46 protein-coding genes (1 of these 46 running past the window's edge) are annotated in these 57,671 nt (G+C 69.0%); 19 read left to right on the top strand and 27 right to left on the bottom strand.

What is annotated here, in order from left to right; genetic code table 11:
• The 3 genes from ARC20_RS17965 to ARC20_RS09320 form a co-directional block, all read left to right on the top strand.
• A protein-coding gene (locus tag ARC20_RS17965; protein WP_108143317.1) for an RHS repeat-associated core domain-containing protein crosses the window boundary here: on the top strand, positions 1-433 show its final stretch. Its footprint begins 494 nt before the window's first position; 433 of the gene's 927 nt are visible here — the last part of the coding sequence; its start codon lies beyond the left edge, outside the window; the stop codon is at positions 431-433.
• 3 nt (positions 434-436) lie between these two features.
• Positions 437-817 (top strand): DUF7668 domain-containing protein, encoded by a 381-nt coding sequence (locus tag ARC20_RS18310; protein WP_146165795.1) that lies wholly within the window; start codon positions 437-439, stop codon positions 815-817.
• 445 nt (positions 818-1,262) lie between these two features.
• Positions 1,263-2,410, top strand: a protein-coding gene (locus ARC20_RS09320) for an IS3 family transposase (protein ID WP_181360122.1) whose coding sequence is annotated in 2 segments (ribosomal slippage) — positions 1,263-1,515 and positions 1,515-2,410 — 1,149 coding nt in all. Because the reading frame shifts where the segments join, the coding sequence is not laid out codon by codon here.
• A 328-nt stretch (positions 2,411-2,738) separates the two neighbouring features.
• On the opposite strand, the gene ARC20_RS09315 is transcribed toward ARC20_RS09320, so the two are convergent.
• The 5 genes from ARC20_RS09315 to ARC20_RS09295 all read right to left on the bottom strand — a co-directional run bounded on the left by ARC20_RS09315 (position 2,739) and on the right by ARC20_RS09295 (position 10,870).
• Entirely contained in the window at positions 2,739-5,213 is a 2,475-nt protein-coding gene (locus ARC20_RS09315) for a S9 family peptidase (protein WP_057646504.1), read from the bottom strand.
• Positions 5,214-5,330: 117 nt separating this feature from the next.
• On the bottom strand, positions 5,331-5,882 hold the full coding sequence (locus ARC20_RS09310) for a hypothetical protein (RefSeq protein ID WP_057646503.1): 552 nt from the start codon (positions 5,880-5,882) through the stop codon (positions 5,331-5,333).
• 104 nt (positions 5,883-5,986) lie between these two features.
• Positions 5,987-9,064 (bottom strand): efflux RND transporter permease subunit, encoded by a 3,078-nt coding sequence (locus tag ARC20_RS09305; RefSeq protein ID WP_057646502.1) that lies wholly within the window; start codon positions 9,062-9,064, stop codon positions 5,987-5,989.
• Complete coding sequence (locus tag ARC20_RS09300) at positions 9,061-10,164, bottom strand: efflux RND transporter periplasmic adaptor subunit (RefSeq protein WP_057646501.1); 1,104 nt, start codon at positions 10,162-10,164, stop codon at positions 9,061-9,063. The genes ARC20_RS09305 and ARC20_RS09300 overlap by 4 nt, the downstream gene beginning before the upstream one ends.
• A gap of 91 nt (positions 10,165-10,255) precedes the next feature.
• A complete protein-coding gene (locus tag ARC20_RS09295) occupies positions 10,256-10,870 on the bottom strand; it encodes a TetR/AcrR family transcriptional regulator C-terminal domain-containing protein (protein ID WP_237642549.1) in 615 nt (204 codons plus the stop codon).
• Positions 10,871-11,119: 249 nt separating this feature from the next.
• On the opposite strand from ARC20_RS09295, the gene ARC20_RS09290 reads away from it, so the two are divergent.
• Together ARC20_RS09290 and ARC20_RS09285 are read left to right on the top strand one after the other, a co-directional pair.
• Entirely contained in the window at positions 11,120-13,258 is a 2,139-nt protein-coding gene (locus tag ARC20_RS09290) for a TonB-dependent siderophore receptor (protein WP_081418116.1), read from the top strand.
• Between the two features lie 93 nt (positions 13,259-13,351).
• Positions 13,352-14,323: an alpha/beta hydrolase gene (locus ARC20_RS09285; RefSeq protein ID WP_081418115.1), complete on the top strand. Its 972-nt coding sequence runs from the start codon at positions 13,352-13,354 to the stop codon at positions 14,321-14,323.
• Here ARC20_RS09285 and ARC20_RS09280 read toward each other — a convergent pair whose 3' ends face one another.
• Positions 14,324-15,082, bottom strand: a complete 759-nt coding sequence (locus tag ARC20_RS09280; protein WP_057646499.1) for an SDR family oxidoreductase — start codon at positions 15,080-15,082, stop codon at positions 14,324-14,326.
• Positions 15,083-15,180: 98 nt separating this feature from the next.
• Here ARC20_RS09280 and ARC20_RS09275 point away from each other — a divergent pair, with 98 nt between their 5' ends.
• Positions 15,181-16,086, top strand: a complete 906-nt coding sequence (locus tag ARC20_RS09275) for an AraC family transcriptional regulator (RefSeq protein WP_057646498.1) — start codon at positions 15,181-15,183, stop codon at positions 16,084-16,086.
• A 12-nt stretch (positions 16,087-16,098) separates the two neighbouring features.
• On the opposite strand, the gene ARC20_RS09270 is transcribed toward ARC20_RS09275, so the two are convergent.
• On the bottom strand, positions 16,099-16,752 hold the full coding sequence (locus ARC20_RS09270) for a TetR/AcrR family transcriptional regulator (protein WP_057646497.1): 654 nt from the start codon (positions 16,750-16,752) through the stop codon (positions 16,099-16,101).
• Between the two features lie 128 nt (positions 16,753-16,880).
• Positions 16,881-17,756, bottom strand: coding sequence for a LysR family transcriptional regulator (locus ARC20_RS09265; protein ID WP_057646496.1), 876 nt, complete (start codon positions 17,754-17,756; stop codon positions 16,881-16,883).
• Between the two features lie 92 nt (positions 17,757-17,848).
• Here ARC20_RS09265 and ARC20_RS09260 point away from each other — a divergent pair, with 92 nt between their 5' ends.
• Positions 17,849-18,358, top strand: coding sequence for an SRPBCC family protein (locus ARC20_RS09260; protein ID WP_057646495.1), 510 nt, complete (start codon positions 17,849-17,851; stop codon positions 18,356-18,358).
• 26 nt (positions 18,359-18,384) lie between these two features.
• The gene (locus ARC20_RS09255) at positions 18,385-19,506 is read left to right on the top strand and encodes an NADH:flavin oxidoreductase/NADH oxidase (protein ID WP_057646494.1); all 1,122 of its coding nucleotides are present in this window, start codon (positions 18,385-18,387) and stop codon (positions 19,504-19,506) included.
• A gap of 47 nt (positions 19,507-19,553) precedes the next feature.
• Here the strand turns inward: ARC20_RS09255 and ARC20_RS09250 are convergent, their stop codons facing one another.
• Positions 19,554-19,958, bottom strand: coding sequence for a hypothetical protein (locus tag ARC20_RS09250; protein ID WP_146165797.1), 405 nt, complete (start codon positions 19,956-19,958; stop codon positions 19,554-19,556).
• Between the two features lie 118 nt (positions 19,959-20,076).
• Positions 20,077-20,997: a M14 family metallopeptidase gene (locus tag ARC20_RS09245; RefSeq protein WP_057646492.1), complete on the bottom strand. Its 921-nt coding sequence runs from the start codon at positions 20,995-20,997 to the stop codon at positions 20,077-20,079.
• 116 nt (positions 20,998-21,113) lie between these two features.
• Between ARC20_RS09245 and ARC20_RS09240 the strand changes: the two genes are divergently transcribed.
• Positions 21,114-22,124 carry a transporter gene (locus ARC20_RS09240; RefSeq protein ID WP_057646491.1) on the top strand — a complete coding sequence of 337 codons (1,011 nt, stop codon included), beginning with the start codon at positions 21,114-21,116 and terminating at the stop codon, positions 22,122-22,124.
• Here ARC20_RS09240 and ARC20_RS09235 read toward each other — a convergent pair.
• Entirely contained in the window at positions 22,078-24,681 is a 2,604-nt protein-coding gene (locus ARC20_RS09235) for a methyl-accepting chemotaxis protein (protein ID WP_057646490.1), read from the bottom strand. The two genes, ARC20_RS09240 and ARC20_RS09235, sit on opposite strands and share 47 nt — an antisense overlap.
• Before the next feature lie 182 nt (positions 24,682-24,863).
• Positions 24,864-26,585, bottom strand: coding sequence for a ubiquinone-dependent pyruvate dehydrogenase (gene poxB / locus ARC20_RS09230; RefSeq protein WP_057646551.1), 1,722 nt, complete (start codon positions 26,583-26,585; stop codon positions 24,864-24,866).
• Positions 26,586-26,792: 207 nt separating this feature from the next.
• On the opposite strand from poxB, the gene ARC20_RS09225 reads away from it, so the two are divergent.
• Positions 26,793-28,475: a glycoside hydrolase family 43 protein gene (locus ARC20_RS09225; protein WP_057646489.1), complete on the top strand. Its 1,683-nt coding sequence runs from the start codon at positions 26,793-26,795 to the stop codon at positions 28,473-28,475.
• Between the two features lie 24 nt (positions 28,476-28,499).
• Here ARC20_RS09225 and ARC20_RS09220 read toward each other — a convergent pair whose 3' ends face one another.
• From ARC20_RS09220 to ARC20_RS09205, 4 genes are all read right to left on the bottom strand, one after another.
• Positions 28,500-29,321, bottom strand: coding sequence for an aldose 1-epimerase (locus tag ARC20_RS09220; protein ID WP_161809483.1), 822 nt, complete (start codon positions 29,319-29,321; stop codon positions 28,500-28,502).
• Positions 29,314-30,333: a glycoside hydrolase family 43 protein gene (locus ARC20_RS09215; protein ID WP_057646487.1), complete on the bottom strand. Its 1,020-nt coding sequence runs from the start codon at positions 30,331-30,333 to the stop codon at positions 29,314-29,316. The genes ARC20_RS09220 and ARC20_RS09215 overlap by 8 nt, the downstream gene beginning before the upstream one ends.
• A 24-nt stretch (positions 30,334-30,357) precedes the next feature.
• On the bottom strand, positions 30,358-31,836 hold the full coding sequence (locus ARC20_RS09210) for an MFS transporter (protein WP_057646486.1): 1,479 nt from the start codon (positions 31,834-31,836) through the stop codon (positions 30,358-30,360).
• Between the two features lie 86 nt (positions 31,837-31,922).
• Entirely contained in the window at positions 31,923-34,799 is a 2,877-nt protein-coding gene (locus ARC20_RS09205) for a TonB-dependent receptor (protein WP_057646550.1), read from the bottom strand.
• Positions 34,800-35,278: 479 nt separating this feature from the next.
• On the opposite strand from ARC20_RS09205, the gene ARC20_RS09200 reads away from it, so the two are divergent.
• Genes ARC20_RS09200 through ARC20_RS09185 form a run of 4 tightly spaced genes read left to right on the top strand, consistent with a single transcriptional unit; the run spans position 35,279 to position 41,906 of the window.
• Positions 35,279-36,583 carry an MFS transporter gene (locus tag ARC20_RS09200; RefSeq protein ID WP_338062977.1) on the top strand — a complete coding sequence of 435 codons (1,305 nt, stop codon included), beginning with the start codon at positions 35,279-35,281 and terminating at the stop codon, positions 36,581-36,583.
• 27 nt (positions 36,584-36,610) lie between these two features.
• Positions 36,611-38,035, top strand: a complete 1,425-nt coding sequence (gene uxaC / locus ARC20_RS09195; protein WP_057646485.1) for a glucuronate isomerase — start codon at positions 36,611-36,613, stop codon at positions 38,033-38,035.
• On the top strand, positions 38,032-40,758 hold the full coding sequence (gene galB / locus ARC20_RS09190) for a beta-galactosidase GalB (protein WP_425478463.1): 2,727 nt from the start codon (positions 38,032-38,034) through the stop codon (positions 40,756-40,758). The genes uxaC and galB overlap by 4 nt, the downstream gene beginning before the upstream one ends.
• The gene (locus ARC20_RS09185; RefSeq protein WP_057646483.1) at positions 40,755-41,906 is read left to right on the top strand and encodes an endo-1,4-beta-xylanase; all 1,152 of its coding nucleotides are present in this window, start codon (positions 40,755-40,757) and stop codon (positions 41,904-41,906) included. The genes galB and ARC20_RS09185 overlap by 4 nt, the downstream gene beginning before the upstream one ends.
• A gap of 35 nt (positions 41,907-41,941) precedes the next feature.
• On the opposite strand, the gene ARC20_RS09180 is transcribed toward ARC20_RS09185, so the two are convergent.
• On the bottom strand, positions 41,942-44,452 hold the full coding sequence (locus ARC20_RS09180) for a glycosyl hydrolase 115 family protein (RefSeq protein WP_237642548.1): 2,511 nt from the start codon (positions 44,450-44,452) through the stop codon (positions 41,942-41,944).
• Between the two features lie 141 nt (positions 44,453-44,593).
• On the opposite strand from ARC20_RS09180, the gene ARC20_RS09175 reads away from it, so the two are divergent.
• On the top strand, positions 44,594-45,544 hold the full coding sequence (locus tag ARC20_RS09175) for an HPP family protein (RefSeq protein WP_057646481.1): 951 nt from the start codon (positions 44,594-44,596) through the stop codon (positions 45,542-45,544).
• A gap of 12 nt (positions 45,545-45,556) precedes the next feature.
• Here ARC20_RS09175 and ARC20_RS09170 read toward each other — a convergent pair whose 3' ends face one another.
• The 5 genes from ARC20_RS09170 to ARC20_RS09155 form a co-directional block, all read right to left on the bottom strand.
• On the bottom strand, positions 45,557-45,997 hold the full coding sequence (locus ARC20_RS09170; protein ID WP_081418112.1) for a nuclear transport factor 2 family protein: 441 nt from the start codon (positions 45,995-45,997) through the stop codon (positions 45,557-45,559).
• Positions 45,998-46,074: 77 nt separating this feature from the next.
• Positions 46,075-46,212 carry a hypothetical protein gene (locus ARC20_RS18525; protein WP_161809481.1) on the bottom strand — a complete coding sequence of 46 codons (138 nt, stop codon included), beginning with the start codon at positions 46,210-46,212 and terminating at the stop codon, positions 46,075-46,077.
• Positions 46,209-47,696 carry a DUF4178 domain-containing protein gene (locus ARC20_RS09165; protein ID WP_057646479.1) on the bottom strand — a complete coding sequence of 496 codons (1,488 nt, stop codon included), beginning with the start codon at positions 47,694-47,696 and terminating at the stop codon, positions 46,209-46,211. The genes ARC20_RS18525 and ARC20_RS09165 overlap by 4 nt, the downstream gene beginning before the upstream one ends.
• Positions 47,697-47,701: 5 nt before the next feature.
• Positions 47,702-48,715, bottom strand: coding sequence for an SPFH domain-containing protein (locus ARC20_RS09160; RefSeq protein WP_057646478.1), 1,014 nt, complete (start codon positions 48,713-48,715; stop codon positions 47,702-47,704).
• Positions 48,716-48,753: 38 nt separating this feature from the next.
• Positions 48,754-49,149, bottom strand: coding sequence for a DUF350 domain-containing protein (locus ARC20_RS09155; RefSeq protein ID WP_057646477.1), 396 nt, complete (start codon positions 49,147-49,149; stop codon positions 48,754-48,756).
• A gap of 135 nt (positions 49,150-49,284) precedes the next feature.
• Between ARC20_RS09155 and ARC20_RS09150 the strand changes: the two genes are divergently transcribed.
• Positions 49,285-50,796 (top strand): polyamine aminopropyltransferase, encoded by a 1,512-nt coding sequence (locus tag ARC20_RS09150; protein WP_057646476.1) that lies wholly within the window; start codon positions 49,285-49,287, stop codon positions 50,794-50,796.
• Positions 50,796-52,442 carry an FAD-dependent oxidoreductase gene (locus ARC20_RS09145; RefSeq protein WP_057646475.1) on the top strand — a complete coding sequence of 549 codons (1,647 nt, stop codon included), beginning with the start codon at positions 50,796-50,798 and terminating at the stop codon, positions 52,440-52,442. Before ARC20_RS09150 ends, ARC20_RS09145 begins: the two co-directional genes overlap by 1 nt.
• Here the strand turns inward: ARC20_RS09145 and ARC20_RS09140 are convergent.
• Positions 52,382-53,065 carry a TetR/AcrR family transcriptional regulator gene (locus ARC20_RS09140; protein ID WP_057646474.1) on the bottom strand — a complete coding sequence of 228 codons (684 nt, stop codon included), beginning with the start codon at positions 53,063-53,065 and terminating at the stop codon, positions 52,382-52,384. The genes ARC20_RS09145 and ARC20_RS09140 overlap by 61 nt on opposite strands.
• A gap of 93 nt (positions 53,066-53,158) precedes the next feature.
• On the opposite strand from ARC20_RS09140, the gene ARC20_RS09135 reads away from it, so the two are divergent.
• On the top strand, positions 53,159-53,821 hold the full coding sequence (locus ARC20_RS09135; protein ID WP_057646473.1) for an O-methyltransferase: 663 nt from the start codon (positions 53,159-53,161) through the stop codon (positions 53,819-53,821).
• A 13-nt stretch (positions 53,822-53,834) separates the two neighbouring features.
• Here the strand turns inward: ARC20_RS09135 and ARC20_RS09130 are convergent, their stop codons facing one another.
• The 4 genes from ARC20_RS09130 to ARC20_RS09115 form a co-directional block, all read right to left on the bottom strand.
• Positions 53,835-54,059, bottom strand: a complete 225-nt coding sequence (locus ARC20_RS09130; protein ID WP_057646472.1) for a hypothetical protein — start codon at positions 54,057-54,059, stop codon at positions 53,835-53,837.
• Positions 54,060-54,198: 139 nt separating this feature from the next.
• The gene (locus ARC20_RS09125) at positions 54,199-55,224 is read right to left on the bottom strand and encodes a cupin domain-containing protein (protein ID WP_057646471.1); all 1,026 of its coding nucleotides are present in this window, start codon (positions 55,222-55,224) and stop codon (positions 54,199-54,201) included.
• Between the two features lie 43 nt (positions 55,225-55,267).
• Positions 55,268-56,029, bottom strand: coding sequence for an ATP-binding protein (locus ARC20_RS09120; protein WP_057646470.1), 762 nt, complete (start codon positions 56,027-56,029; stop codon positions 55,268-55,270).
• Positions 56,030-56,064: 35 nt separating this feature from the next.
• Positions 56,065-56,583, bottom strand: coding sequence for a Dps family protein (locus ARC20_RS09115; RefSeq protein WP_057646469.1), 519 nt, complete (start codon positions 56,581-56,583; stop codon positions 56,065-56,067).
• Between the two features lie 240 nt (positions 56,584-56,823).
• On the opposite strand from ARC20_RS09115, the gene ARC20_RS09110 reads away from it, so the two are divergent.
• Positions 56,824-57,615 carry a PAS domain-containing protein gene (locus ARC20_RS09110; RefSeq protein ID WP_161809480.1) on the top strand — a complete coding sequence of 264 codons (792 nt, stop codon included), beginning with the start codon at positions 56,824-56,826 and terminating at the stop codon, positions 57,613-57,615.
• Positions 57,616-57,671: the final 56 nt, after the last annotated feature.

The following is a 57,671-nucleotide window of genomic DNA, read 5'->3' as shown; positions in this document are numbered from 1 at the left end:
CACTAATATGGCAGCGCTCGGTGCGGACGCCCTTGCGACTGTAATTCCTGGCGTTACGGGTGCTGGTCTTGCTGTTCGTGCTGCCGAGCATGGTGCGGAGGCTGCTGTCCATGTCGCCGAGGGGGCAGCTCACGCTACCGAGACCGCGAATGCAGCGGCAAAGGCCGAAGGCAAACTCCCAAAGCCTCCTACCGGTCCAGGCTCGGTTGCAAAGTCTGAGCGTGATCCGAAGCGCTATTTCTCTTCTTCTGAGCGAGAGGCCAAGCGAGCTGAGCAAGGGGGGCAGTGCGCGAACGGATGTGGCACGCAGATTGATGCGAGTAACTCTGCTGGGCATCACATTGATCGCCATGCGGATGGCGGGCCATCTGTGCCAGAAAATCACGCGGAAGTTTGCATTGAGTGTCACAAAGAGTTGCATTCTGGGGGCTAACGAATGAATGAATCTACTGGATTGATTAAGGATGAAAGCCTGCAGCAACCAGTTCCGCCTGCTTGGAGGTCTACCATTGAAAAGATCGTTGATTCTCTGGTCTGCGGGAATTTTCAGCTCGTCGGTATCGAATGCGTGCGAAGTCAGCCTCTTGATGACGCGCAGAGGTTGAGAAAGGGTATTGAGCAGTATGGTCGGCGACTGACAAAGCTGCCGGTCGAGGCGTGGGAGACGTCGGTTTGCTTGTGGATGGGTCTTTATTGGGATGTCTTCATCGATCTCTACACTGAGGAGGAGGGACTGAGCGATTTGGTGTTGGCAATTCGAATATGGGAACTAGATGAAAATTTAGAATTTGAAGTTCTATCAGCGCACGTACCTTAGTGAACATCCGAGCACTCGCGGGCGCTATCCATGACTCGAGGCGACAGCAGACGTGTCCGGGAGTAGATCATCAGTCGAGAATTCTGGCCTCTGTTGGCGCGCGTGGATTCGCTTGGGACCTGCGCTCTCGAGCGAATTTCGCGGGGGTTTTCATCCCTTCACTATTCGGTCATTCCTCGTTATAGATATCCCGCCACGCCACGCCACGCCACGCCACGCCTCGCGATCCGTCCAGACTCGGTCCCATAGAGATTCGGTGAGGTCGCGGCAGAGCGTGGTGCGCAAGCCGGAATCGCCTCGCAATTGGATAGTCCTGTTCCAGGTCCTGGTGATGTTGCTGGCGCGCTTATCCTCGTCTATGCGGTTGGCGAAATTGGCTGCATGGACCGACCAGGCTTTTGTAGACACCTAGGAGCCATACTTCATGGCAATGACCGAGGTGTCCATGAGCAACAACAGGCAGTACACGGCTGAGTTCCGCAGCGAGGCAGTGAAGCAGGTGCTCGAGCGTGGCTTCACGGTGGTGGACGTGGCCGCGCGGATCGGGATCCCCAAGCACACCCTGTATGGCTGGGTGCAGGCGGCAAAGAAGGCGGCTCCCGCAGCCAGCCCGGCGGTGGCGAGCGACTCGGCCGAAGTGCGTCGGCTCAAGGCCGAGCTCAAGCGGGTGACCGAGGAGCGCGACATCCTAAAAAAAGCCGCCGCGTACTTTGCCAAGGAGTGAAGGCGAAGTACGCGTTCATGCGTGCGCATGCCCGCGAGTTCCGGCTGGTGGCGATGTGCCGGGTGCTGGGCGTGCAGCGCAGCGGGTACTACGCCTGGGTGCGCCACGGTACCAGCGTCCGTGAGCGCGAAGACCAGCGCCTGCTGGGCCTGATCAAGCACCACTGGCTGGCCAGCGGCGGGGTCTACGGCTACCGCAAGATCACCCTGGACCTGCGGGAAGCCGGCGAGACCTGTAGCCGGCACCGGGTGCGACGCCTGATGCAGGCCGAAGGCCTGCGTGCCCAGGTCGGCTACGGCCGCAAGCCGCGCCATCGCGGCGGTCCCGTGGGGGTGGTGGCCAACGTACTCAACCGGGAGTTCGCCCCGAAGGCGCCGAACAGGGTCTGGGTCACCGACATCACCTACATCCGCACCTACGAAGGCTGGCTGTTCCTGGCAGCGGTGATGGACCTGTACTCGCGGCAGATCGTCGGCTGGGCCACGGCGCCGACGATGACTAGCGATCTGGTGCTGCAGGCGCTGGTCGCCGCGGCGTGGCGGCGCAAACCGGGGCCGGGCGTGCTGGTCCACTCCGACCAAGGCTGCCAGTTCACCAGCAGCGACTGGCAGTCGTTCCTGAAGGCGCACCGGATGGTGCCGAGCATGATCCGCCGTGGGAACTGCCACGACAACGCCGTGGCCGAGAGCTTCTTCAGCGTCTTGAAGAAGGAGCGGATCAAGCGGCGGATCTACCCGAACCGGGCCACCGCGGCCTCGGACGTGTTCGATTACATCGAGATGTTCTACAACCCGATCCGCCGGCACGGTTCCGCTGGCGGGGTGTCACCGGTAGAGTTCGAATGGCGCTACGCGCAAAGCGGCAACTGAGTGTCTACGGAACTCTGGCCGGTCCACGTTGACGGTGGGGACAATTGAACGCAGACCTATGGCGGTGGGCATAATTGTCCGCGTCAAATGAGCATGGTTAGCGCGTGTACTGGGCAGACTTCACCGCGTACAACAACGACAAGCACTAATTGTGGTCAGGGGACACTAATTACGATCACCTACAACGGGCCGCACCAGCCCGACATGCAATTTCGCATAATGTATATTATGTTTAACCCGGAAGACGTCATCAGGCAGCGCTTCCAGGCAAACAACAAGGGCGTGACCTCACGGCCACGCCCTGTTGAAACCTGCACCACCTGATCGCCTACTTCTGCGCCGGCGCATTCTTCACATAAGTATCGAACCAGTTGAGCATCTCGTACACGACCTGCTCATTCGATTCCAGCGCCGTGTACCAATGCGGTTCGTGCGGCAGCATCACCAACCGGGTGGTACCGCCGTTGCCACGGATCGCCTGGAACAACTTGACCGACTGCACCGGCTCGGTCCCCGGATTGGCGTCGTCATCGCCATGCACCAGCAGCAGCGGCAGCTTGATCTTGTCGGCGAAGAAGAACGGCGACGCCTTGCGGTACACCTCCGGCGCTTCCCACACCGAGCGGCGTTCGTTCTGGAAGCCGAACGGCGTCAGCGTCTTGTTGTACGAGCCACTGGTGGCGACACCCGCCTTGAACAGGTCGGTATGCGCGACCAGGTTCGCGGTCATCAGCGCACCGTGGCTGTGGCCGGTAACGCCGATGCGGTTGCGGTCGACCACGCCCAGCTCGACGGCCTTGTCCACCGCCGCCTTGGCGTCCGCTTCCAGCTGCTCCAGATAGGTGTCGTAGGCGGTCTTGGGGTCGCCGACGATCGGGAAGCTGGCGTTGTCGATGATCGCGTAGCCCGCCAGCAGCATCAGACGGTAATACGGCAGCCGGGTGAACGTGTATTGGCTGCCACTGACCTGCCCGGCCTGTTCGCTGCTGGCGAAATCGGCCGGGTAGGCATACAGGATCGCCGGCAGGCGCTCGCCTTCCTTCCAGCCCGGCGGCGTGTACAGCGTGAACGACAGGTCCAGCCCGTCGGCGCGCTTGTAGGTCACTAGGCGCTTCTTGATCTGCCGCACTTCCGGCGTCGGATCCGCCACCTGCGTCAGCTGGGTACCAGTGAAGGCGTAACGCGGCTCGCCCTCGGCGGCGTCGGCCTTGCGCTCGCCCAGCGTGCGCACGAACGCATTGGGCGGATCCAGCAACGATTGCCGCCAGGTCAGGAACGCCCCGGGCGTGCTGGAGAACGCCAGGAACTGGTCGTAATCGTCTTCCCCGCTGCGGAACAGGCGCTCGCTCTTGAGCGACGAGAGCTCCAGCTTGTCCAGGAACGGACGGTCACCCTTCGGCGAGGCGCCCTGCCCGCGCAGGAATACCGCATCGCCGTCCATGCGCACGACCGATGCGCCGTTGGGCAGGCGCCGGTAGACGAAGTTGCCCGGGTCCTTGTACAGCTCGTCGCTGGACATGTCCCACAACACCCTGCCCTCGTCGCCACGCTTGTCGACGTCGACGATGCGCACGGTCTGCCAGTGGCGGTTCTCGTCCATCTCGTACTGGAACGCCATCGACGGCTGCGGCGACCACGCGTAGCCGACGAAACGCTGGCGGGTGCGGCCGATCTCGCTGGGCTTGCCACTGAACGGCGCCTTCCAGCTCATCACCTTGTCGCGATGTGGCACCTCGACCTTCCAATCACCCTTGTCCAATGCTTCGGACCACACCAGCGTGGCCGGCGCGGTGGCGCGCCAATCGAAGTTCACCGGGCCTTCGGGCACGCCGTGCACGGGCACGCGGTCGGCCAGCGGCAGGCTGGCGATCAGCTTCGACGTACCGCCGGCGACATCCAGCACCGCCACGTCATGCGGAAAACGCTGGTAGGTGACGGTGTGTGCGTACGGCGGCTTGATCGCCTCGACCAGCACATGCACGCCATCCGGCGCACCGTTGACGTCGGTGTAGATCGCCGGCTGCCCGACGTTGCGCACGCTGCCGCTGGCCGCATCGACCACCGCCAGTTGCGAGCTGCCGTACCAGGCGAACAAGGCTTCGTCATGCGCGCTGGTCAATAGATCGCGCGCCTCGTAGGTGCTGCTCTCGCCCTGCCCGCCCAGCGATTGCTGGATGTTCGGGCCGATCCCGGCGGCATCACTGGCCGGCGGCGCGCCCTGGTTGTCCGGCACTTTCTTCACCAGCAGGGTCTTGCTGCCATCCAGCCACTGCACCGCGGCGTCGAAGATCGGGTTGAGCGCCAGCCCCGGCACCTTGTGCACGCGCCCGGTGGCGGCATCACCCAGCCACAGTTCGACCGCCGTGGCGGTCACGTTCTGGAACGCGAACTGGCGGCCATCCGGCGACCACTGCGCGGCGCCGGGGCAAGCGCCTTCGGGCAGCGCGACCGGCGTCTGCTTGCCGCTGGCGACATCCACCAGCGCGAACTCGGCCACGCAGGCCGGAATGCCGTAACCGGCGCGGGTGTCGTGGCGGCTGCGGTTGGCAGGCTCCAATCGCACGCCGGCCAGTTTCAGGTAGGGACGTGCGACGCGCTCGATCGACGGATAGGTCTGGCTGGTGGTCAGCAGGATGCGCTGGCCGGTCGGGTCCACGCTCGGCGTCGGCGGTGGCGGCGCCTTCAGCACCTTGAGCAGGTTCTCCGGCGGCGCGTCGTAGGCGGCGAACGCCGGCGCGGCCAAAGCCAGGCCGCTCAGCAGCACCAGCACGGCGCCGCGGGAATGGGATTTACTCGATGACAAGACAAGGTCTCCTTGGGAATGACCGGTTCCGGCACAGGTGCCTCCCCCTCCCCGAGTCTGGCCGAGCCTGTGGAAGGGCATCAATATGCCCTTCGTCAGGGGCGAGGCGCTTGCCGTTCAACCCGGCCTGCAGAAGTTCTCTTCCTTGCTACCCCACTGGCGAAGCACTTCCCGGAACAACGGGGAGGCACCGCGACGGCGTTTCTCCTTCTCTTCGATCGTCACCCGCTTGGGCTCGCCATCCGAGCGCGGGCCGGTGAGCAGGTTGGCCGGACGGCCAATCAAGCGTTCGTCCAGCGCGACGCGCTGCCATGGCTGGCCGTCGACGGACTGATAAGCCACGTAGGGCGGCATGGGTCGCCCGAGCGCATACCAGGTTTCACAGCGATAGAACGCGGCGACCAGCGACCAGGTGCGCTTGTCCGGCGCATAGTCGATCAGCATCGGCACGTAGGCGTCACGCCAGGCGGGGGGCTGGGTGACGCCCGCGGGAAGCTGCTCGAAGGCGATCGACATCTCGCTCTGCTCCCAGCTTTTGGGCCCGCCCAGCTCCGAGCGCTGCTTGCCCGTTGCCGTGCGCGCCACCTCCAGGCGCTGGCCGTCCTGCAGCTGCACGTCCTCCCGCCATGCCAGCTGGACCTTGTCGCAGCCGCCCAGCACCCACAGCACGGGGACAAGAAGAAAGAGACGCCGCCTACGAACCCGGTGCATGCAATCACCCCTCCTATGGAAGTGGACGCGCGTCAGCGTTACCCGCGCCGACGCGCAAGACCTCAACCCGCCGTTTCACCATGCGGATGCGAAGACCGGTGCCGGAACTTGCGCGACACCCATTCGCCCAGGTCATCGACCACGGTGAACGCCGCCGGGATCACGATCAGGCTCAGCAGCGTGGAGGTGATCAAACCGCCGATCACCGCAATCGCCATCGGCGCGCGGAAGCTCGAATCACCCGCGAACCCCAGCGCAATCGGCATCATGCCCGCGCCCATTGCCAGCGTGGTCATGATGATCGGCTGCGCGCGCTTGCGGCACGCATCGACCAGCGCGTCGTGCTGGCTCAGCCCATGCTCGTCCTCGGCGATCACCGCGTAGTCCACCAGCAGGATCGAGTTCTTGGTCGCGATGCCGATCAACATCAACAAGCCGATCAGCGCCGGCAACGACAGCATGTTCTGCGTGATCAGCAGCGCACCGAACGCACCGCCGGCGCACAGCGGCACCGCCGCCAGGATCGTCACCGGCATCAGCGCATGGTTGAACAGCAGCAACAGCACCATGTAGATGCACACCAGGCCGGCGGCCATCGCCAGCAGGAAGCCGATGAACAGCTCGACGAACACCTCCGCATCGCCCGTGTTGAGGAAGCTCACGCCCGGCGGCAGCTTCTTCACGCTCGGCAGCTGCTGCACCTGTTCCATCACCTCGCCCAGCGGCCGGCCGTTGAGTTCGGCGGTCAGGGTGACGTTGCGCTGGCGCTGGTAACGCGAGATCTGCGAGGGGCCGCTGCCCATCTCGATATCCGCCACGGCCGACAGCGGCACCGGCCCGTAACGGCCCGGCACGCGCAGCTGGCCGATCAGCGCCGGATTGGCCAGCGTGGCCTCGGCGAAACCGACGCGAATCGGCACCTGCCGGTCCGGCAGGTTGAGCTTGGCCAGGCGTTGCTCGTAGTCTCCTGCGGTCGCAATGCGCGCGGCCTCGGCGATGTCGGCGGTGGCCACGCCCATGTCCGCCGCACGCGCGGGATTGGGTACGATCTGGATTTCCGGGCGCAGCAGCGAAGCGGTGGAGGTCACGCTGCCCAGGCCCTGGATGCCGCGCAGGTCGCGCTCCAATGCGGTGGAAGCATCCTGCAGGCGCTGCGGATCGTCGCCGGAAAGCACCAGCTGCAGCAGGTTGCCCGGCTCCGAACTCACGTAACTCACCCGGACACCGGGCAAGTCCGCCAGGCGCGCACGCGCGTCGCGTTCGAGCGCGCGCTGGTCGCGTTTGCGCTCGTCGGCCACGCCCCAGTCCAGCACGAGCGTGGCCTTGCGCGCATCGGCGACGCCGGTGGTCGAAGGATCACCCAGGTCCAGCACGCTACCCACGGCGGTATACACCTGCTTGAGCTCGGGCATGTCCTTGAGCAGCGCACGCGCATGTTCGGACACCGCCACGGTTTCCTGCAGGCGGGTGCCGGGCGGCAGTTCCAGGCTCAGGTTGCTGCGGCCGAGGTCGGACTGCGGGATGAAGGTCGCCGGGATCAGCGGCACCAGCGCCAGCGAAGCGACGAACAACCCGGCGGCGATCCACAGCGTGCGCCCGCGATGGCGCAGCGCCGCGTCCACCCAGCCCAGGTACCAGCGCATCAGCTTCGAGTCTTCCTTCTCCTCGCCATGCGGCTTGAGGATGTAGGCGGCCATCATCGGCGTGAGCAGGCGGGCCACCAGCAGCGAGAACAACACGGCGGTGGCCGCGGTCCAGCCGAATTCGCGGAAGAACTTGCCGGCGATGCCCGGCATGAAGGCCACCGGCACGAACACCGCGGCCAGCGTGAGCGAAGTGGCGATCACCGCGTTGCCGATCTCGCCGGCCGCCTCGCGCGCCGCCTCCAGCGGCGGCTTGCCCATGCGCAGGTGGCGCACGATGTTCTCGATCTCCACGATCGCATCGTCCACCAGGATGCCCACCACCACCGACAACGCCAGCAGCGTGATCATGTTCAGCGTGAAGCCGAACCAGTACATCACCGCGAAGGTCGGGATGATCGACAGCGGCAGCGCCAGCGCCGACACCCACGTCGCGCGCCAGTCGCGCAGGAACAGCCACACCACCAGCAGGGCCAGCAGCGCGCCCTCGTAGAGCATGGTCATCGAAGAATCGTAGGAGCGATGCGTCTCGTCGATGGCCGTGGTGACCAGGCGGAAGTCGATGCCCGGGTGGCTGGCCTTGAGGTCGTCCAGCGCCTTGTGGACGCCTGCCTCCACCTTGACCTCGCTGGAGCCGCGCGTGCGCGACATCGAGAAGGCCACCACGTCCTTGCCGTCGAGCAGCGCCGCTTCGGTCGGGTCGGCCGCCGCGTCGGTGACGTTCGCCAGCGTGGACAGGCGCACGGCGCGGCCGTCCGGCAGGCTGATCGAGTAATCGCGCAGCGCCTGCGCATCACCCACGGTGCCGAGCGTGCGGATGGTCTGCTGCGCGCCTTCCAGCTCGGCCTTGCCGCCCGCGCGCTCCACCTGGATCTGCGCCAGCTGCTGCGACACGTTGCCGGCGGTGATGCCGAAGGCGAGCAAGGCATTCGGATCCAGGTCCACGCGCACCTGGCGCTGCACGCCGCCCACGCGGGTGACGCGCGCCACGCCGGGCACGCCGTACATCGCGCGCGAGATGTCGCGGTCGACGAACCAGCTGGCCTCATCGGCGGTCATGCGCGGGGCGACGAGCACGTAGGTCATCAGCGAGCCGCCGATATCGACCTTGGAAATCACCGGCTCCTGGATGTCCTGCGGCAGGTCGGTGCGGATGCGCGTGACCGCGTCGCGGGTGTCATCGAGCGCGGTGGCGAGGTCCGCCTCCAGCTGGAACTCGATGCTGGTGGTGCTCACGCCTTCGCTGACGGTGGACATCACCCGCTTGACGTTGTTCACCGTGGCGACCGAATCCTCGACCTTGCGCGTGACCTCGGCCTCCAGCTGGCTCGGCGAAGCACCGGGCTGGGTGACCGTCACGGTGGTCATCGGGAAGGCGATGTCCGGGAAGCGCGCCACCGGCAACTGGTGGAAGCCCCACAAGCCGGCCACGCACAACACGAAGAACACCAGCAAGGCTGGCAGCGGGCGCTTGATCGCCCAGGCGGAGAAATTCATCGCGCACCCGCCTTCGCGGCGGCGGCGGCGACCACACGCACGCGGTCGCCCTCGCCCAGGAAGCCGGCGCCATCCACCACGACCTGCTCGCCGGCCTTCAGCCCTTCGACGATCTCGGTGCGGCCCTGCGTCACCTGCCCGGTGCGCACGCGGCGACGCTGCGCCTGCTGCTTGTCGTCCACGAGGAACACGTAGCTGTGGCCGTCGCGCTGCACGATGGACGCGCTGGGAATGGTGAGCGCCTGGCCGTCGCCGGTGACGATGCGGCCTTCGACATACACACCCTGCTTGAGCGCGCCCGGCGCCGGCAGGTCGGCATAGATGGTGCCGGTGCGGGTCTGCGAATCCACGCCCGGGCTCACCGCGCGGATGCGACCGACGACATCCTGGCCGCCGTACGGAAGCGTGACGGTGTTGCCGACCGCCACGCCGGCGAGCTGCGCTTCGGAGAGCTCGGCGCGCCACTCCAGCCGATTGTCGCGGATCAGCCGCAGCAGTTCGCTGCCGGCGGCGACCACCTGCCCCGGCTGCACGAGCCGCTTGGAAATCACGCCATCGGCGGGCGCGCGCAACTCGGCGAAATCGCGTTGCAGCTTCGCCGAATCGCGACGCGCACGCGCGGTGGCAGTTTGCGCCTCGGCATCGGTGCGGGTGGCACGCAGCTCATCCAGGCTGCTGGCGCTGATCAGCTTCTCTGCGGCGAGTTTCGCGCCGCGTTCGTAGTTCAGGCCGGCCAGCTCCTGCGCGGTCTGCGCCTGGCGCAACGAGGCATCCGCCTGCGCCAGCTCGCTGTCGAGCGTGCGATGGTCCAGCTCCAGCAGCACCTGGCCCTTCTTCACCCACTGGCCCACGTCCACGTTGAGCGCGGTCACGCGCTGACCACTGAGCTCCACGCCCAGCTGCATTTCCTCGAACGCCGACACCGGGCCGGACACCAGCACCGTGCGCGCCATTCGCTGCGCCTGCGCCGGCGCCAGGCTGACCGCCAGTGCGGAGGCCTGGCCGCTTTCGTCTTCGCTTTTCTTGTCCGCGCCGCCGCAGGCCGCGAGCGACAACACCATCAGGACGGGAACATACCAACGCAGGGAATCGACACGCATGGAGATCTCTGTATGCAATGGGAAGAATGCCGCCGGGGCGGGAACACGCTTGCGTTGGCTGGCGGGTAGTACGGGGTGTTGAAAGGTCTGGCTAGCGGCCGTCCGCAGGCGGCGGCAAGCGCAGCGCCACGCCGTCGAGCAGCAACCCGACGCCCTGCACGAAACGGCGCTCCAGGTCCGGCTCGGTGAGGAAATGCCGCGCCTGCCAGCAGTACGGGAAGCGCGCCTCGGCCATGGCGAGGAACGTCGCTTCGACCTCCTCCATCCCGGCCCCGTTCTCGGGCAGCGACTGCTCCTCGATCACGAAGCCGAGCACGTAATAGATGAGGTCCATCGCCGTGGTGGCGGCGAAGTCGATCGTCGCGCCGGCCTGGGCCAGCGAGGAAATCGTCACCTCGGCCACGCGCATGACGTTCTCGGTGGCCAGGTAGGTGCCGGCGTAGACGCGCGCGCCGTCGCGATGCGCCTTGAAGGCACGGCGGAATTCGTGGGCCAGCTGCAGCAGCGTCTCGCGCCAGGACTGCCCCGCCGGCACGTCGCGCGCGACGTCGTGGATCAGCGCATCGGCCATCGCATCGACCAGCGCCTGCTTGCTCTTGAAATGCCAATACAGAGACGGCGCACGGATTCCCAGCTGGCAGGCGACCTTGCGCAGGCTGACGCCTTCCAGGCCCGCTTCGTCGAGCAGGCGGAACGCCGAAGCCACGATTTGATCCCGCCCGATGGCCTTCCGCATGGCCCACCTAACGCTGTTAGACGCGGCGAATCTAACAACGTTAGGCGCGTCCTGCAAGGCGCTCCGGCGTGCCCGGCCCTGCCCGGCACGGTCGTGCGACGGAATCACGCAGTTTTCACAATTCGTGCCAATAAGAACCATTCCCATGTAAACTGCGCGCCGCGGACGCCGGCAGCCCTGCCCTCGCCCAGCACCTTTCACTCCCGGATCCCCACCAACATGTCCAATTTCTCCCGTCGCGCCGCGGCCCTGCCGCGCTACTCCGTGCTGGCCTTCGGCCTGCTGGTCGCCCTCCACGCGCAGGCCGATGAAGCGGCCTCCGGCAGCGTCGAAGCCACCAACCTCGACCAGGTTCGCGTGGTCGCCCAGCGCGCCGAGCGCGTCAGCAACGGCGCCACCAACCTCGACCTGGCGATCAAGGACACCCCGCAGTCGATCAGCGAGGTGACCAGCGAGCAGATGCAGGCCTTCGGCGTCAACACCGTCAACGACGCGCTGCGCATGGCCACCGGCATCGTGGTCGACGAATGGGAAACCAACCGCACCACCTACACCGCGCGCGGCTTCGACATCGCCAACACGCAGATCGACGGCATCGGCCTGCCGAACGGCTGGGGCATCGCCACCAGCTCGACCGACTCGTTCGCCTACGAGAAGCTGGAAGTGATCCGCGGCGCCAACGGCCTGCTGACCGGCGTGGGCAACGCCGCCGGCACCATCAACTACGTGCGCAAGCGCCCGACCAACGAAGAACAGGGCGTGGTCGGCATCAGCTACGGCACCTGGGGCACCAAGCGCGTGGAGGCCGACTACTCCACCCCGTTCACCGCCGACGGCAGCTGGGCCGGCCGCGTGGTGGCCGCGCATGAGGACGGCGATTCCTGGCTGCGCGGCAAGAGCGACAAGCGCGACTTCTTCTACGGCGTGGTCGACGGCCAGATCGGCGAGAACGGCACGCTGACCGCCGGCTACTCCAGGCAGAAGACCCGCACCGACGGCAACATGTGGGGCGCGCTGACGTTCATGTACAGCGATGGCACGCAGGCCGAGTGGGACCGCGGCGCGTCCACCACGCAGGACTGGACGATGTGGGATACCACCACCGACTCCGGCTTCATCGAATACACCCACCAGGTGGCCGAGGACTGGCAGCTGAAGCTGGCCTACAACTACCGCCAGATCACCAACGACACCAAGCTGTTCTACGCCACCGACTACTTCGGCACCGGCCTGGAGCCGGGCACGAACCTGGGCCTGTACGGCTACCCGTGGGGCGGCTGGGACAAGACCACCGCGCACCTGGGCTCGGCCACGATCAACGGCCACTTCGACATGTTCGGCCTCGACCAGGAAGTGATGTTCGGCGTCAGCTACGCGCGCAGCGAAGGCAACAACAAGGAATACGCCGGCGCGATGTGCGGCGACGCGGTGTGCGGCTACCTGCCGATGCCGGGCTTCCCGTGGGCCGGTGACGTGATCCCCGAGCCGGTGTGGGGCGACCTGTCGCTGTACAGCACGCTCAACCAGCGCCTGAAGCGCGCCTACGGTGCCGCGCGCCTGTCCTTCACCGACCGCCTGAAGGCCGTGGTCGGCGTGAACTACGCCAACTACCACCGCGACGGCGTCAACTACGGCGTGGTGTTCGACCAGACCGAAGGCAAGACCAGCCCGTACGGCGGCCTGACCTTCGACTTCAACGAGCACGTGCTGGGCTATGTCAGCTATTCGGACATCTACCAGCCGCAGGAACAGAGCGACGCCGACGGCCGCTACCTCGACCCGACCAAGGGCTCGAACTACGAAGTGGGCGTCAAGGCCGACTGGTTCGACAAGCGCCTGCTGACCACCATCGCCCTGTTCAAGGCCGAGCAGGATGGCCTGGCCACCGGCGCCGGCTACAACGACAACGGCCAGTACTACTACACCGGCGTGGACGTCGAATCGAAGGGCGTGGAGTTCGAAGCGACCGGCAAGGTGTCGGAGAATGTCAACCTGGTGTTCGGCTACACCGCGCTGAAGCTCACCGGCGACGACGGCGACGATACCTACCGCTGGGTGCCGCGCCGCACCGCCAACCTGATGCTCAGCGCCCGCCTGCCGAGCTACACCGCGCTGCAGTTCGGCCTCGGTGGCCGCTGGCAGAGCAACATCTCCAACGTGGAGAGCAGCGACTTCGCCGTGCGCCAGGACAGCTACGCGGTGCTCAACGGCTTCGTGGCGTGGGATTTCCTGCCCGACGCGACGCTGCGCTTCAACGTGAAGAACATTACCGACGAGAAGTACATCAACTCGCTGCGCTACAGCGGCTACTACGGCGCACCGCGCAGCTACACGGTGAGCCTGGACTGGCGCTTCTGATCGGGCAGCAGGTATAAGTCGAGCTTCATCCATCGAGGGGGTCGGTTGATCCCCTCGATTTTTTTTGCGCGACCTTCGTACAAGGAAGAACAGATGCACCAACGGTTGTCGATCGGACTGCTCGTGCTGTGCCTGGCCGCTTGCGGCAAAACACCGGAATCCACGCCTCCCGACACGGCCGCGACGGCCGCGCCCGCCACCGCACCGACGACACCGGCAGCGCCCGCCAGCGGCCAACGCGGCCAGGGCCTGCCTTACGAAGTCACCGGCAGCGAGGTCTGGAACGTGCCCGACCCGGTCTCCGGCCGCGACTACCAGGTCTTCGTCGCCCTCCCCCGCGGTTACGCCGACGCGCCCGAACGCCGTTACCCGGTGCTGTACGTCACCGACGCCGATTACGCCTTCCCGCTGATCCGGCAGATCGCGCGCCGGATCAACCTCGACGGACCGCAGGTCGACGACTTCATCCTCGTCGGCCTCTCCTACGCCGTCGGCGAGGACGGCATGCGCAGCCGCCGGCGCGACTACACCCCCACCGCGGCCGGTTCGGACGGCGCGCCGGCCGATGCCGTGCATGGCCAGGCCGACGCCTACACGCGCTACCTGCGCGAACAGGTGCTGCCTTTCGTCGCCGGGCGTTACCGCACCGACGAAGCGCGCCGCCTGTTCCTCGGCCATTCGTATGGTTCGCTGCTCGGCAGCCAGATCCTGCTGAGCGACCCGGGCATGTTCTCCGGCTACCTGCTGGGCAGCCCTTCGTTCTGGTACGACCACCATGTGATGGAACAGCGCGAGAAGCAGTACGCGCAGGCGCACCAGGATCTGCCGGCCGCGGTCTACATGTACGTCGGCGAGTACGAGGAAGCACGGCCCGGCGACCCCAGCCGCACGACGACGGCCTACATGGTGAGCGATACCCGCCGCATGGCCGCCGCGCTGCGCTCGCGCCACTACGCCTCGCTGCGCCTGAAGGTGGACGTGCTCAATGACGAGGACCACCTCAGCGTCGCGCCGCGCGGCTTCACCCACGGGCTGAAGTTCCTGCTCGGCGCGGGCAAGGGCTGATTACGCCCGGCCGCCGAGTTCGGCCATCCATGCCTCGGCATCGGCGCCGGCCGGAATGCGCAGCGGCGTGTTCGCATCGGTGGCCGCCCGCCACACGGCTTGCGCGACGTCGCCCGCGTGCGTGACCGGGCCACTGCCGTCGCGCAAGCCGGCGATGATGCGCGCGATGGATTCGGCGTAATCGGGATGATCCTGTCCGTGCAGGAATGCCTGCGCGTTCGCGCCGAAGCGGGTTTCCGGCGAACGCCCCGGCAACACCAGCCGCACGCGCACGCTGAAGGGCTCCATTTCGATGGCCAGCGAAGCGGTGAAGGCATTCACCGCTGCCTTGCTGGCGCTGTAGACGCCGACCAGCGGCAACGCTTTCAGGGTCACGGTGGAGGTCACGTTGACCACCACGCCGGCGCGGCGCGCGCGGAACTGCGGCACGAAGGCCTGCGTCATCGCCAGGGTGCCGAACAGGTTGGTCTCGAACAGGGCGCGCGCGGTGTCGGTGGGCATCAGTTCGACCGGCACCGGCGCCCCGATGCCGGCGTTGTTGACCAGCACGTCGATCGGCCCGGCCGCCTCGACCAGCGCGGCGATGCTCGCCGGATCGGTGATGTCCAGCGGCAGGATGCGCAGGCGGTCGGAGGCCGGCAGCGCGTCCGGGTTCGGGGTGCGCATCGTGGCGATGACCTGCCAGCCCTGCTGCAGGAACAAACGGGCGGTCTCCTGGCCGAAGCCGGAAGAGCAGCCGGTGATGAGGACGGTGGACATGGGCAATACCTCGCATGGGGAACCGACGCCTAGGCTAGGCCGTGCCGGAAGGACGAACTACACTCCAAAGTCCATCATTCTTTCGCGAGCGTCCTGCCATGACCGACCCCTTGGCCGAGATGGTCGGCCTGCTGCAGCCGGTGGCGCGGTTTTCCAAACTCGTCGAAGGCGCCGGCGCCTGGCAGGTCCACCGCCCCGGCAATGGCGACCCGTTCTACTGCGTGCTGCTCGAAGGCCACTGCCGCATGACCGTGGACGGCCAGGCGCCGCTCGACTTGCAGGCCGGCGACTTCGTGCTCGTGCCGGCGATGCGCGACCTGCGCAACGCCAGCCTCGATGGCGAAGACACCCCGCCCGACATGCCGGTGAAGCTGGGCGAAGGCCACTTCCGCATCGGACGCCAGGAAGGCCCGGCCGAGCAGCGCATGCGCATCGGGCATTGCAGCTTCGGCTCGCCGGATGCGTCATTGCTGGTCTCGCTGCTGCCGCAGGTGCTGCACGTGCGCGGCGTGCCACGCCTGGCCACGCTGGTGCAGTTGGTCGGCGAGGAAACGCTCGCGCAGCGCCCGGCACGCGAGATCGTGCTCGAACGCCTGCTGGAGGTGCTGCTGATCGAAGCGCTGCGTAACGGCGGCACGACCGGCACGGCGCCCGGGCTGGCCCTGGGCCTGGCCGACGAACGGCTGGCCGCGGCATTGCGCGCGATGCACGGCCGCCCCGAAGCACCTTGGACCGTGGCCGCGCTGGCGCAGCACGCCGCCCTGTCGCGTTCGGCATTCTTCGCCCGCTTCAGCCGCATCGTCGGCGTGGCGCCGATGGAATACCTGCTGCATTGGCGCATGGCGTTGGCCAAGCGCCTGCTGCGGGAGGGCGCCGTGGACATCGCGCGCATCGCCGAGCGCGTCGGCTACAGCTCGGCCAGCACCTTCAGCGTCGCGTTCGCGCGGCAGGTGGGCGCCCCGCCGGCGCGCTATGCCCGGCACGGTGCGACGGCCGCCGCCTGAGCCTTCGCGACGCTAGGCGATTTCGCGGGGGCTGGCGCTCGCGCGCTCGCGCACGCCATGGCGCAGCATGGCCACCGCATGTTCGACCACCGCCTCGGCGGCCTGCGCGTCGGGCGGGCCGCCCAGCACGGTCAGCGGCAGCATGGTCATGCCGAACACCGACATCAGCACGAACTCCGGCTTCAATGCCGGGCTGATCAGGCCATCGCGCTGCCACGCCTCGATATGCGCGGTGGTGCGCTGCTCGCCGATGGCGTCCAGTTGCGCGCGCATGCGCACGCGCAGCAAGCCGCCTTCGCTCATGACCTCGCGCACCCACAAGCCCGGCAGCCAGGGGCAAATGCGGGCCTGCGCGACGAGGCTGCGGGCGAAGGCCGTCAGCGCGTCGATGGGATCGGCATGGCCGCACAACGCCTTGATGAGCGAGGTGCGCAGCGGCATCAGGCGCTCTTCGATCAATACGTCGAGCAACTTTTCGCGCGTGCTGAAGTGGTAATGGATCATCGCCTTGGTGACGCCGGCCTCGGCGGCGATCGCGCTGAGCGGCGTCTGCGCGATGCCGCGCTGCGCGAACAAGGTCAACGCGGCGTCGAGCAACTGGTCCTGCAGCGGCTCGCCTTCGCGCGTGCCGCGGGGCCGGCCTGGCCCGCGCGCACGAACGGGCACCTCGTCTGTGGCTGCGCTGCGCGTGGGAGGGCGCTTTCTGGACAACGGCGTGACCCGCTGAATACGGTGGATGGGCAAAAAACTAGCGGGCGCGCCGGCGCCTTTCAAGCCAAAAAAACTGCATGGATTCAGTTTTCGACCAGGCCGCGCCGCAGGGCTTCCACCGCGTGCGTCGCGCGTGCGGACAACGGCCACTCCGCGCGATGGATCAGCCACAGGGTATCGACTACCGGCGGCTCGCCTTCGACCACGGCGATGCGATCCTGCCGCGCGAACGCCTGGCGTGCGTAGCGCGGCAGCACGGTGAAGCCGAGCCCGCGTGACACCGGTTCCAGAATCAATGCCACCTGGTTGGTGAAACCGTGCACGGGCAAGGCGCGCGGGCTGTAGTCGGCAGGAAAGCGCCGGCTCAGCAGCCGCGCCGCCATGGCCTGGCCATCGGGGTGATCGATGAAACCCAGCCGGCGCAGGTCTTCCCATTCGCCCGCGCGCGCGCCCGAGGGCACCACCAGCTCCAGCGGCTCGCTGGCGAACGGACGGGCGGCTACGCGCGGGTCGTCCGGCCGCACCGTGGTGATGCCGAGTTCGTAACGCGATTGCAGCACCGCTTCGAGCACCTCCGGGTCGGGCGCGAAACGATGGCGGATCACCAGCCCCGGCGCGGCCTCCTGCAACGCGAGCAGGCGCGGATAAAGCATCAGGCCGACGCTGCCGGGCGTGATGACGCTGATCTCGCCCTGCGTGATGCCGCCATCGGCGAGCCGGGCTTCCAGCCGCTTGTCGGCCTGCTGCAGCTCGCGTGCATAGGCGAGCAGCGCCTGCCCGGCCGGCGTGAGCTGCTGCTGCCGGCCACGGCGAAGCAGCAGGGGCCCGAGGCGCTGTTCGAGCTGGCGCATGTGCTGGCTGACCGCCGCCTGGGTGAGGCCGAGGCGGTCCGCGGCGAGGGTGAAGCCGCCCTGCTCGTGGATCTCCACGAAGGAGCGCAGCCAGAGGGGATTCAACATAAGGATATTTTGTGGAGACGATAAGAATCCATGCATTTTGATTATGCACTCGCGTCCCTACGCTGGGGGAAGTTCCTTGCGAGTCCCCCTCCATGCACGCCATCCACTGGCCCGACGGCTACCTGCCGGGCACCACCGAAAATTTCGCCTCCAACGAGGTCATCGTCGCCGGCCTGACCGCCGCGCAGGTCTGGCCGTTCCTGGCCATCGCCCCCCGCTGGCCGGACTACTACGCCAACTCGGCCAACGTCGGCTTCCATGGCGGCGCCGGCCCCGAGCTGGCGCCAGGCACCCGCTTCCACTTCGAGACGTTCGGCTTCCCGGTCGAGGCCGAGGTGACGGAGTACATCCCGCCACAGGCAGGCGCGCCCGGCCGCGTGGCCTGGCATGGCTGGGCCGGCGAAGGCGACACCCGCCTGGACGTGCACCACGCCTGGTTGGTGGAAGACCTGCCGGGCGGTCGCGTGCGCGTGCTGACCCAGGAAACCCAGAAGGGCAAGCCGGCCGAAACCCTGGCCAGCACCCGTCCCAACCCGATGATCAACGGCCACCAGGACTGGCTGGACGGCCTGGTCGCCGCCGCCCGCCGCGAGCGCGCCTGATCCCCCTCCCCCCCTTCGAGAAACCCATGTCCGCTCTGTTCACCCCCTTCACCCTGAAGGACGTCACCCTGCGCAACCGCATCGCCGTGCCGCCGATGTGCCAGTACAGCGCCGTCGAAGGCTTCACCCAGGACTGGCATCCGGCCCACTACGCGGGCCTCGCCCGCGGCGGCGCGGGCCTGGTGATCGTCGAGGCCACGGCGGTGTCGCCGGAAGGCCGCATCACCCCGTATTGCACGGGCTTGTGGGACGACGCGCATGTCGAGGGCATGGCGCGCGTCGCCACCGCCATCAAGGCCGCCGGCGCCGTGCCCGGCATCCAGATCGGCCACGCCGGCCGCAAGGCCAGCGCCAACCGCCCGTGGGAAGGCGACGACCATCTCCCCGCCGATGACCCGCGCGGCTGGGAGACCATCGCCCCCTCGGCCATCGCGTTTGGTGGCGGCTTGCCGCAGGTGCCGCGCGAGATGACGCGGGAAGACATCGCCCGCGTGCAGGCCGATTTCGTTTCCGCCGCCCGCCGTGCCCGCGAGGCCGGCTTCGAATGGCTGGAACTGCATTTCGCGCATGGCTACCTCGCGCAGAGCTTCTTCTCCGCCTACAGCAACCAGCGCGACGACGCCTATGGCGGCAGCGTGGACAACCGCGGCCGCTTCCTGCGCGAGACGGTCGAGGCCGTGCGTGCAGTGTGGCCCGAACACCTGCCGCTGACCGCGCGTTTCGGCGTGATCGAATACGACGGCCATGAAGAACAGACGCTGGCCGAATCCATCGATCTCGTCCGGCAGATGCGCGAGCGCGGCCTGGACCTGCTCAACGTCAGCATGAATTTCGTGATTCCCCAGGTGAAGGTGCCTTGGGGCACGCCGGCCTTCCTCGCCCCGGTGGCCGAGCGCGTGCGGCGCGAGGCCGGCCTGCCGGTCGCTTCAGGCTGGTGCATCGACGGCGCCGACGCTGCCGAGTCGGTGATCGCCCGTGGGCAGATGGACGTGGTGATGATCGGCCGCGCGCACCTGGCCAACCCGCACTACCCGTACGCCTTGGCGCAGACGCTCGGGGTCGAGCAGCCCGCATGGACGACGCTCCCCGCTCCCTACGCGTACTGGCTGTCGCGTTACCGCGGGCCCGGCACGGCCTCCGCGCAGTAAGCCCGCGTTGCCGGCTGCGCGCGGGAATTCCCGCGCGCAGCCCGGCACTACTTGCAGGCTTGCTGCACGCGGTTGTCCCACAAGCTCGACATCGCGAAATCGCGTTTCAGCCCTACCGCCTCATACGCAGCCGCGCGCTGCGCACGCACGGATTCGCAACTGCCGCCCTTCCACTGCCGCGCGCGCGGAGCCTTCCCCGCCCCGCGCACGCGTCGTGCGCCCGATGCGCGCCGTGCCGCTCCCCGCGGCACGCTGCGACCGGCCACCGCCATCGCCATGGGCGGCGGATGCACCGCCACGCGCCATGCCGAATGCGTCCCGCGGCCGATGCAGGGCGTCGCCTCGCAGGCCACGTCCCTTCCCTGCTGGCTACGCTGGACCTCCTGCGCCATCGCCGGCGCGCAGAACAGCGCCCATCCCCAGAACCCGAATCTCCACACGTTCATTGCCATCCTCCTGTGCGAAACAGGATGGCGGTCGGGCACGTCCACGCCCAGCGGCGGACGCCGTGGGCGCGGCTAGGGAAACGGAACTGCATGCGGCGGGAAACACCCCCGCCGCGTATCGGCCTCAGCCTTGCGCCAGCGCGTAGTCCAGCGACGCCCGGATCGCCGCGACCTGCGCCGCGTTGCACTCGGCCGGCGTGGCGTTGGCACTGTCCGGGTAGACCTCGGTGGTGGTCGTGTAGACCGCATCGGTGATGCCGGCACACAAGCCCAGGCGCTTGACCGGGTATTCGATCACGCCCGGCGCCACCACCGGCGAGCCGATGATCAGCCCGCGCGCATCGGCCGGGGCGATGTGGGTGACACCGGCGACGGCCGCGACCACGGCACGCTGGAAATCCAGCTGCGGGTTCTCGCTGTCGCCCACCAGGTAGAAGCCATCCGGAATGCCATCCGGCTCGAACGGCTTGCCGTCGCGCGCGGCCAGCGCCGGGCGAAACTCGCTTTCGTCGGTATCGGTGGTTTCGTGCAGGTCGATGTGCAGCCGCACGCGCTGGCGGATCGGCGACACCAGCGACCACAGCGCGGCCGATTCACCGGCCGGGCTGTCGGCGCGGAAGGAGCGGTTGGGGTCGATGGCATTCGGGTTCCAGCGATGGATGCGCTCGTAGCCCCACGGGCTCACGCACGGCACCACCAGCAGGTTCGCGCGCCCGGCGTATTCGCGGGCCGCCTCGCGCAGGAACTGCAGCGCGCCCTGCACGCCGCTGGTCTCGTAGCCGTGCACGCCGCCGGTGACCAGCGCGGTGGGCAGGCCCTCGTTCCAGGCGCGGCTGCGCACGGCATACAGCGCGTAATGGTCCGGCGCGTAATCCAGCTCACCGTACACGTGGACATCGAAATCGCCGCGCAGCGCCTCGATGCCGGCCACCACTTCCTCCTCGTAGCTGCGCAGCTTGCGCTGGCGCGCGCGCCACTGCTGCTTCTCCGCCTCGCCCCAGGGCTGGCCGGGGATACCAATGGGATAGAAGGCGGAAGCGGACATCGGCGAACCTGCTCAGGGAAACGGAGCGCCATGATACGCCCCGCCCGCGCGCGGCCGGCACGCGGCCTGTCATCGGTTTCGGCTACGCTTCGCGCAGCAGCCAAGGCGTTGGAACCATGCGCATCATCGAGAACACCTATGGCTCGGACGACAACGGGCTGATCTGGGGCTACCGCTTCCATCCGGAACAGCCCGCCGAGCCGATCGGCACCGAGGCGGCCGCCGCGTTCCTGCAGGAAGCGCCGGACGACGGCAGCTTCCTCTGGTTGCACTTCGCCCTTTCCAACCAGGGCACGGAGCGTTACCTGCGGCGTGCACTCGCGTTGCCGGATGCCTTCCACGATTCGCTGCACAGCGAAGTGGGCGCCACGCGGCTGGAACTGGACGACGGCGCGCTGGTGGCGGTGATCCACGACGTGCTGTTCGACTCCAGCTTCGATGCTTCCGACGTGGGCACCACCAGCCTGTGCATCGGCCCGCGCCTGCTGGTCAGCGCCCGCCTGCGGCCGCTGCGCTCGGTGGATCGCCTGCGCGCGGACATCCGCGGCGGGCAGCCGTTCCGCTCGCCGGTCGAACTGCTGGCGCACCTGCTGCGCGACCAGGCCAACGTGCTCGGCGACATCCTGCGCAAGTCCACGGCCCAGGTGGACCGCATCGAAGACCGCCTGCTCGCCAGCCAGGTATCGACCGACCGCAAGGCGCTGGGCGCGCTGCGCCGCACGCTGGTGCGCCTGCAACGCCTGCTGGCGCCCGAGCCGGCGGCGCTGTTCCGCCTGCTCAACCGGCCGCCGGCGTGGATCAGCGCCGACGACGTCATCGACCTGCGCCAGGCGGCGGAGGAGTTCTCCACGGTGATCGCCGATTCGGCCGCGCTGGTGGAACGGGTGAAGCTGATCCAGGAAGAGCTCGCCGCGTTGGTCAACGAGCAGACCAGCCGCACGCTGTTCGTGCTCACCGTGGTGACGGTGCTGGCGCTGCCGGTGAACCTGGTGGCGGGCCTGTTCGGCATGAACGTGGGCGGCATTCCGCTGGCCGGCCACGCGCATGGTTTCGCCACGGTGGTGACGATGCTGGTGCTGCTTACGGCAGTGCTGGCGTGGTTCTCCTTCCGTCCGCGCGGGGATTAGACGCCGGCGCCTGCGCCCGCACCCGGAACACCGCCACCGCCTCGGTCAACGCGGTGGCCTGCGCCTGCATCGCGTGCGCCGCCTCGGTGGCCTCCTCCACCAGCGCGGCGTTGCGCTGGGTGGTCTGCTCCATCCGCCCGATGCCAGCGTTGATCTCCTCGATGCCGCCGGCCTGGCTGCGCGAGCCGCCGGAAATATCCGCCATCAACCGCGCGACGCCGCTGATGCGGCCCATGATCTGGCCCATCGTCTCGCCGGCCTTGTGCGCCTGCGCGGAGCCCGCGGCCACGCGTTCCACCGAGGCGCCGACCAGCGCCTTGATCTGCCGGGCCGCGTCGGCCGACCGCTGCGCCAGGTTGCGCACCTCGCCGGCCACCACCGCGAAGCCGCGGCCCTGCTCGCCGGCCCGCGCCGCTTCCACCGCCGCGTTGAGCGCCAGCAGGTTGGTCTGGAAGGCGATGCCGTCGATCACCGCGACGATCTCGCCGATGCGCCGCGAAGCCGTGTCGATCTCGCGCATCGTACCCACCACGCCTTCCACCACCTCGCCGCCGCTGGCGGCCACCGCCACCGCGTCGGCGACCAGGCGGTCGGCCTGCTGCGCGGCATCGGCGTTCTGGCGCACGATGGCGGTGATCTCCTCCATCGCCCCGGCGGTATCGCGCAGGCTGGCGGCCTGCGCCTGGGTGTGCGCGGACACGTCGCCGTTGCCGGCGGCGATCGCCATCGCCGCCTCGTTCAACGTCCCCGCGGCCGACTGGATGTCGAGCACGATGGCGCTCAGCTGCGCCACCGTCGCATTGGCGTCGTCACGCATGCGCGCGAACACGCCGGCGAATTCGCCTTCCATGCGCACGCGCAGGTCGCCCTGGGCGAGTGCGGCGAGCAGGTGCTGGATGGCGTCGAGCTTGTCCTGGAAGGTATCCAGCAGGTGGTTGATGCTCAGCGACAGCGTACGCACGAAACCCTGCTTGTCCTGCAGCGGCACGCGCCCGCCGAGTTCGCCGCGCGCCGCGCCATCCACCAGCGCGGCGATCTCGCCCTCCACCACCAGTTCCAGCGCCCGGCTGCGCCACTCCACCGCCGCGCCCAGCCGCTGGCCTTCCACCACGATGGGGCTGGCCGCCAGCACGTAGCGCGTGCCGCCGAGTTCGATCTCCTGCGCGTGCGCGGCATCGCCGGCTTCCAGCTGGCGCTGCAACGCGCCGAACGCCGGATGCAGGCGGCTGGCCGGCGCGCCCATCAGGTCGTCCGCCAACGCCAGCGCCTGGCCGAGCGCGCGGTTGGCATAGCCCACGCGACCCTCGGCATCGAGCAACAGCAGGCCGGTCTGCACGCTGTCCAGCGCCTGGCGCGCGCGCTCGTTGTCGCGCGCGGCCGCCCGTTCGGCCTCGAAGCGGCCGCGCAGCCTGGCCTGCATGTCGCGCAGGCGATGGGCGAGCTGGCCGATCTCGTCGTGCGGGTTGTGGATGCGCAGCTCGGTGTCGAGGCGGTCGTCGGCGATATCGTCGGCAAAACGCAGCGTGTCCTCGATCGGCTGCCGTACCGCCTTGAGCACGAGCACCAGCACCGCCACCACCACGCCCGCCACGATCAGCCAGATCACCGCGAACAGCCCGGTCATCCAGCGTCGCTGCGACTGCTGGCGCTCGCGCGCCGCCTCCAGCGAGGCGCCCTGGGCCTGCGAGAGCGCGCGCAGTGCCGGGGTGATCTCCGCCGCGGTGCCTTCCAGCGCCTGCGCCTCCACGTCCAGGCCGATGCGCGCGGCGGTATAGGCCAGCAGCGCCTGCTGGTAGGCGTCCATGCCATCGCGCAGCGTGGCGGTGTCGGCCGCCGGCAGGCGCGCGGCTTCCAATGCGAGGTCGAACGGCATCTTCTGCTCGCTCACCTTGTCGGTCTGGCTGGCGTCGCCGGTGAGCAGGAACTGCGACTCGAAGCGACGCATCTTCTGCCACGCGGCCGCCAGCGCCGGGCGTGCGGCCGCGTCCACTGCCGGGTCGATCGCCTCGGCGCGGGCCTGCAGCTGCGCGCGCAGGCTGGCGTCGCCGCTGCCCATTTCATCCACGCGCTGGTTGAGCGAGGCGATGCCTTCGGCGAAGGCTTTCACCTTGGCGGCCACATCCGCCACCTGCGCGCCCACCGCTTGCCCGGCCGCCTGCTTCTGCAACTGCGCCAAGGTTGCCAGCAGCTGCTCGTGGGCCTGCTGCAGCGCCTTGCGATCCTCCTCGCCCTGGCGCGCGGCGTAGACGGTCTGCAAGCGGCGCGCTTCGGCCACCTGCTCGCTGAGCCGGCCGCTGAGCGCGGCCTGCGACTGGTGCGCATCGAAGATGCGCGCGGCGCTTTCCACGCCCGCGCTGGCGCGCCAGTAGGCCAGGCCGATCACCAGCAGGCCGATGCCGCAGACCACGAGGCTGGCGCGGATCTTGCGCGCGATGCCCCATTGGGCGATCGTGGCCGGGCGATAGGCGGCCAGGGTGTGCGGCATCCGTGCGCGCAGGGTGTCCAGGAGGGCGCGCACGCGGTCCATCGGCGCGGAGGTTCCTTGGGGGGCGGTCATGGCAGGGATGTCCGAGGCAGAAAATCGCATCGGTATCGGCCGCTGGCGCAGGGACTTTAGGGCTGTTTTCGCGAAGCCGGAGGATGCGGCGAGCCGCAATGCACGGCCGGCGTTTCTCGCGCAGGGCGAAGCACGCGGCCGCAACACTAAGCCGCGTGCGCTTCACTGCGATGACAAGGCCGCTAGCGCCGCAGGTTGACCTTGGCCAGGTCGAGCACCTGCCCGCCGCGTCCATCGAGCACGGCCTTGAGCAGGAACAGGCCGAAATCCTTCGCCTGCCCCCATGAGGGCTTCGGCGGCATCACCAGTTCCTGCCGCGCGCTCACCACGTCCACCAGCGCCGGGCCGGGATGCGCGAAGGCGGCCGCCAGCGCATCGTGCAGTTCGCCCGGTCGCTCCACGCGCCAGCCCGCCACGCCCATCGCGCGCGCCATCGCGGCGAAATCCGGGTTGACCAGTTCGCAACCGGTATCCAGCAGGCCGGCGGCCTTCATCTCCAGCTCCACGAAGCCCAGCGTGCCGTTGTTGAGCACGATGACCTTCACCGGCAGGCCCAGCTGCGCGAGCGTGATGAAGTCGCCCATCATCATGGTGAAGCCGCCATCGCCGGACAGCGACACCACCTGCCGCTGCGGATGGCTCGCCTGCGCGCCGATCGCCTGCAACATCGCGTTGGCCATCGAACCATGGTTGAAAGAGCCCAGCAGGCGGCGCCCGCCGCCGAGCCGCAGGTAGCGCGCCGCCCACACGGTGGGCGTGCCGACATCGCAGGTGAAGATCGCATCGTCCGCCGCCAGCTCGCTCACCAGCCGGTTGAGCTGCTGCGGGTGCACCACCTCGCCGTCCGGTTCGATGCGCGCCAGCTCGTCCAGTTCGGCGCGGGCCTTGGCGTAATGCGCGCGCGCATCGTCCAGGTGCGAGGAGTCGGTCTTGGTGGAGAGCAGCGGCAGCAGTTGCGGCAGCGCGTGGCGCAGGTCGGCCTGGATGCCCAGCTCCACCTGCGTGCGGTTGCCGAGTGATTCGGGATTGAGGTCAATCTGGATGACCCGCGCATCCTCCGGATAGAACTGCCGATACGGGAAGTTGGTGCCGAGCAGCAGCAGCGTGTCGCAGGCCTTCATCGCCGCGTAGCCGGAAGAGAAGCCGATCAATCCGGTCATGCCGACGTCGTACGGGTTGTCGTGCTCCAGCCATTCCTTGCCGCGCAGCGCATGCACGATGGGCGCGCGCAGTTTTTCCGCCAGCGCGATGACCTCCTCGCGCGCCTGCGCGCAGCCGGCACCGCACAGCAGCGTGACCTTGCCGGCGCCATTGAGGATCTCCGCGGCATGGCGCAGCTCGGCCGGCGCGGCCTGCACCACCGGCGCGGCCGGCGCGATCCACTTCGGCAGCGGCGCCTCCAGCGGCTTGAGCGCGGTATCGCCGGAGATGACCACCACCGCCACGCCCTTGCGCGCGATGGCGGTGCGCATGGCGCGGTCGAGGATCTGCGGCAGCTGCTCGGGCTGGGAGACCAGCTCGACGTAGTGGCTGCATTCCTTGAACAGGATTTCCGGGTGCGTGGCCTGGAAATAGTCGATGCCGATCTCGCTGCTCGGAATGTGCGCGGCGATCGCCAGCACCGGCGCGCCGCTGCGGTGGCAGTCGAACAGGCCGTTGATCATGTGCAGGTTGCCCGGTCCACAACTGCCCACGCATACCGCCAGCTCGCCGGTAAGCTGGGCTTCGGCGCCGGCGGCGAAGGCACCGGCCTCCTCGTGGCGCATGTGCACCCATTCGATGCGGCCGCGCTCGCGCAAGGCGTCGGTGAAGCCGTTCAATGAATCGCCGACCACGCCGTAGACGCGTTCGACCCCGGCGATTTCCAGGACCTGGGCCATGTATTCGGCGGCGTTCTGGCGCATCACGAGCTCCTGCGAGGGGGAATGCGGGCAGCGTAGGCCGGTGCGGGTGACGGCGGAATCATCCTTGTGGATGAGCGGCCCATCCCCGGGGGCGATGCGTTCCCGCATCACGCATGGCATAGCAACGTGCGAAAACTTCATGGCACGGGCGTCCACGCGGCCGCGGCGCGTGGTTTCATGCCCGGTCCGACCGGGAGGAGGCACGGAATGAAACAGGCTTGGCGATGGGCATGGCTGCTGCTGGCGGCATCGGCCGCGCACGCGGGCGAGGCCCGCTTCACCGAAGTGCGCTACCAGGGCGATGACGGCGGCCCGACGCCCACCGCCGCGCAATACCGCAACCCGATCCTCGCCGGCTTCTATCCGGACCCCTCGGTGGTGCGCGCCGGCCAGGATTTCTACCTGGTCAACTCCAGCTTCGGCTATTTCCCCGGCCTGCCGGTGTTCCATAGCCGCGACCTGGTGAGCTGGCGGCAGGTGGGCAACGCGATCGAGCGCCCCACCCAGCTCGACCTCGGCCAGAACGAGCTGACGCGCGGCCTGTTCGCCGCGTCGATCAGCGAGCACGCCGGCACGTTCTACATCACCAACACCTGCTTCTATTGCGACCGCGGCAACTTCGTGATCACCGCGAAGGATCCCGCCGGGCCATGGTCGGACCCGCACTGGCTGGGCTTCGAGGGCATCGACCCCTCGCTGTTCTTCGACCGCGACGGCCGCGCCTACGTGGTCAACAACGGCCTGCCGGAAGGCAAGCTGCGCTACGACGGCCACCGCGCGATCTGGCTGCAGCAGCTGGACCTGTCCACGATGCAGATGACCGGCCCGCGCAAGGTGCTGGTCGACGGGGGGGCCGATCCGGCCACGAACCCAGAGCATGTCGAAGGCCCGCACCTGTTCCGCCATGGTGACTACTACTACCTCACCGCCGCCGAGGGCGGCACCGGGGAGCAGCACGCGCAGATGGTCTATCGCAGCCGCGAGCTGTTCGGGCCGTACGAAGCGTGGCGCGACAACCCCTCGCTGACCCAGCGCGACCTCGATCCGTCACGCCCGGATCCGATCACCTCGGCCGGCCACGCGCAGTTCGTCGAACTGGCCGATGGCCGCTGGTGGGCGGTGTTCCTGGCCACGCGCCCCTACGAGGGCAACCACTACAACATCGGCCGCGAAACCTTCCTGCTGCCGGTGCAGTGGGTGGACGGCTGGCCGCGCGTCCTCGCGCACGGCGAGCGGATCCCGGTGGTGGCACCGCGCCCCGCCCTGCCCCGCACGCCGGACGCCACGCCGATGAGCGGGCCGATGGCATGGCGCGAAACCTTCACCGCGCCGCGCCTGCCGTTCGCGTGGGTCAGCGTGAACGCGCCGCGCGCGCACTGGTTCGACACCGGCCGCGGCGGGTTGCGGATCACCCCGTCGGCGACGCCGCTGGGCGAATTCGCCAGCGGGCAGCCCAGCTATCTCGGCCATCGCCTCCAGCACCATCATGCCGACGTGCAGGCCACGGTGGACGCCGCCGAGCTGGCCGCCGGCGAGCATGCGGGGCTCGCGCTGCTGCAGAACGAAAGCCACTTCTATGCGCTGGCGTTGTCGCCGGGAAGCGATGGCACCATGCTGGCGCTGTGGCGCCGGGCAAGTGGCGAGGCGCCGAAGCAAGGTGTCGTGGTGGCCTCGGTGAAACTGCCGGCCGGCATCCACTCGGCCCGGCTTCGATTCGTGCTGGCGAACGCGGGCTTGCGCGCGGAGTACGCCACCGGAAACGGCGAGTGGCAGGTTTTGCGCGATGACCTGGATGCCAAGCTGCTGAGCACGCAGACCGCGGGCGGATTCATCGGCGCGACGTTCGGCCCCTACGCGTGGCGCGACGGCGAGAACGCAGGCACGTTGTAGGAGGGGCTTGCGCCTCGCGACGGCTCAGCGTGCCGTCGCGAGCGTCCACTCCGTCCACGTCGAGACCTCGCCGCCCGCCGGCAACACGTCATCGCGCAGGTTGAAGGCATCCGGCGGGCCGCTCTGCGGCTCGAAGCACGTCGCGTGCGGGGTTTCGTCGTAATACACCCAGTGGTCGCCTTCGGCGCGCAGCACCATCTGCTGTCCTTCGTGCCACAGCACCACCGCGGCGTCGCACAGGTAGCAGTCGTCCTTCGGCCCCGGCGGCATGGCCAGCGGCAGCGTGGCGATGCCCTCCGCGTCGCGCGGGTAGTAGGCATTCGGTTCGAAGGTGAAACGTACGAGCTTGCGGAACCACGGATGCCAACCCAGCACCGGCATCGGCATGGCCCGCGCGCCGGCCACCAGGCGCATCTCCAGCCGCAGCCGGTCCGGCATGACCTCGACGCGCTGTTCGACGCGGCCGCCGAACGGCCATTGCGCGTCCTCGCCGAGTTCGAGCGCAAGCGTCAATGCCCGCTCGCTGCGCGAGGTGACCTCCCACGCCCGCAGGAAACCCACGCCGTGGATGGCATGCGGGCCGAGGCTCGGCGGCAACTGCCAGGCCTTTCCGTCAAAGGCGAAGCGCCCGTTCCGGATGCGTCCGGCCCACGGCACCATCGGATAAGCGCCCCACGCGATGGCGGCATCGAAGCCGTCATCCGGCCCGACCAGCCAGTCCACGCCCGCATGGCGCAGCTGCGCCACGCGCCCACCTTCCGCCGGCGCCACCGTCACTTCCAGCGCGCCGGCCCGCAAGACGATGCGCTCGCCCACCGGCAGCGCTGTCATTGCAACGTCAATCATGGCCGTACGGATCGAGCGTGGCGATGCGTCCGCCGGCATCGTGGTGCAGCTCGGCCACCTTCATCGAGCGCAGGTGCGTCACGCCGCCCGACAGCAGCGAGTCGTGGTAGTACAGCCACCAGCGCCCCTCGAACTCGACGATGGAATGGTGCGTGGTCCAGCCGATCACCGGGTTGAGGATGCGGCCCTGGTAGGTGAACGGCCCGTACGGGTTGTCACCGGTCGCATAGCAGATGTAATGCGTGTCGCCGGTGGAATAGGAAAGGTAATAGCGCCCGCCGTGGGTGTGCATCCACGGGCCTTCGAAGTAGCGGCGGTCGTGGTCGCCGGCGCGCAGCGGCTGGCCGTGTTCGTCGAGGATCAGCAGTTCGCGCGGCGGCTCGGCGAAGGCCCTCATGTCCGGGGTCAGGCGCGCCATGCGCGGGCCGAGCGCGGGCGTGTCGGCCGGCGGCTCTTCATGCGCGGCGTCGTAGCGGTTGTCGCGGTATTTCTGCAGCTGGCCACCCCAGATGCCGCCGAAGTACAGGTAGTGCGCGCCGGACGCATCGGCGAATACCGCCGGGTCGATCGAGTAACTGCCTTCGATCGGCGTGGCTTCGGCAACGAACGGGCCTTCCGGCGTATCGCCGATCGCCACGCCGATCTGGAAGATGCCATCGGCGCGCTTGGCCGGGAAATACAGGTAATAGCGCCCTTCGAATTCGGCGCAGTCCGGCGCCCACATCTGGCGCGCGGCCCACGGCACGTCGCGCACGTGCAGTGCCACGCCGCAATCCACCGTTTCGCCTTCGGGATGGTCCTGGCGATAGACGTGGTAGTCCTCCATCGCGAAGTGGTCGCCGTTGTCGTTGAACGCCACGCCCCCGTCCACGTCATGCGAGGGATAGATGTAGACGCGCCCCTGGAAAACGTGGGCGGAGGGGTCGGCGGTGTATTGCGCGGTCACCAGCGGGGCGGACAGCGCGCTGCGCCGCAGTTCCGCCAGACGTTCCGGGTCGATGTGTTCGCTCATGGGCTGTTTCGTTGAAAGGGAAGATCAGGCAGTCGCCGCGGCGCGGCGTGCACCCAGTTCCTGTTCGATGCGCACTTCGGTGCGCTTGTCGATCTCGTACAGGAACAGCAGCGCCACCGCCGCCAGGAAGGGAATGGAGGCATACACGCTGACCGACAGGCGGATGCCATCGGCCACGGCCGGCGCCTGCGTCGTGGCGCCGCCGTCGTAGCCATAGTGGGCCAGGATCGCCGCCACCAGCGCGCCGCCAATGCTCAGGCCGATCTTCAGCCCGCACAGCATCGCCGAGAAAATGATGGCGGTGGCACGGCGATGGTTGCGCCATTCGGAGTAGTCGGCCACGTCGGCGATCATCGCCCACAACAGCGGCGTGGTGATGCCGTAGAAGAAGCCGTGCAGGATGTAGAACAGCACCACCAGCCCCACCGCCTGCGGCGGGAAGAACAGGTAGGCCAGCAGGCACAGCGTGGAAACCAGCAGCGCGCCGCCGAACACGTCGCGCTTGCCGAAGCGCTCGGCCAGCCGACGCGAGAAGCCGATGCCGATGATCATCGCGATGATGCCGCCGGCGCTGAACAGGCTGAAGGCCGAGGTCGGTGCGTCCTGCGGCCACTGGAACGCGGAAAGACCCAGGCTGGCGAGCAGGTGGTTGAGCCCGGCCAGGAAGCGGTTGAAGCCGACGCCATCGATGAAGGCCGCCAGGTCCGCTTCGCTGAGGTAGTACTTGAAGTAGTAGATGTACATGCCCCCCTTCAGCGCGAGGGTGACGAAGACCAGGATGGTGAGCAGCAGCATCACGATCCACGGCCGGTTGCGCATCAGGTCGGCGAGGTCCTGGCGCACGCTGCCGCCCTCGCCCGCCACCGGCACCACGCGCTCGCGGGTGGTGAAGAAGGTGATCAGGAAGAACACCGTGCCGATCACCGCGAACACCGCCATGGTGTGCTGGAAGCCGAGCGCCTTGTCGCCGCCGCCCAGGATCAGCACCAGCGGCAGCAGCAATACCTGGATGATGAACTGCGCGATCATCACCGCCACGAAGCGGTACGCCGACAGGCTGTTGCGCTGGTCCATGTTGCCGGTGAGCACGCCGCTGAGTGCCGAATACGGCAGGTTGTTGGCCACGTAGACCAGCATCAGCAGGCTGTAGGTCGCCAGCGCGTAGGCGATCTTGCCGTGCTCGCCCAGGTTTGGCGTGGAGAACGCCAGCAGCGAAAGCAGGCCGAACGGCACCGCCGTCCACAGCACCCACGGGCGGAACTTGCCCCAGCGGCTGCGCGTGCGGTCGGCGACGATGCCCACCACCGGGGTGAACACGAAGGCGCCGAGCAGGCCGACGCTGAAGATCACCGTCGCCGCGGCGGCCGCCGGGATGCGGTAGACATCGGTATAGAAGAAGGCCAGGAAACTGATCAGGGTCTGGAAGATCAGGTTCGCCGCCAGGTCACCCAGGCTGTAGCCGATCTTCTCGGTGACCGATAACGGTGCGGACGTGTGGTTCATGGATTCCCTGGCCGAAGAAGAGGAAGGCGCGACCGCCGCGCCGGATGCCTGGAGGGGTGCCCCGGCGGCGGCGGTCGCGTGCGGCGTCAGAACGTGCCGCGAATGCCGAGCATGATGGTACGGCCCGGGTAGTACAGGCTATAGGTGGCGTTCGGCCACGCGAAGGTGGTGCGCAGCGGCTCGTCGGTGATGTTGGTGACGTTGAGGGTGATCTGCGGCTTGGACGGCAGGTTCTCCAGCGTGTAGCTCGCCGACAGGTCCATCTGGCCGCGGGCGTCGGCGTTGAGCCGCGCATACGGGATGCCGTTCTGGTTGGCGCCGGAGATGATCATGTCGTCGTTCCAGGTGTAGGAGACGCGCGCCGACACCGGGCCCTTCTCCCAGTACACCGTGCCGTTCCACAGGTTCGGCGCCACGCCCTCGGCCACCGCCGGCACGCCATCGCCTTCCGAATCCTGGTTGACGTGCGTGTAGTTGGCGGTGAAGCCCAGGCCGTCGAGCACCACGTCCAGCGGCTGCACCCAGATCGCTTCCACGCCGCGGATGTTCAGCACGCCATCGGCATTGACCTGGGTCTGTACGTCCACAGTGGCCGCGTCCGGGCCGCCGCGCTGCTGCAGCGCCGCCTGCTGGGTCGGCAGCAGGCTGTCGTAAGGCACGCCGAGTTCGTTGAACGGGATGCGGCGCACGCCGTTGACGGTGAAGCCGTTGATGCGCTTGTTGAACAGGGTCAGGCCGACATAGCCCTCGCCGCCGGTGTACCACTCGCCGCCCAGGTCGAAGTTGGTCGCCAGGTACGGCGCCAGGTTCGGGTTGCCCTGCGAAGCGGTCTGCGCGGAGGGGTCGCTGAAGTTCGTCGCCGGGATCATCGCGCTCGGGTTCGGGCGGGTCATCGTGCGCGAACCGGACATGCGCAGCACGACGTTGTCGGCCACGTCCCACGCCAGGTTGAACGAGGGCAGCAGTTCCTTGTAGTCCGAATCCAGCGACTGGTAGCTGCGCACGCCGCTCAGCGTCACCGGCCCGCTGATGGTCTGGTCGGTGGTGACATAACGCATGCCCGCGTTGAAGCGCAGCGTGCGGTTCCACACCTCGGCCTCGGCGTTGGCTTCGACGTAGAAGCCCCAGTTCTTCTCCTCGATGCCGCCGGTGGACGCACCGGTGTTGGCCGAGTTGCTCTCCGGCGCGGAATCGCGCAGCGCGTAGTAGTTGGTGTCACGCATGAACCGGTCGAAGTCCACGGTGATGAAGCCGTACGGGCCCGGGCGCAGGTAGGAGGCCAGGTCGGCCTGCGGGATCGCCGAACCGGGGCCGCCAGTGCAGGTGGTGCCTGCGCCGCGGCACACGACCTGTTCCCACGCCACGCTGTTGTCGAAGCCCTGGATGCGGCGCTCGGCTTCGTCGTAGGCGAAACCGACCTTGACGTTGCGCTTGTCGTCGCCGAACTGCAGGTCCGCGCGCGCGCCCTGGGTCTCGGTGACGCGCTTTTCGTTGTTGATGTTCACGCGCCCGCCGGTCCAGCTCCAGCCCAGGTTCGGGTCGTTGAGGTCCAGGCCGCTGCTGATGGTGGGCTGGTCGCCGCCGGTGTTCTCGTACTGCACGGTGGTGATCGGCGAGTTGACCAGGATGGTCGGCGACTCGCGGAACATCCAGCTGCGGCTGGCGTTGGCCTGCACGGTGAGCTTCACGTCCTGCGCGTCGCCGAACAGGATCTCCGCGCCCGGGTTGACGCTCCAGAACTTGACGTCTTCGCGGTAGGGGCGCGCTTCGAGGAAGTACTGCGCGTTGGCGAACGTGGCGCTGGTGACGACGTTGTTCGCATCGACCTGCATGTCCACCGGCACCATGCTGCCGTTGCGGCCGATGAGGTTCATGTCGATGCGGTTGTTGGTGCGGTGCGCTTCGGAGTACAGCGTGTCGAGGTAGAAATGCAAGTCGTCGCTCGGGCGCCATTCCATCGACAGCACGCCCGAATCACGGTTGCGCTCGCCGTCCATGTAGACGTTGCGGCCCAGGCGCGGAATCAGCGCTTCGCTGATCTGGTTGATGTCCAGCCCCGGGTTGTGCGCGAGCAGCCAGTTGGCGTCGATCACCTCGCCCGGGGTCAGTCCGGCAGCCGCGCCGCTGGCCGGCACGGTATCGGGAATGCGCCAGTTGCCGCCGCCGCCGACGTTGCACGCCGCCGGCTGGTTGGTGGCCGGCGTGCCGGCCGGCGGGGTCAGGCCGCACTGGGTGTAGGTCAGGCCGGGGTTGGTCCAGCCCACGCTCTCGAAGCCTTCCAGGCCCAGCTTGCCGCGCGTGGAGGTGACGCCGCCGAGGATGCCGAACGTGCCCGACTCGTTGGTCCAGCTGCCGATCAGCGTGCCGTTCGGGCTGATCTTGTCCGAGGTGCTGTTGTAGCCGCCCTGCAAGGCGTAGGTCAGGTGCGTGCCCGGACGGTCGAACGGACGTGCGCTGCGCATGTCCACCACGCCGGACACGCCGCCTTCGAGCATGCTCGCCGTCGGCGTCTTGCTGACGGTGAGCTGGGTGAAGAACTCGGTCGGGAACAGGTTGAGGTCGACTTCGCGGTTCTGGTTCTGCGCGTCCAGGCCGATCGAGGCGGTGGCGATGCTGGCGCCGTTGAGCGTGGTCTTGGTGAAGCTCGAACCCAGGCCGCGGATGGCGATGTTGGTGCCCTCGCCATTGACGTCACGCGAGAGCTGCACGCCCGGAATGCGGCTGAGCGACTCGCCGATGTTCATGTCCGGGAACTTGCCGATGTCCTCGGCATACACCGTGTCGGTAAAAGTCACCGAATCGCGCTTGGCGTCGGTGGAGAACTGGATGCTGCGGCGGTAGCCGGAGACTTCCACGCGGTCCAGCGTGACCGCGTCCTGGCCGCTGGCGGCCTGCGACTGCGTAGGCTCGGGCTGCGCGCTGCTGCCCGTCGCCTCCTGCGCGAATACCGGGGCGGCGGCCATGCCGATCAGCGCCAGGCCCAAGGCATGCGACAACGTGGTACGTGCGAATTGTGTGTTCACCCTCACTCCCTTCCTTCATTCGTAAACGGATGGCGCGCGGCGTTGACGGCGCCTGTTCTGGTGTCGATCGCGTGTGGCGTGGGGGAGACCCGGGGAGGGTCGCGGCGCATGGTAGCGCTATCACCAAAGCGTGCACGCTGCAGGGCAGCAATTGGCGCGACGCGTGTCACGGCACGAACTGGAAACGCAGGATGTGGCTGGTTGTCAGCGCTGTCATCGCGTATCGCGCTGTCCGCGCAAAGCACGGGCAGTAGCGCAGCGGCCCATCGCGTGCTAGTGATAGCGCTATCACCTTCGCGACGGAACGGCGCAAATCAAGGCCTTTCGCGCATGAGGCGACGCGCCAACCCGGCGCAACCGCGTGCTGCGCCGCATCATCGGCAGCCACCCGGCCTTTCCACGTTGCACAGGGAGCCGCAGTGACCGAAGCCTTCCGCGCCGCGCCGCTGGAACCGATCTCCGCGCCGCCCACCGGCCGCTACCGCTGGCGCGTGTGCGCGATGCTGCTGGCCGCCACCACCATCAACTACATCGACCGCCAGGTGCTGGGCGTGCTGGCGCCGTTCCTGCAGCAGCAGATCGGCTGGAACGAGGTGGAATACGGCTACATCGTCACCGCATTCCAGGCGGCGTATGCCATCGGCCTGCTATGCGCCGGCGCGGTGATCGACCGCTTCGGCACGCGCATCGGCTATGCCATCGCCATCGGCATCTGGAGCCTGGCGGCGATGAGCCATGCGCTGGCCGCCGGCGTGGTCGGCTTCGCGCTGGCGCGTTTCGCGCTGGGGCTGGGCGAAGCGGGCAATTTTCCCGCGGCGATCAAGACCGTGGCCGAATGGTTCCCGCGCCGCGAACGCGCGCTGGCCGTGGGCATCTTCAACTCCGGCTCGAATATCGGCGCGGTGGTCGCGCCGCTGCTGGTGCCGGTGGTCGCCGCCACGCTCGGCTGGCAGGCGGCGTTCCTGTTCACCGGCCTGCTGAGCGCGACGTGGCTGGTGGTGTGGCTGAAGTGGTATCGCACGCCCGAGCAGCAGCCACGGCTCGGCGCGGGCGAACTGGCGCTGATCCGCAGCGATCCGCCCGAGCCTTCCGTGCGCCTGCCGTGGCGCCGGCTGCTGCGCCATCGGCAGACCTGGGCGTTCGTGGCCGCGAAGTTCATCACCGACCCGATCTGGTGGTTCTTCCTGTTCTGGCTGCCGAAATTCCTGCACGCGCAGTACGGCCTGTCGCTGCTCGAACTCGGCCCGCCGCTGATCGTGATCTTCGTGATGGCCGACATCGGCAGCATCACCGGCGGTTGGCTGGCCGGCCGTTTGATCCACCGGGGCTGGCCCGTCAACGCCGCACGCAAGGGTGCGATGGCCGTGTGCGCGCTGGCGGTGGTGCCGATCGTGTTCGCCGCCCATGCCGACCACCTGTGGGTGGCGGTCGCGCTGATCGGCCTGGCCACGGCCGGGCACCAGGGCTGGTCGGCGAACGTGCTCACCCTGCCCTCGGATCTGTTCCCGCGCCCGGCCGTCGCCTCGGTGGTCGGCATCGGCGGCTTCGCCGGTGCGGTCTCCGGCATGATGATCGCCACCTTCATCGGCTTCCTGCTGCAAGCCACCGGCAGCTATGTACCGGTGTTCCTGATGGCCGGTTCGGCCTACCTGCTCGCACTGGGCGTGGTCCACCTGCTGGTGCCGCGACTGGCGCCCGCGCAGGTGGATGCCAGCGCTTCCTGACTCCCCTTCCCTGCCCGTATCGCCCGCATGAATCTCGCCGCCCAACCCCTGCACCTGCATCCCGACCGCCTCCTGCCCGCCGAGGCCTCGCAGCGCGACATCGCGCGCCGGCTCTACGCGCAGGTCGCCGCGTTGCCGATCATCAGCCCGCACGGCCATACCGACCCGTCGTGGTTCGCCGGCAACGCGCCGTTCGCCAACGCCACCGAGCTGCTGCTGGTGCCGGACCACTATGTGTTCCGCATGCTCTACAGCCAGGGCGTGGACCTGGATCGCCTGGGCATCCCGCGCGCGGACGGCTCGCGGGCAGCGGTCGATCCGCGTTCGGCCTGGCGCGTGTTCGCCGAACACTTCCACCTGTTCCGCGGCACGCCCTCGTCGATGTGGCTCAACCATGTCTTCCACGAGGTGTTCGGCCTGCGCGTGCGGCTGGACGCCACCACCGCCGATTACTACTACGACCGCATCACCGCCGCGCTGGAAACGCCGGCATACCGGCCGCGGGCGCTGTTCGAGCGCTTCGGCATCGAGGTGATCGCCACGACCGAATCGCCGCTCGATCCGCTGGAACACCACGCGGCGATCCGCGACAGCGGCTGGACGGGACGCGTCATCACCGCCTATCGCCCCGATGCGGTCATCGACCCGGAGCACGAACAGTTCCGCGATGCGCTGCACCAGTTCGGCGAACTGACCGGCGAGAACGTCTTCGGCTGGGAGGGCTACCTGCGGGCGCATCGCCAGCGTCGCGCGTTCTTCGCCTCGAGGGGGGCCACCTCCACCGACCATGGCCACCCCAGCGCGGCGACGGCCAATCTCTCCGACGACGAAGCCCGCAAGCTGTTCTCCCTCGTGGTGGCCGGCCGCGCCGATGCCGCGCAGGCCGAGCTGTTCCGCGCGCAGATGCTCACCGAGATGGCGAAGATGAGCCTGGACGACGGCCTGGTGATGCAGCTGCACCCGGGCTGCTTCCGCAACCACAACCAGGCGCTGTTCGCGCGCTACGGCCGCGACAAGGGCGCCGACATCCCCGTGCGCACCGAATACGTCCGCGCGCTCAAGCCCCTGCTCGACCGCTGCGGCAACGATCCGCGCTTCCAGCTGATCCTGTTCACCCTGGACGAAAGCAACTACGCGCGCGAACTCGCGCCGCTCGCCGGCCACTACCCGAGCCTGCTGCTCGGACCGGCGTGGTGGTTCCATGACGCACCGGAGGGCATGTGGCGCTTCCGCGAGCAGACGCTCAGCAGCGGCGGCTTCTACAACACGGTCGGCTTCAACGACGATACCCGCGCGTTCCTGTCGATTCCCGCCCGCCACGATGTCGCGCGCCGCGTGGACTGCGCGTTCCTCGCCAAACTCGTCGCCGAACACCGCATGGACGAGGACGAGGCGATGGAAGTGGCCACCGACCTCGCGTATCGACTGCCCAAGCAGGCCTATCGCCTGTGAGGCCATGGCTGCCGGTGGCGTGGTGCCTGCTGTGCGCGGCCGCGGGCAGTGCCTGGGCGGAAGAGGCACCGCGCGAGCGCATCGCCCTGGATACCGGCTGGCGTTTTCATGCCGGCGACCCGCCCGGTGTCACCGGCCAGCTGGACTACGACGCGCGACCGGCGGTGCAGGACAACGAGGATGGCAAGGCCGCCGATGCGCGCCCCGCGCAGGCGGAAGCGGCAGCCGCTGCGGACAGGCCCGTGCTGCGCCCGTGGATCCTGCCGACGGCCAACGCGCTGATCGCCGATCCCGCGCGCCGCCACGCACGGCCCGCGGGCGATGCGCCGGGCAGCGACGTGTCGTTCGTGCAGCCGGACTTCGACGACAGCGGCTGGCAGCCGGTCACGCTGCCGCACGATTGGGCCATCGCGGGTCCGTTCCTGGTCGAAGGCCCGTATGGCGGCATGGGCCGCCTGCCGAGCTGGGGCGTGGCCTGGTATCGCCGCACGCTGGAGGTGCCGGCCAGCGACCGCGGTCGCCACCTCGCCCTCGCGTTCGACGGTGCGATGTCCCATGCCACGGTGTGGTGCAACGGGCAGCTGCTCGGCGGCTGGCCCTATGGCTACACGTCGTGGCGAGTCGATCTCGACGGCTGCCTGCGTCATGGCGGGCGCAACCAGATTGCCGTGCGGCTGGACAACCCGCCCGACTCGGCCCGTTGGTATCCCGGCGGCGGGCTGTATCGCCGCGTATGGCTGGAGAAGACCGCGCCGGCATCCGTGGCCCCTTGGGGCGTGCAGGTCACGACGCCCCAGGTGAGCCGGGAACAGGCTCAGGTGCGCGTGCAGGTCGAGCTCCGCAACAGCGGCAAGTCGGCGGCATCGCTGCGGGTAAGCACCACGCTGCATGCGTTGGATGCGTTGGGCCGGCCGGTTGGCGAAGCCGTCGCGCAAGGCAGCGAACGCACGGTCACGGTCGGCGCCGGTGGCACCGCCTCGTTGGATGACACCCTGCGTGTCGCCCATCCGCAGCTGTGGGGGCCGCCGCCCACCCAGCAACCGCATCGCTATCTCGCCATCACCACGGTGCGCGAGGGCGCCCGCGTGCTGGATCGCGTCGAGACCCCGTTCGGTATCCGCGAGGTGCGTTTCGATCCGCGGCGCGGGCTGCTCGTCAACGGCGAGCACGTGCCGATCCGAGGCGTGAACCAGCACCACGACCTCGGCGCGCTCGGCGCCGCCTTCAACGCCACCGCCGCCGAGCGCCAGCTGCGCCTGCTGCAGGCCATGGGCGCCAATGCCATCCGCATGAGCCACAACCCGCCGGACCCGGCGTTGCTGTCGCTCACCGACCGCCTCGGCCTGCTGGTGGTCGACGAGATCTTCGACAGCTGGCAGATGAAGAAGACGCCGCTGGATTTCCACCGCGTGTTCGACGACTGGCACGAGCCTGACCTGCGCGCCCTGCTGCGGCGCGACCGCAACCACCCGTCGGTGATCCTGTGGAGCATCGGCAACGAAGTCGGCGAACAGTACAGCGGCCAGGCCGGCGCGGATATCGCGCGTGCGCTGCGCGACATCGTGCGCGAGGAAGACCCCACCCGGCCGATCACCGCCGCGATGAACTACGCCAAGCCGGACATGCCGCTGCCGGCGGTGCTCGACGTCATCGGCCTGAACTACCAGGGCGAAGGCATCCGCGACACGCCGGAGTTCGAAGGCACCGAGCGCATCCGCACGCCGCCGATGTACGACGCTTTCCACCGCGCGTTCCCGGACAAGGCGATCCTCAGCACCGAAACCGCCTCCACGCTCAGCAGCCGCGGCGTCTACCTGTTCCCGGTGACGCCGGAAACCAGCGCGCCGGTGCGCGATGGCCGGGGTGGCGATTCGCGCGCGCACCAGGTGAGCGACTACGCGCTGCACGCGGTCGATTTCGGCGCCAGCCCGGACAAGGTGTTCGCGGCCCTGGATGCCCATCCGTTCGTGGCCGGCGAGTTCGTGTGGACCGGTTTCGATTACCTCGGCGAACCGACGCCGTACTACACCTCGCGCAGTTCCTACTCCGGCATCATCGACCTGGCGGGTTTCCCCAAGGACCGCTATTGGCTCTACCAGTCGCGTTGGCGCCCCGACCTGCCGATGGCCCACCTGCTGCCGCACTGGACCTGGCCGGGCCGCGAGGGCCAGGTGACGCCGGTACATGTGTTTACCTCCGGCGATGAGGCCGAGCTGTTCGTCAACGGCGTCCCGCAGGGCCGCCAGCGCAAGGCGCCGGGCCAGTACCGGCTGCGCTGGGACGCGGTGCGCTACCAGCCGGGCGAATTGCGCGTGGTGGCGTACAAGAACGGACAGCCGTGGGCCGAGGACCGCGTCCGCACGGCCGGCACCGCTGCCACGCTGCATGCCGTGCCCGAACGCGGCACGCTCGTCGCCGATGGACGCGACCTGGCCTTCATCGCCATCGAGGTGCGCGATGCGCGCGGCGAACGGCTGCCGCAGGCGTCACTGCCGGTGCGGGTGCGCATCGACGGGCCCGGCGAGCTTGTCGCCACCGACAACGGCGACCCCACCGACATGACGCCCTTCCCCTCCGCCACGCGCGCGATGTTCAGCGGCCGCCTGCTGGCAATCGTGCGTGCGCGCCCCGGCGCGCAAGGCATGTTGCGCGTGCATCTCGAAGCCGAGGGCGTGCCCGCCCTCGATTTCCCCCTGACCCTGGTTCCCGGAGCCTCGCCATGACCCTGCGTTTCCGCCCGACCCTGCTGGCCCTCGCCGTGGGCATGGCCGCCCTGCCCGCCTTCGCCGCGCCGCCGCCGACCACGCTGAAGGAGGCCTTCCGCGACGATTTCCTCGTCGGCGTGGCGGTGAACGATGCGATCGTCAGCGGACGCGACGCGCGCTCGCAGCAGTTGGTGATCGAGCAGTTCAACAGCATCACCGCCGAGAACGAGCTCAAGCCGGAGAACGTGCATCCGCGCCCCGGCGCCTACGATTTCAGCAAGGGCGATGCCTTCGTCGCGTTCGGCCAGGCGCACGGCATGTTCCTGGTCGGCCACAACCTGCTGTGGCACATCCAGACCCCGGCGTGGATGTTCACCGACGCGCAGGGCCGCCCGAACTCCGCCGAGGCGCAGCTGGCCGTGCTGCACGACCACATCCAGCACGTGGCCGGGCATTTCGCCGGGCGCGTGCAGGCGTGGGATGTCGCCAACGAGGTCATCGACGAGGACGGCAGCTACCGCCAGAGCCCGTGGCTGAAGAACGTCGGCGACGGCGACCGCCTGCTGCGCGAGGCCTACCGCTACGCCGCGCAGGCCGCGCCCGGCACCGAGCTGTACTACAACGACTTCAACACCGAAAAGCCCGCCAAGCGCGCGGGCATCGTGCGGTTGGTGAAGATGCTGCAAGCCAGCGGCGCGCGCGTGGATGGCGTGGGCATGCAGGGGCACTGGGGGCTGGAGAGTCCGTCGATCGCCGAGATCGAAACCAGCATCGACACCTTCGCCGCGCTCGGCGTCAAGGTGATGATCACCGAACTGGATATCGACGTGCTGCCGCAGCCGCCGCGCACCGACGGCATGCCGGCCGACCAGCGCCTGGAACTACCCGCCGATCCGGCCGCGCGCCGCCAGCTCGACCCGTGGCCGGACGGCCTGCCGGCCGACATGCAGGCCCGCCTGGCCAAGCGCTATGCCGACCTGTTCGCGCTGTTCCAGCGCAAGCGCGACGTCATCGCGCGCGTCACCTTCTGGAACGCGCATGACGGGGACTCCTGGAAGAACGACTACCCCGTGCGCGGCCGCCACAACTACCCGCTGCTGTTCGACCGCGAACGCCGACCCAAGCCGGCCTTCGAGGCAGTGCTGGGCGTCGCCAAGGACAACTGACCGCGCCTGCCACGCGCCGGTGCGTGGCCACCGCCTCACTGCAACGCCACGCGCTCCAGCACGACGTTGTCATCCAGCCGCCACACCTTCAGCACGTGCTTCCCGGCCGCCACGCCGGGAAACACCGCGCGCAGCACGCGCCGGTTCTCGATCACCGCGCGGTTCCAGTCGCGCTGCGCCGCCGTCGTGGTTTGCGTCGGCGCCGGCACCAGCGTATCGGCGAGCACCTGCACCGGTCCGTCATCCAGAGAGACGCCCACGCGCAGCGTCGTCCCGCCCGTGGTATCCAGCGTGGGCGAGAGCGTCAGCATCGCCGTGCGATCGCCGGCCGCGTCCAGGTCGATGTCGTATTCCAGCCGCACGCCGTCCGCCACCGTGGTCGGCGGCCGTCCCTGCGGCAGGGCGACCATCGCGCCTTCGCCAGCGCCCAGATGGGCGATCGCCTGCCACGCCAATCCCGCGCGGTTGACCGCACGCTGGTAGCGCACCGCCTCGATGCCGCCCGCGTCGACCACCGGCGCGCCAAACCGCGGCGGCACCGTCGCCACGCCTACCACGTGACGCACCGGTGGCATGGCCTGCACGTCCGGCTGCTGCCAGCTCGTGTAGCCAATGTGCTGCTGCGTCATCATGCCGTCCCACTTGCCGCCTTCCAGCGCGTGATAGCGCGCGGTCAGGGCGGCATCGCGCGCGTAGGCCGCCTCGGCCTCATCGGCGAAGGCATTGGCCCGCGCATCGCCGCGCGCCGCCAGCCGGCGATTCCACGCCACCGCGTAGTACAGGTGATACAGGTTCGCGAAAGCCGAGATGGGATGTTCCACCAGTTGGAAATAAGCGGACTGCTGCGCCGCGGGCACTTGCGCTCTTACGGCCTGCATCCTGGCCATCAGCGCGTCCCAGTCGGCCACGCGCGCACCGAACGCACCGCCGTCCAGCACTTCGCCATCCGCCTTGCCGAGCGGAAAAGTGTCCGCGTCGAGCAGCTCCGGCTTGCGCTGCGCGGCCAGCTGCGCGTAGCGCGTCAGCAGTTCGCCGATGGCCCGTGCCTGCGCCGGCCCGAATGACTGCCGCGCGAATGCCTCCGGGTAGCCGGCCAGTGCCTGCGGCGTCATCGCCGCCGGCCGCCAGGCCTGCGCCATGAAGAAGTCCAGCGGGAATTCCAGCGGCTTGATGTCCCCGACGTTGACCATCCACAGCTGTCGCGCGCCGCGCTGCCAGGCCAGGTCCATCTGCTGCCACGTCTTCTCGACCTGGGTCGTATTGATCCACTTGTAGTTGCGCGGCGCGCCGACATAGTCGAAGTGGTAGTAGACGCCGAACCCACCGGCGCGCGCCTCGTGGCCGGAAGGCAGGCGGCGGATCTGCCCCCAGTTGTCGTCGGAGAACAGCAACGTCACGTCGTCCGGCACGGTCATGCCGTGGTCGTAGTAGTCCTGCACTTCCTTGTACAGCGCCCATACCTGGGGCGTCTCCGACGCCGGCCGGCCGGTGACCTCGGCGATCAGGCGCCGCTGGTCGGCCACGATGCCCTGCAGCAGTGGTATCGCGGTGCCCTCGGCCATCGCCTCGTCGCCGTCGCCGCGCATGCCCACCGTCACCAGGCTCTCGTAGCCGCGTCCGTCGCCCTTGGCCATCATCCGTTCGAGGCCACCCCGCCAGAAGGCGCGCAGGTGCTTGCCATTGCGGGCGTAGTCCCAGGCGCCGCCGGTGATGCCGTCCCCGGTGTGGCGGTGCCACTCGTCATGGGCGCGCATCAGCGGCTCATGGTGGGAAGTGCCCATCACCACGCCGCGCGCGTCGGCCAGCGCGGTATTGCGCGGATCATCGTCGTGGAAGGCATGTGGCGGCCACATCGCCGGCCACAGTGTGTTGCCCTTCAGGCGCAGCAGCAGCTCGAAGACGCGCGCATACATGTCGGCATTGAGCCCGCCGAAGTGCTTGCCGGCCCAACTGCTGAGCGCGGGGGCCTCGTCGTTGATGAAGAAGCCGCGATACTTCACCTCCGGCTGGTCGGCATGCGTGCCGGCAGTGAGATACACCGCGCGGCGCCGCGCGACCGGGACGTCGGCGAACCAGTACCAGGGCGAGACGCCGATCTTCGCCGACAGGTCGTACAGGCCGTAGACCGCGCCGCGGCGATCCGCGCCCACCACCACGAGCGCACGCGGCACCCCGGGAAACGGCCGCTCCACGACGCTCTGGCGGTAACCCTCCCAGGTGCCGGCCAGCCCCGACACGTCGAGCTTGCCCTGGCTGGCCAGCGTATCGATGAGGTGGCTGTGGCCCAGCACGCCGGCGATCACCGGCATGCCCGTGCCCGGCGCCGTGCGCCGTTCGGCGGCCTGGCCACTGACGCGTTGCAGGTCGGCGGCGAAATCGTCGGCGGCGTACCGCAATGCCGGGTCGGCCTGTGGCTCGACCACGACGGGCGCCGGCCGCCCCGCCTCGATCAGCGCAAAGGCGCCAGCTCCGGGGTGGTCGCACACCGACACCGGCGTCGCACAGGCACGCGCCTCGCCTGCCAGCGCACCGCAAAGAAAGACCAAGCTCCCTACCCCCAGCCAGCGTGCGTGCATGCCATCCTCTCTGGTAGCGCTATCAACCGCAGGCTAGCGGTCATGCCGGCGGGAGTAACGCCGCAGCGCAACGTTGCCCTAGACTGGCGCCCCGCTATCCCCGCCCTGCCCATGAAAGCCACCGACGTCTCTTCTTCGCTCCGTCACTGGCTGGGCATCGAACGCAACACCACCACGCATGCGGAGAAGTGGATATCCGGCATCGGCGCGTTCCTCGGCATCGCGGCGGTGTACGCGGTCATCCACCAGGTGTTCCCGCAGGGCCTGGCCGGCGCCGGCCCGGCCGGGGCGATCATGCTGGCGTCGCTCGGCGCCTCGGCGGTGCTGCTGTTCGCGGTGCCGCATGGCGCGCTCTCGCAGCCGTGGGCGGTGGTGGGCGGGCATTTGATCTCGGCGGCCATCGGCGTCAGCTGCCAGAAGCTGTTTCCCGGCCATGCGTGGACACCCGCGCTGGCGGTGGGCGTGGCGGTCGGCGCGATGCATTACCTGCGCTGCATCCACCCGCCGGGCGGCGCCACCTCGCTGGCGGCGGTCATCGGCAGCGAGGACCTGCATGCGCTGGGCTATCACTACCTGCTCGAACCGGTCGGCGTGAGCGTGGCGGCGATCCTGCTGGTCGCCATCGTGTTCAACGCGCCGTTCCCCTGGCGGCGCTATCCGCTGCACCTGCATCGTCGCCGCCAGGCCGCGGCAGACGTCCCGGCCGCGCAGCGCCATTTCGAGCTCACGCAGGAGGATTTCTCCGCCGCGATGGCCGGGCTCAACTCCTACGTGGATATCCCGGAGGAAAGCCTGACCGAGCTGCTCGAGCTGGCCAAGCAGCATGCCGAGCGCAGCCCCGTGCATCCCCAGGTGTTGTCGCCCGGGCACTGCTACAGCAACGGCCGGCTGGGCCGCGAATGGAGCGTGCGCGAGATCGTGGCGCGCAGCGGCGCACGCGAGGTGGACTACCGCGTGGTCGCCGGCGAGGGACTCGGCCAGGCCGGTCGCTGCGGTGAAGAAGCTTTCCGGCAATGGGCGCGCTTCGTGGTCACGCTGCGCGACGGCCGCTGGGTCAGGTAGCCGCCTTGCGCCTCATGGCGCGGGCTTGCGCGAGGCATGGCTGGCAACGATCACCCAGCCCTGCGGTCGCCGCACGTAGGTATCGGTGAACTGGAAATCCAGCGCATAGGGTTGGCCCTGCGCCTGCCCTTCGACATGGGTGATGCCGGTCACCACCGCCGCGTCGCCGTACAGGCGCACGCGCGAATCGCGATTGCGGAACACCTGGTAGCGCGTGCCGCCACGCAGGTCGGCCACTTCCTGCTCGCGCGTGGTCAGCGTGCCGGTGGAACCGGTCAGGGTGAACGTGGGATCGAGGTGGGTGGCGAGCCAGTCGGCATCGCCGCGTTCATAGGCCGCGCAGACGTCCTTCTCGGCCCGCAGGACCGCGGCCACATCCCCGGCCTCGTCCGCACTCGCCGAGGCGATGCCCATCGCCATCAACAGTCCCGCACCGGCCCGCCGTACGTTCATGGCCCGCTCCCGCCGCGATGAGGGGCCAGCGTCGGCCCCGCCGGGCGCGGTGTAAATGCGCGCCGCAGCATGCGGCCTCACTTGTGGCTTGCCCCCGCGCTCCAGCCGCTGCGCCCGCCGCTGCCCCAGCTGCGGCCCTCCTCATCCTCGCGGCCCACGACCAGCACCACCAGCACCACGATGATCACGTAGACCAGATACCAACCCCTGCTCATCGCGACGCTTCCCCGTTGGTGAAAACGCCCAGCCAGGTCAATGCCGGCGGCAACCACACCAGCACCAGCCCGGTGAGCAGGGCCGGCAGGCTCAGTTCGCCGGCCAGCATCATCAGCACCAGGCTGGCGAACGTGCCCACCTGCGCGAACTTTTCGGTCTCCTCGTCACGCCCATCGGCACGCATGACCGGGGGCAGGCGCTCCTTCGGCGTGGGCACGCCGAACGCCTGGTGCACGGACGACGCCCCGATGGGGCTGGCCAGCGACCAGGTGATCTCGCTGCCGCCCTGCTCGCGCGAGAGCACCTGCTGGCCATGCGCGAAGTCGGTCACCCGGGTGCGGTCACCCAGCCGTACGCGCCAGTTGAAAGCGCCGAACACTTCCGTCACCTGCGCGCCGTAGTGGTACGTCCGGTTCCAGGTGCCGCCATTGAGGCGACAGCTATCCTCGTCCCGGCCATCGAACACCGGCCATTCGTCGCATACCGTCACCAGTTGCCAGCCGGTCTGCGTTTCCACCAGCCAGCGGTAGCCCTTGCGGGCATCCAGCATGAGGTACTCGGTCCACGGCGGCTCGCTGCTGTCCCCGGGCACTTCGCAGCGCATCACGCCGATGATGGTGAATTTCCCGCCCGCCAGGTTGCCGCTGGCCCCCAACGGCAGCGTGCCGCGGAACCGCGCGGCGCGCTTGTGCGCCTCGATGACCTCGACCTGCTCGCCGCTGCAGTCCAGCCGCGAACTGCACGCGCTGCAGATCACCTGCGTGGCCATCGCCGCCACGATGCTGACCGGCGCGCCGCAGTTGGGGCACGCCAGCGACAGGATCTGCCCGCGCACGCGGCCGATGGCGGCGAGGATCTCCTCGCTCGAACGCATCGTCTGCTCGTCCAGCGTCAGCCGCTGGCCCGCCTCGCCGGCGTAGAGCACCGGCGCGCCGTCCGAATAATCGAGCGTGGCGAAATGGACGCCACCGCGCAGGTCGGCCGCGGCCACGTCCCAACCGTCGCCGGGGTGTTCGGGCAGTTCGCCCTCGCCGCCCACGCAGCGGCTGCGCCGCACGTCCGCGACCGTATAGAGCACGCCATCGACCTTGAGCCGATGCCCGACCTTCAGCTCGTCGTAGGCCGGCAACGGCAACGGACTTTCGGTGGCGCCGCGCCGGGTCAGCGCGTACTGGCCGGAAGCGTCGGACAGCCAGCCGGTACCGCCTGCGTCGAACAGCACGTACCACTCGTTCCAGCCGCCTTCCTCGTACTGCAGGCGCAGCCGGCCAACCACCTCGAAGCCATGGCCCGACAACGCGCCGCGCGTGCCGATGCGCACCGCCGAACCGTCATCGACCACCGCCGACAGCCGGCCCACCTGGCGCGCGGTCTCCGCGTCGCGGGTGAGCGTGCTGCGGCACGCCGGGCACACCACCATCACCGCGCCCGGCGCCTGCGAGGCGACCGCCGCCCCGCACTGGGGGCACAGGAAGTGCTGCATCGGGGTCAGCGCGAGAGGTTGCGCAGGATGTCCGCCTTGGCGGATTCGTAGTCCTGCGCGCTGATCAGCTCCAGCTCCAGCATGCGCTTGAGCTGCTGCAGGCGCTCGACCGGATCGGCGGCCGCCTGCGGCGCAGCGCCGGCGGGCGCCGGGGCGCTCGCCGGGGTGAGCAGGCTCTGCGACATCGAATGCGCGATCGCCGCACCCGCCGCCAGGCCCGCGCCGACGCCGGCGATGCCGCCTTCATTCTGCGCGGCCAGCGGAATGGAGGTCGCCGCCTGGTAGCGGGTGAACTTGTCCAGGTCGCCGGACATGCCCACCGCGATGCGGGTATCGAGCGCCTTCTGCAGTTCCTCCGGCAGCGAGACGCTCTCCACGGCAAAGTTTTCCAGGGCCACGCCGTAGCGTTCGAACACCGGCACCAGCTTGGCCTGCATGCGCTCGGACATCACGCCCTGGTTGGCCGCCAGGTCGATGAACGGCACGCCGCCATTGCCCAGCGCGTCGGCCATGTTGGCCACCACCAGGTTGCGCAGCTGCTGCTCCAGGTCCTCGACGGTGTATTCGCCGCGCGTGCCGGCCACCTCGCGGTAGAACAGCGCCGGGTCGGCGATCTTGTAGCTGTACACGCCATGCGCGCGCACGCGCACCATGCCGAACTCGCTGTCGCGCACGGTCACCGGCTGCGCGGTGCCCCAGCGGCGGCCCAGCTGCAGGCGGGTGGACAGGAAGATGACGTCGGACTTGAACGGCGACTCGAACCCCTTGTCCCAGTGCTGCAGCGCCGTCAGCACCGGCAGCGTGCGGGTGTTGAGCGTGTACATGCCCGGGCCGAACACGTCGGCGATGCGGCCCTCGTTGACGAAGATCGCCACTTGCGAGTCGCGCACGGTGAGGCTGCCGCCGTACTGGATTTCCTTGTCCTGCATCGGGAAGCGCCAGGCGAGGACGCCATCGCGCTCCTCCACCCACTGCAGGATGTCGACGAATTGCTTGCGAATGAACGAACCAAGGCCCATGGTCGGTTTCCTTGCCGGTAGGCGGGTGGCGGGTCGAATCAGGTCAGGCAGGCGGCGTTGATGATGCCCACGCCGAGCGAGGTGGCGCCCATCAGGCCGCCCATCGCCGTATTGCCGGTATGGATCGCGTCGTTCATGCCGCGCAGCATGCGCGCCATGAGGAGGTAGACGAGCAGCTGCACGGCCATCGCCGCCAGCGACCACACGATGAACAGGTGCCAGCTCGCGTGCAGCGCGATGCTGAAGGCCAGCGTGCAGCTGAAGCCGAGCAGCGCCCCGCCCAGCGACAGCGCAGCGGCGAGATTGCCTTCGCGGATCAGCTGCCATTCGTCGAAGTGGGTGACGCGCGTATACAGCGCCACGAAGCCGGCGAGCATCGCCAGCGCGGACACCAGGTAGGCCAGGTACGGCAGCGTGGCTTGCAGCTCGGGCATCCTTCCCTCTCCCCAAAGGTCAGGCCGGATTATAGCCACGCGCTTGCGCTTGGCGAGACCCCTGCACCGCCGATAGAGTAGGCGCCCGGCCCGGGAAGCCGCTCGCCCATCCACGCCACGGAAGTCGCCCTGCAGATGCGCGATCGCGCCCTTATTCTTTCGGTCCTGATCGTGGCGTCCTGCGGGCTGGGTTACGAGCTGGTCACCAGCGCGCTGGCCAGCTACCTGCTCGGCGATTCGATCCTGCAGTTCTCTTCGGTGATCGGCTGCTACCTGTTCGCGATGGGCATCGGCTCATGGCTGTCGCGCTATGTCGAGGACGAGGATGTCCTGGACCGCTTCGTCGACCTGGAGATGCTGATCGGCCTGGTCGGCGGCGTCTCGGCGGCGGTGCTGTTCGTGGTCTTCGCCTGGCTGTCCACGCCCTTCCGCACCGCGCTTTATGTGATGGTCTTCGCCATCGGCCTGATGGTCGGCATGGAGATCCCGCTGGTGATGCGGATCTTCAACCAGCGCCGCACCGCCTTCCGCGAACTGGTGAGCCGGGTGCTGGCGTTCGACTACCTCGGCGCGCTGATCGTCTCGCTGGTGTTCCCGCTGCTGCTGGCGCCGCGGCTGGGCCTGCTGCGCACGGCATTCCTGTTCGGCATGTTCAATGCGGGCGTGGCGCTGTGGACGGCGCTCGCCTTCCGCGACGACCTCACCGCGCCGCGCCGCAGCCTGGTGCGCGGCGGCGTGGTGATGGCGCTGCTGGTAGCCGGCATGGGGTTCTCCGGCCGGATGACCGCCTGGGCCGAGCGCGGCATCTACGGCGATGAGATCGTGCATGCCGAAACCACCCCGTTCCAGCGGCTGATCGTCACCCGCTGGCAGGACGACCTGCGCCTGTACATCAACGGCAACCTGCAGTTCTCCTCGCGCGACGAACACCGCTACCACGAGGCGCTGGTGCATCCGGGCCTGCAGGCCCTGCCCGCCGCGCGACGCGTGCTGGTGCTCGGCGGCGGCGACGGGTTGGCGGTGCGCGAGATCCTCAAGTCGCCGCACGTCGAGCACGTCACGCTGGTCGACCTGGACCCGGCGATGACCGGCATGTTCTCCACCTCCGCGCCGCTGGTCGCGCTCAACCATGGCTCGCTGAAGGACAGGCGGGTGCGGGTGATCAACGAGGACGCCGGGCGCTGGCTGGAGGACAACCGCGACAGCTACGACTTCATCGTGGTCGATTTCCCCGACCCGTCCAGCTTCGGCATCGGGCGCCTGTATTCGGTGCCGATGTTCCGGCTGATCGCGCGGCACCTGGCGTGGAATGGCTACGTCGTCGTGCAGTCCACCTCGCCCTACTACGCGCCGCGCTCGTTCTGGAGCGTGGACGCCACGCTCAAGGAAGCCGGGTTGCATACCTGGCCCTACCACTGCGACGTGCCCTCCTTCGGCGACTGGGGCTTCGTGCTCGCCGGCCATCGCGACGACTACACGCCACCGGCCAAGCTCGACGTACCCACGCGCTACCTCACCCCGGCCACGCTGCGCGAACTGTTCGAGTTCCCCAAGGACCGGCCGCCGCTGGCGATGCCGCCCAACCGCCTCGACGAACAGACGCTGGTGCGCTATTTCGACGAGGACTGGCGCCGGGTGATCCGCTGATGGACCGCCGCAGGTTCCTGCTCGGCGCCGGCCAGGCCGCGCTGCTGGGCGGCGCGGGCTGGTATGCGTGGCGTGGCGCGCGACCGGTACCGGTGATGCCGGAAGTGGTGTTCCCCGGCATGCGCGAGGGCCACGCGCTGCGTGACCATGCGGCCCTGCCGCCGGCGGGCGGCGAACAGCGGTGCGGCATCGCCATCCTCGGCTCGGGCGTGGCGGGGCTGTCCTGCGCATGGGCGCTGGCGCGCGCCGGTCGCCACGATTTCGTGATGCTCGAAGGCCCCGAAGCGAACGGCAACGCCGCCGGCGGCGACCTGGCCGCGCCGGGCGACGATAACCTGCAGTGCCCGCTGGGCGCGCACTACCTGCCCCTGCCTTCCAGCGAATCCGGGCACATCCGCGCCCTGTTGGCCGATGTCGGCCTGCTGCAATCCGGCGAACACAGCGGCGCGCCGTGGTACGACGAAGCCGCGCTGGCGCACGCCCCGCGCGAGCGGCTGCTGCGCAACGGCCGCTGGGAGAATGACCTGCTCCCGTCCCACGGCGTGCCGCCACGGGAACTGGCGCAGCAACGACGTTTCTTTGCCCTGGTCGACCAACTGCGCCACCAGCGCGGTCGCGACGGCCGCCGCCTGTTCGCGCTGCCGCGCACGCTGTCCTCCCAGGATGCGGAGTGGCGCGCGCTCGACCGCGAAACCTTCGCCGCGTGGCTCGACCGCCATGGCTACGACGCGCCCAGCCTGCGCGTGTACCTGGACTACTGCTGCCGCGACGATTACGGCGCTGGCACCGCGATGGTCTCGGCGTGGGCAGGGCTGCATTACTTCGCCGGACGCGACGGCCGCGCCGCGAACGCCGGCAGCGACGCGGTGCTGACCTGGCCCGGTGGACTCTCCGCCTTGATGCAGCGCATGCGCACGGCGATCGACGCGCGCCTGGGCCACGCGCGCTGGCGCATGCCCGGCACCGCGGCGCGCCTGCACGAACGCGGCGACGGCGTGGACGTCGACTGCCTGCGCATGGATACGCCCTCGCCCAGCCTGCTGCGGCTGCGCGCGGACCAGGTCGTCAGCGCGATGCCCCTGCACGTGCTGGCGCGCATCTGGCCCGGGCTGCGTGAAGCAGGTTACGACCCCGCCGCGCAGGCCACGCCCCACGCCGCATGGCTGGTCTCGAACTTCCTGATGGACGGCTACCCGCGCGAGCAACCGGGCGAGCCGCTGGCCTGGGACAACGTGGTGCACGGCGGGCGCGGCCTCGGCTACGTCGTCTCCACGCACCAGTTGCTGCGCACGGCGCGCACCGCGCGCACGGTGTTTTCCGCCTACCAGGCGCTGGACCGCATGGATCCGATGCAGGCACGCGCCTGGCTGCTGCGCGCAAGCCCCGAGGAACTGCGCGCCGAAGCCGCCGGCGACCTGCTGCAGGCCTATGGCCAGGACCTGTGGCGGCATGCACGGCGGCTGGTGATCACCGTGCGCGGGCACGCGATGGCCATTCCCGTCCCCGGCGCGCTCGACCCCGCGGGCCTGGTGGCGCTGCGCGCGCTCGACGGGCGCGTGCGCCTCGCGCATGCCGACCTGTCCGGCTATTCGGTATTCGAGGAAGCCGCCTGGTGGGGCGTGCGGGCGGCCGAAGCACTGGCCTGAGACGTCGCCTCCAGCCACGCGCAGAGCATCAGCGCCAACGCGTCGGCGTAGGCGTGGATCTCGGCGGGCGTGCGGGGTTGTTCGGAGAATTGCTTGCCGGTCGCACCGAGCACGTCGGTCAGCAGGTTGCTCGCGAGGACGCGTTGCTCCGCTGATGCCGAGGGCAGCGCCTCATCGATGAAACGCCCGAACGCCGCCTCGCCCGCCTCGCGCGCATCCCGCACTTCGGGGGCATCGCGATAGAGCGGCGCGGCGTCGCGCAGTGCCGTACGCATCTGCGCTTCCTCGCATTCCGAATGCAGGAAGGCGTGCACGAGGCGATGGACGCGTTCGCCGGGCGTGTGCGCTTTGTCGTCGAGGATCTCGGCCAGCAGGCGCGTGGTATCCCGCCACTCGTCGTGCTGCAGCCGGAACAGGATCGCCGCCTTGTTGGGAAAGTACTGGTACAGCGTGCCCACGCTGACGCCGGCCCGCTCGGCCACCCGGGCGGTGGTGAAGCGCGCCGCCCCTTCGGCGGCCAGAACCTGAGCAGCCGCTTCGAGGATGACCGCCACCGAGGCGTTGGAACGGGCCTGGCGCGGCTGTTTTCGCTGGGAAATCGGGGGTTTCGGGCGTTCGCTCATGGGCGGCGGGAGAATGCGAATAACAAACCTGACGGATTCGTCGCATTCTAGCGTGGCACGCGCCGACCGGCGCATCACCCACCGGAAGACCCCATGAACACCCTCACCCAGGCCCCGCTCGCCGGGTTGCTCGAACGCCTGTTCGCCGACGCCGACGCTACCTCCTTCGACATCCCCGCGCTGGCCGAGCTCACCGCCGCCGACCGCGAGCGCCTCATGCACAGCCGTACCGAATACCGCGACTACTACGGCCGCATGAAGGACCTGCCGCTGCCGGTCTCGCGCGAAACCGGCCAGCTGCTGTACCTGCTCGCCCGCGCCGTGCGCGCCACGCAGGTGGTGGAGTTCGGCACCTCGTTCGGCATCTCCACCCTGCACCTGGCCGCGGCGCTGCGCGACAACGGCGGCGGCCACCTGGTCACCACCGAGTTCGAACCCGGCAAGGTGGCGCGGGCGTGCGAGCACCTGAATGCCGGCGGCCTGCTCGACCTGGTCGAGATCCGCGAAGGCGATGCGTTGCAGACGCTCTCCACCGGCTTGCCGGCGCAGGTCGACCTGCTGCTGCTCGACGGCGCCAAGGCGCTGTATCCGGACATCCTGTCCCTGCTCGAACCGCACCTGCGCCCGGGCGCGCTGATCGTGGCCGACAACGCCGACTACAGCCCCGATTACCTCGCGCGGGTGCGCAACCCGGCGAACGGCTACCTCTCCCTGCCGTTCGCCGAGGACGTGGAGCTTTCGCTGCGGCTCGGCTGATCCCGCAGCGGGCTCAGCCCGCCGCGGCCACCGTGCGCGGCTGCCATCCCAGCAGCCGCGCCGGCAGGAACAGCAGCGCGCCGAGGAAGGCGAACAACGCCGCGAAGGTCACGCCGATCAAGCGGAACGGCAGCAGCAACAGCCATACGAACGGCCATGCCACCAAGGCCAGCAGGGCCAACGGCCAGCACAGCACGAACAGCAGGCACCACGCGACCACGCCGAACAAGGTTTTCATCCCTGGCTCCTGTACGGGGCGCGACCGCCGCGCCCGGTGCACACAGGGTGGGCCCCGCCGCGGCCGGCCACAACGCGCTTGCGACGAAACCGGGTATTCGCGCCCCGAATCCGGTGGAACGGCGATGGGACGGCAACGGTCAGGCGGGATTGCGCCTGGCCACGATCAACGGATCGTTCGCGGTGAACGGCAAGACAGGCATCGCCTCCACCGGCATTCCCAGCGTGGCGGCCAACACCGGCGCATCGAATGCCGAGCCGGACAGCCGGTAGCCGATATCCCCCGGCGTGGGCTGGTCGAAGAACACCAGGAAATGGATGTCCTCGCCCAGCACCTCGATCTGGTGCGGATACGCGCGCGGAATGAAGTACACGTCACCGGCCTGCAGCTCGTAGGTATCGGTGGCGCCGTCCGGGTCCAGGATCGTCATGCGCGCCCGCCCCCGGTGCACGTAGCCCATCTCGGCCGTGTCCGGATGCCAGTGCGGCTCGCGCATGCCGCTGTCGGGAATCCGCAGCGAGTACATCGACAAGTGCTTCAGCGCTGGCCAGAACTGCCGCCGCGACACGCGCGCCTGGCCATACGGGAAATCGACCGGCGGGGATTGCGCTTCGATGTCGAAACGATGCGGGTCGGCAAACCGCGTCCCGCCTTGCACCGGCGCGGGGGCGGGGCGTCGTAGCAGGTACGCCTCGCCGGTATCGCGCTGGCGCCCGGCGAACGCCTGCGCGGGAAGATCGTAGGTATTGCCCAGCACGCCGTCGGACATCGCGGCGAACGCGGCGCGCATCGAGAAATCCTCGGGGCGCTCATGGCTGAAGGCGATGATGACCTCGGCCGGGGTGTCGCCGATATTCTCGATGGCGTGCAGCGAACCGCTTTCGAAGTGGAACATCTGGCCGGGCCCCGCGGTGAACGAGGACACGCCATCGGCGTTGTCGACGACCGTGAGCAGCAGCTCTCCTTCGATCACGTAGCCGAGTTCATCGGCATTGGCATGCCAGTGCGGTTCGCGCAGCGCACCGGGCTGCAGCTGCAGGCGCTTGATGGACAGGCGCTGCAGCAGCGGGAATTCGTCGGCGGTCAGGCGCCGCACCGAGCCGAGCGCGCTGTCGTGGACGACTTCGCCGTGCGACAGCGAGCGGACGTGGCGGGATATGGACATGGCGATCTCCTGCAAGGAAAAAGGCCGGGCGCGGCGACAGGCCTCAGGGGGCCGTGTCCGCCCGGGGCAAGGCGAGCACGAAACGCGCCCCCGCGCCCGGCGTGGAAACCACTTCGACGAAGCCGCCGGCCTGCTGCACGGCGTCGCGCACCTGCGCCAGGCCCAGCCCGTGGCCGCCCTGCCCGGCGCGCGTGGTCACGTGCGGCTCGAACAGCCGCGCGCACAACGCCGGCGCGATGCCGCTGCCGTTGTCGACGACTTCCAGGGTGAGATAGCGCCCGGGGCGCCGCGTACCGGCCCGCACGCCGGCGCGCACGGTGCGCGTGCCGCTGCGGATGCGGATCTGGCCGCCCTCGGCGCAGGCTTCGCGCGCGTTGACGACCAGGTTGAGGAGCGCGCGTTCCAGCGCCTGCCGTTCGCCGCGCACCTGGCCGGCGCCCGGTTGCGCTTCCACCCGCACGCTGACCCGCGGCGCGGCGGCCTGCGCCAGCAGCGCACGCATCGACACCGCCAGTTCGCCGGGATCGAACAGCCCGCACGGCTCGCTGCCGGCGCCGCGTACCAGCGAACGGGCCATGTGCGCGCCACGCCGCAGGGCCGATTCGGCCACGTCCAGCAGCGGCAGCCCGCCGCCGTCCCGCGCCAGGCAGACGGCCGTGGCGGCCGCCTGCAGCAGGTTGTTGAGGTCGTGCGCCACCAGGGCCACCCAAGGCGCCTCGGCGGCGGGCGACGGCAGCTCGTCCACCCGCCGCGGAATCGACGCGGCGGCATGGGCCCGGGGCTTGGCCAGCGGTTCGACGTTCATCCCTGTCTCCTGTCCCTGCGCGAAGAGGCTGCGGCTCAGGCCGGGCGGCGGGTGCTCTCGAACAGGAACCAAGCGCGGCGTTCGGCTTCGTCGATCCACACCTCGATCAGGCTGGTGGAGGCGACATCGCCGTAGGTATCACACACGCCGTGCGCCTCGCGCAGGAAGCCGGCCATGCGGCGATTGTCGTCGGCCAGCTCGGCGAGCATGTCCTCGGGCGTGACGTACTCGGCGTCGTTGTCGGCCAGCCGCTGCAGGCGCTGGATGTGGCCGATCGAACGCAGCGTGGTGCCGCCGACCTTGCGCGCGCGTTCGGCCAGCACGTCGGTGGTGGCGAAGATCTGGTCGCCCTGCTCGTCCAGCATCAGGTGGTAGTCGCGGAAGTGCGGCCCGGACAGGTGCCAGTGGAAGTTCTTGGTCTTCAGGTACAAGGCGAACATGTCGGCCAGCACGCCGGTGAGGGCGGCGGCGATGTCGCGCGCGGCGTCCTCGCCGAGGTCGTTGCGGACATGCAGGGCGGCGGCGCGGCGCGAGGCGGCGGATTGCGGGTTCATGGCGGAACTCCTGCGGTGGTGGCGGGAAGGGCCGGCGCGTCACCGCAAGGGGGCGTCCGGCATGGCCCACAACGTAGCGAAGCGCCGCGGGCGGCAACATCGCCGGTTCGTTTCGCGGGCTCATACCTTGGTTTGGGGCGACCGAAGCGCACAGCCATACCAGCGCCCACCCGGCGGCGGGCCTATGATCGGCGGGCCGTCCCGACGGCCCCCTACCCTGTGAAGACGGAGCCCGGCCGCATGCCCCCCCATGCCGCAGCACCGCACGACCCGCTCTCGCCGACGCGCGCCGCCGGCCCGGACACCGCCTCGCGGCGCGAACGCTGGCAGCACGGCGTGCTGCGCGGGGTGGCCGCGCTGCTGGTCGCGGTGATCTTCCTCGTCGATACGCTGACCACGCTGGAAGGCGCGGTGGCGGTGCTGTACGTGGTGGCGGTGATGCTGGTCGCGCGCACCGCGCGGCGTGGCGACATCGTCGCCGTCGCGGTGGCCGGCATCGTGCTCACGGTGTATGCGTACCTGGATACACACGGCCTGCGCCACGTCGGCGCGCAGACCTTCCGCGCGGCGGTGAGCCTGGCGGCCATCGCGATCAGCGCGGTGCTGGCACTGGAGAACCAGCACGCGGTGCAGTCGCTGAAATCGCAGGCCATGCTGCTGGATCTGTCGCACGACATGATCTTCACCCGCGGCCGCGACGGACGCATCGCGTTCTGGAACCGTGGCGCCGCGGAGGTCTACGGCTTCAGCGCGCAGGAAGCGGTGGGCCGCATCGCCGACGAGCTGCTGCGTACGCGCTACGCGCAACCCCGGGCGCTGGCCGAAGCGGCGCTGGAAGCGGAAGGGCGCTGGGAAGGCACGCTGGTGCAGACCACCCGCGACGGTCGCGAGCTGCACGTGGAAAGCCGCTGGGCCCTGCAGCGCGACGCCTCCGGGCGAACGCGGCAGGTACTGGAGACCCACACCGACGTCACCGCGCGCCAGTCCTGCTGCACCACGCCGATGCGCGTGGCGTCGAACATGCGGCGGTAGCGCTGCTCGCTGTGCACCAGCGCGGCATGGGCGGCCTGGCGCGCGGTGACGTCGGT

This window comes from Stenotrophomonas panacihumi, assembly GCF_001431645.1.
In the GTDB taxonomy this organism is placed as follows: domain Bacteria; phylum Pseudomonadota; class Gammaproteobacteria; order Xanthomonadales; family Xanthomonadaceae; genus Stenotrophomonas_A; species Stenotrophomonas_A panacihumi.
Note: the sequence above shows the minus strand (reverse complement) of the source record. Positions and strands in the feature narration are given on the sequence as shown.

What these genes read in the sequence shown, in the direction of transcription:
- ARC20_RS09220 (WP_161809483.1), bottom strand. Translation starts at nt 29,321, where the DNA reads ATGATTGACGTTGCAATGACAGCGCTGCCGGTGGGCGAGCGCATCGTC.
- ARC20_RS09205 (WP_057646550.1), bottom strand. Translation starts at nt 34,799, where the DNA reads ATGGCCGCCGCCCCGGTATTCGCGCAGGAGGCGACGGGCAGCAGCGCG.
- ARC20_RS09255 (WP_057646494.1), top strand. Translation starts at nt 18,385, where the DNA reads ATGTCCGCTCTGTTCACCCCCTTCACCCTGAAGGACGTCACCCTGCGC.
- ARC20_RS09150 (WP_057646476.1), top strand. Translation starts at nt 49,285, where the DNA reads ATGCGCGATCGCGCCCTTATTCTTTCGGTCCTGATCGTGGCGTCCTGC.
- ARC20_RS09290 (WP_081418116.1), top strand. Translation starts at nt 11,120, where the DNA reads ATGTCCAATTTCTCCCGTCGCGCCGCGGCCCTGCCGCGCTACTCCGTG.
- ARC20_RS09235 (WP_057646490.1), bottom strand. Translation starts at nt 24,681, where the DNA reads ATGACCGCCCCCCAAGGAACCTCCGCGCCGATGGACCGCGTGCGCGCC.
- ARC20_RS09155 (WP_057646477.1), bottom strand. Translation starts at nt 49,149, where the DNA reads ATGCCCGAGCTGCAAGCCACGCTGCCGTACCTGGCCTACCTGGTGTCC.
- ARC20_RS09135 (WP_057646473.1), top strand. Translation starts at nt 53,159, where the DNA reads ATGAACACCCTCACCCAGGCCCCGCTCGCCGGGTTGCTCGAACGCCTG.
- ARC20_RS09185 (WP_057646483.1), top strand. Translation starts at nt 40,755, where the DNA reads ATGACCCTGCGTTTCCGCCCGACCCTGCTGGCCCTCGCCGTGGGCATG.
- ARC20_RS09120 (WP_057646470.1), bottom strand. Translation starts at nt 56,029, where the DNA reads ATGAACGTCGAACCGCTGGCCAAGCCCCGGGCCCATGCCGCCGCGTCG.
- ARC20_RS09265 (WP_057646496.1), bottom strand. Translation starts at nt 17,756, where the DNA reads ATGTTGAATCCCCTCTGGCTGCGCTCCTTCGTGGAGATCCACGAGCAG.
- ARC20_RS09175 (WP_057646481.1), top strand. Translation starts at nt 44,594, where the DNA reads ATGAAAGCCACCGACGTCTCTTCTTCGCTCCGTCACTGGCTGGGCATC.
- ARC20_RS09260 (WP_057646495.1), top strand. Translation starts at nt 17,849, where the DNA reads ATGCACGCCATCCACTGGCCCGACGGCTACCTGCCGGGCACCACCGAA.
- ARC20_RS09145 (WP_057646475.1), top strand. Translation starts at nt 50,796, where the DNA reads ATGGACCGCCGCAGGTTCCTGCTCGGCGCCGGCCAGGCCGCGCTGCTG.
- ARC20_RS09305 (WP_057646502.1), bottom strand. Translation starts at nt 9,064, where the DNA reads ATGAATTTCTCCGCCTGGGCGATCAAGCGCCCGCTGCCAGCCTTGCTG.
- ARC20_RS09165 (WP_057646479.1), bottom strand. Translation starts at nt 47,696, where the DNA reads ATGCAGCACTTCCTGTGCCCCCAGTGCGGGGCGGCGGTCGCCTCGCAG.
- poxB (WP_057646551.1), bottom strand. Translation starts at nt 26,585, where the DNA reads ATGCGCCAGAACGCCGCCGAATACATGGCCCAGGTCCTGGAAATCGCC.
- ARC20_RS09285 (WP_081418115.1), top strand. Translation starts at nt 13,352, where the DNA reads ATGCACCAACGGTTGTCGATCGGACTGCTCGTGCTGTGCCTGGCCGCT.
- ARC20_RS18525 (WP_161809481.1), bottom strand. Translation starts at nt 46,212, where the DNA reads ATGAGCAGGGGTTGGTATCTGGTCTACGTGATCATCGTGGTGCTGGTG.
- ARC20_RS09210 (WP_057646486.1), bottom strand. Translation starts at nt 31,836, where the DNA reads ATGAACCACACGTCCGCACCGTTATCGGTCACCGAGAAGATCGGCTAC.
- uxaC (WP_057646485.1), top strand. Translation starts at nt 36,611, where the DNA reads ATGAATCTCGCCGCCCAACCCCTGCACCTGCATCCCGACCGCCTCCTG.
- ARC20_RS18310 (WP_146165795.1), top strand. Translation starts at nt 437, where the DNA reads ATGAATGAATCTACTGGATTGATTAAGGATGAAAGCCTGCAGCAACCA.
- ARC20_RS09300 (WP_057646501.1), bottom strand. Translation starts at nt 10,164, where the DNA reads ATGCGTGTCGATTCCCTGCGTTGGTATGTTCCCGTCCTGATGGTGTTG.
- ARC20_RS09130 (WP_057646472.1), bottom strand. Translation starts at nt 54,059, where the DNA reads ATGAAAACCTTGTTCGGCGTGGTCGCGTGGTGCCTGCTGTTCGTGCTG.
- ARC20_RS09115 (WP_057646469.1), bottom strand. Translation starts at nt 56,583, where the DNA reads ATGAACCCGCAATCCGCCGCCTCGCGCCGCGCCGCCGCCCTGCATGTC.
- ARC20_RS09140 (WP_057646474.1), bottom strand. Translation starts at nt 53,065, where the DNA reads ATGAGCGAACGCCCGAAACCCCCGATTTCCCAGCGAAAACAGCCGCGC.
- ARC20_RS09245 (WP_057646492.1), bottom strand. Translation starts at nt 20,997, where the DNA reads ATGTCCGCTTCCGCCTTCTATCCCATTGGTATCCCCGGCCAGCCCTGG.
- ARC20_RS09280 (WP_057646499.1), bottom strand. Translation starts at nt 15,082, where the DNA reads ATGTCCACCGTCCTCATCACCGGCTGCTCTTCCGGCTTCGGCCAGGAG.
- ARC20_RS09160 (WP_057646478.1), bottom strand. Translation starts at nt 48,715, where the DNA reads ATGGGCCTTGGTTCGTTCATTCGCAAGCAATTCGTCGACATCCTGCAG.
- ARC20_RS09110 (WP_161809480.1), top strand. Translation starts at nt 56,824, where the DNA reads ATGCCCCCCCATGCCGCAGCACCGCACGACCCGCTCTCGCCGACGCGC.
- ARC20_RS09125 (WP_057646471.1), bottom strand. Translation starts at nt 55,224, where the DNA reads ATGTCCATATCCCGCCACGTCCGCTCGCTGTCGCACGGCGAAGTCGTC.
- ARC20_RS09225 (WP_057646489.1), top strand. Translation starts at nt 26,793, where the DNA reads ATGAAACAGGCTTGGCGATGGGCATGGCTGCTGCTGGCGGCATCGGCC.
- ARC20_RS09275 (WP_057646498.1), top strand. Translation starts at nt 15,181, where the DNA reads ATGACCGACCCCTTGGCCGAGATGGTCGGCCTGCTGCAGCCGGTGGCG.
- ARC20_RS09170 (WP_081418112.1), bottom strand. Translation starts at nt 45,997, where the DNA reads ATGAACGTACGGCGGGCCGGTGCGGGACTGTTGATGGCGATGGGCATC.
- ARC20_RS09215 (WP_057646487.1), bottom strand. Translation starts at nt 30,333, where the DNA reads ATGAGCGAACACATCGACCCGGAACGTCTGGCGGAACTGCGGCGCAGC.
- ARC20_RS09250 (WP_146165797.1), bottom strand. Translation starts at nt 19,958, where the DNA reads ATGGCAATGAACGTGTGGAGATTCGGGTTCTGGGGATGGGCGCTGTTC.
- ARC20_RS09240 (WP_057646491.1), top strand. Translation starts at nt 21,114, where the DNA reads ATGCGCATCATCGAGAACACCTATGGCTCGGACGACAACGGGCTGATC.